At 61.2% G+C, this 57,671-nt stretch carries 46 protein-coding genes and 3 pseudogenes; 20 read left to right on the top strand and 29 right to left on the bottom strand.

Going from position 1 to position 57,671, the window contains the following annotated elements; genetic code table 11:
- Positions 1-909 precede the first annotated feature (909 nt).
- Together VIZ63_RS00240 and VIZ63_RS00235 are read left to right on the top strand one after the other, a co-directional pair.
- Positions 910-3,654 (top strand): di-heme oxidoredictase family protein, encoded by a 2,745-nt coding sequence (locus VIZ63_RS00240; protein ID WP_331607464.1) that lies wholly within the window; start codon positions 910-912, stop codon positions 3,652-3,654.
- 832 nt (positions 3,655-4,486) lie between these two features.
- Positions 4,487-5,122 carry a pyridoxamine 5'-phosphate oxidase family protein gene (locus VIZ63_RS00235; RefSeq protein ID WP_331607463.1) on the top strand — a complete coding sequence of 212 codons (636 nt, stop codon included), beginning with the start codon at positions 4,487-4,489 and terminating at the stop codon, positions 5,120-5,122.
- A gap of 137 nt (positions 5,123-5,259) precedes the next feature.
- Here the strand turns inward: VIZ63_RS00235 and VIZ63_RS00230 are convergent, their stop codons facing one another.
- Positions 5,260-5,748: a hypothetical protein gene (locus VIZ63_RS00230; protein WP_331607462.1), complete on the bottom strand. Its 489-nt coding sequence runs from the start codon at positions 5,746-5,748 to the stop codon at positions 5,260-5,262.
- A 137-nt stretch (positions 5,749-5,885) separates the two neighbouring features.
- Between VIZ63_RS00230 and VIZ63_RS25550 the strand changes: the two are divergent.
- Together VIZ63_RS25550 and VIZ63_RS00225 are read left to right on the top strand one after the other, a co-directional pair.
- A pseudogene (locus VIZ63_RS25550) lies at positions 5,886-6,080 on the top strand (transposase); the annotation flags it as partial.
- A 29-nt stretch (positions 6,081-6,109) separates the two neighbouring features.
- Positions 6,110-6,766, top strand: coding sequence for a hypothetical protein (locus VIZ63_RS00225; protein WP_331607461.1), 657 nt, complete (start codon positions 6,110-6,112; stop codon positions 6,764-6,766).
- Positions 6,767-6,824: 58 nt separating this feature from the next.
- On the opposite strand, the gene VIZ63_RS00220 is transcribed toward VIZ63_RS00225, so the two are convergent.
- Positions 6,825-7,409, bottom strand: a complete 585-nt coding sequence (locus VIZ63_RS00220; RefSeq protein ID WP_331607460.1) for a cytochrome b — start codon at positions 7,407-7,409, stop codon at positions 6,825-6,827.
- A gap of 415 nt (positions 7,410-7,824) precedes the next feature.
- Between VIZ63_RS00220 and VIZ63_RS00215 the strand changes: the two genes are divergently transcribed.
- From VIZ63_RS00215 to VIZ63_RS00195, 5 genes are all read left to right on the top strand, one after another.
- Complete coding sequence (locus VIZ63_RS00215) at positions 7,825-8,259, top strand: organic hydroperoxide resistance protein (protein ID WP_331607459.1); 435 nt, start codon at positions 7,825-7,827, stop codon at positions 8,257-8,259.
- 233 nt (positions 8,260-8,492) lie between these two features.
- Complete coding sequence (locus VIZ63_RS00210; protein ID WP_331607458.1) at positions 8,493-8,678, top strand: hypothetical protein; 186 nt, start codon at positions 8,493-8,495, stop codon at positions 8,676-8,678.
- Positions 8,679-9,292: 614 nt separating this feature from the next.
- The gene (locus VIZ63_RS00205) at positions 9,293-10,378 is read left to right on the top strand and encodes a glycosyltransferase (RefSeq protein WP_331607457.1); all 1,086 of its coding nucleotides are present in this window, start codon (positions 9,293-9,295) and stop codon (positions 10,376-10,378) included.
- Between the two features lie 28 nt (positions 10,379-10,406).
- The gene (locus VIZ63_RS00200) at positions 10,407-11,102 is read left to right on the top strand and encodes a hypothetical protein (protein WP_331607456.1); all 696 of its coding nucleotides are present in this window, start codon (positions 10,407-10,409) and stop codon (positions 11,100-11,102) included.
- Between the two features lie 155 nt (positions 11,103-11,257).
- On the top strand, positions 11,258-11,728 hold the full coding sequence (locus VIZ63_RS00195) for an SET domain-containing protein (RefSeq protein WP_331607455.1): 471 nt from the start codon (positions 11,258-11,260) through the stop codon (positions 11,726-11,728).
- 107 nt (positions 11,729-11,835) lie between these two features.
- Here VIZ63_RS00195 and VIZ63_RS00190 read toward each other — a convergent pair whose 3' ends face one another.
- Positions 11,836-13,257, bottom strand: coding sequence for a hypothetical protein (locus VIZ63_RS00190; protein WP_331607454.1), 1,422 nt, complete (start codon positions 13,255-13,257; stop codon positions 11,836-11,838).
- A gap of 18 nt (positions 13,258-13,275) precedes the next feature.
- Positions 13,276-13,803, bottom strand: a pseudogene (locus VIZ63_RS25545) (InlB B-repeat-containing protein); the annotation flags it as partial.
- Positions 13,804-14,871: 1,068 nt separating this feature from the next.
- Between VIZ63_RS25545 and VIZ63_RS00180 the strand changes: the two are divergent.
- Together VIZ63_RS00180 and VIZ63_RS00175 are read left to right on the top strand one after the other, a co-directional pair.
- On the top strand, positions 14,872-16,893 hold the full coding sequence (locus VIZ63_RS00180) for an acyltransferase family protein (protein WP_331607452.1): 2,022 nt from the start codon (positions 14,872-14,874) through the stop codon (positions 16,891-16,893).
- Positions 16,894-17,133: 240 nt separating this feature from the next.
- Positions 17,134-18,198: an asparaginase gene (locus VIZ63_RS00175; protein WP_331607451.1), complete on the top strand. Its 1,065-nt coding sequence runs from the start codon at positions 17,134-17,136 to the stop codon at positions 18,196-18,198.
- 62 nt (positions 18,199-18,260) lie between these two features.
- Here the strand turns inward: VIZ63_RS00175 and VIZ63_RS00170 are convergent, their stop codons facing one another.
- Positions 18,261-18,758, bottom strand: coding sequence for a cytochrome P460 family protein (locus VIZ63_RS00170; RefSeq protein WP_331607450.1), 498 nt, complete (start codon positions 18,756-18,758; stop codon positions 18,261-18,263).
- 300 nt (positions 18,759-19,058) lie between these two features.
- Between VIZ63_RS00170 and VIZ63_RS00165 the strand changes: the two genes are divergently transcribed.
- Positions 19,059-20,186, top strand: a complete 1,128-nt coding sequence (locus VIZ63_RS00165) for a sensor histidine kinase (RefSeq protein WP_331607449.1) — start codon at positions 19,059-19,061, stop codon at positions 20,184-20,186.
- Positions 20,177-20,944 carry a LytTR family DNA-binding domain-containing protein gene (locus VIZ63_RS00160; RefSeq protein ID WP_331607448.1) on the top strand — a complete coding sequence of 256 codons (768 nt, stop codon included), beginning with the start codon at positions 20,177-20,179 and terminating at the stop codon, positions 20,942-20,944. Before VIZ63_RS00165 ends, VIZ63_RS00160 begins: the two co-directional genes overlap by 10 nt.
- 54 nt (positions 20,945-20,998) lie before the next feature.
- Here VIZ63_RS00160 and VIZ63_RS00155 read toward each other — a convergent pair whose 3' ends face one another.
- The 5 genes from VIZ63_RS00155 to VIZ63_RS00135 form a co-directional block, all read right to left on the bottom strand.
- Positions 20,999-21,163 carry a hypothetical protein gene (locus VIZ63_RS00155; protein WP_331607447.1) on the bottom strand — a complete coding sequence of 55 codons (165 nt, stop codon included), beginning with the start codon at positions 21,161-21,163 and terminating at the stop codon, positions 20,999-21,001.
- A gap of 533 nt (positions 21,164-21,696) precedes the next feature.
- Positions 21,697-22,041, bottom strand: coding sequence for a hypothetical protein (locus tag VIZ63_RS00150; protein WP_331607446.1), 345 nt, complete (start codon positions 22,039-22,041; stop codon positions 21,697-21,699).
- A gap of 244 nt (positions 22,042-22,285) precedes the next feature.
- The gene (locus VIZ63_RS00145; RefSeq protein WP_331607445.1) at positions 22,286-24,772 is read right to left on the bottom strand and encodes a CHAT domain-containing tetratricopeptide repeat protein; all 2,487 of its coding nucleotides are present in this window, start codon (positions 24,770-24,772) and stop codon (positions 22,286-22,288) included.
- A gap of 205 nt (positions 24,773-24,977) precedes the next feature.
- On the bottom strand, positions 24,978-25,454 hold the full coding sequence (locus tag VIZ63_RS00140) for a hypothetical protein (protein WP_331607444.1): 477 nt from the start codon (positions 25,452-25,454) through the stop codon (positions 24,978-24,980).
- 20 nt (positions 25,455-25,474) lie between these two features.
- A complete protein-coding gene (locus VIZ63_RS00135) occupies positions 25,475-26,794 on the bottom strand; it encodes a peroxidase family protein (protein WP_331607443.1) in 1,320 nt (439 codons plus the stop codon).
- A gap of 246 nt (positions 26,795-27,040) precedes the next feature.
- On the opposite strand from VIZ63_RS00135, the gene VIZ63_RS00130 reads away from it, so the two are divergent.
- Positions 27,041-27,166, top strand: a complete 126-nt coding sequence (locus VIZ63_RS00130) for a hypothetical protein (protein ID WP_331607442.1) — start codon at positions 27,041-27,043, stop codon at positions 27,164-27,166.
- A 276-nt stretch (positions 27,167-27,442) separates the two neighbouring features.
- Here VIZ63_RS00130 and VIZ63_RS00125 read toward each other — a convergent pair whose 3' ends face one another.
- The 6 genes from VIZ63_RS00125 to VIZ63_RS00100 all read right to left on the bottom strand — a co-directional run bounded on the left by VIZ63_RS00125 (position 27,443) and on the right by VIZ63_RS00100 (position 34,680).
- Positions 27,443-29,080 carry an aspartate:alanine exchanger family transporter gene (locus VIZ63_RS00125; RefSeq protein ID WP_331607441.1) on the bottom strand — a complete coding sequence of 546 codons (1,638 nt, stop codon included), beginning with the start codon at positions 29,078-29,080 and terminating at the stop codon, positions 27,443-27,445.
- Positions 29,081-29,391: 311 nt separating this feature from the next.
- Positions 29,392-29,961, bottom strand: coding sequence for a hypothetical protein (locus VIZ63_RS00120; RefSeq protein ID WP_331607440.1), 570 nt, complete (start codon positions 29,959-29,961; stop codon positions 29,392-29,394).
- 130 nt (positions 29,962-30,091) lie between these two features.
- Positions 30,092-30,730: a hypothetical protein gene (locus tag VIZ63_RS25295; RefSeq protein ID WP_349261086.1), complete on the bottom strand. Its 639-nt coding sequence runs from the start codon at positions 30,728-30,730 to the stop codon at positions 30,092-30,094.
- A gap of 214 nt (positions 30,731-30,944) precedes the next feature.
- The gene (locus VIZ63_RS00110; RefSeq protein ID WP_331607439.1) at positions 30,945-32,933 is read right to left on the bottom strand and encodes an alpha/beta hydrolase domain-containing protein; all 1,989 of its coding nucleotides are present in this window, start codon (positions 32,931-32,933) and stop codon (positions 30,945-30,947) included.
- Between the two features lie 68 nt (positions 32,934-33,001).
- Positions 33,002-33,124, bottom strand: a complete 123-nt coding sequence (locus tag VIZ63_RS00105; protein WP_331607438.1) for a hypothetical protein — start codon at positions 33,122-33,124, stop codon at positions 33,002-33,004.
- Positions 33,109-34,680 carry a tannase/feruloyl esterase family alpha/beta hydrolase gene (locus tag VIZ63_RS00100; RefSeq protein ID WP_331607437.1) on the bottom strand — a complete coding sequence of 524 codons (1,572 nt, stop codon included), beginning with the start codon at positions 34,678-34,680 and terminating at the stop codon, positions 33,109-33,111. The genes VIZ63_RS00105 and VIZ63_RS00100 overlap by 16 nt, the downstream gene beginning before the upstream one ends.
- A 179-nt stretch (positions 34,681-34,859) precedes the next feature.
- Between VIZ63_RS00100 and VIZ63_RS00095 the strand changes: the two genes are divergently transcribed.
- Complete coding sequence (locus tag VIZ63_RS00095; protein ID WP_331607436.1) at positions 34,860-37,535, top strand: TonB-dependent receptor plug domain-containing protein; 2,676 nt, start codon at positions 34,860-34,862, stop codon at positions 37,533-37,535.
- 381 nt (positions 37,536-37,916) lie between these two features.
- Here the strand turns inward: VIZ63_RS00095 and VIZ63_RS00090 are convergent, their stop codons facing one another.
- Together VIZ63_RS00090 and VIZ63_RS00085 are read right to left on the bottom strand one after the other, a co-directional pair.
- The gene (locus VIZ63_RS00090; protein WP_331607435.1) at positions 37,917-38,390 is read right to left on the bottom strand and encodes a cupin domain-containing protein; all 474 of its coding nucleotides are present in this window, start codon (positions 38,388-38,390) and stop codon (positions 37,917-37,919) included.
- Positions 38,387-39,304, bottom strand: coding sequence for an alpha/beta hydrolase (locus VIZ63_RS00085; RefSeq protein ID WP_331607434.1), 918 nt, complete (start codon positions 39,302-39,304; stop codon positions 38,387-38,389). The genes VIZ63_RS00090 and VIZ63_RS00085 overlap by 4 nt, the downstream gene beginning before the upstream one ends.
- A 101-nt stretch (positions 39,305-39,405) precedes the next feature.
- Here VIZ63_RS00085 and VIZ63_RS00080 point away from each other — a divergent pair, with 101 nt between their 5' ends.
- From VIZ63_RS00080 to VIZ63_RS00065, 4 genes are all read left to right on the top strand, one after another.
- Positions 39,406-40,305, top strand: coding sequence for a LysR family transcriptional regulator (locus VIZ63_RS00080; RefSeq protein WP_331607433.1), 900 nt, complete (start codon positions 39,406-39,408; stop codon positions 40,303-40,305).
- A 272-nt stretch (positions 40,306-40,577) separates the two neighbouring features.
- A complete protein-coding gene (locus VIZ63_RS00075; RefSeq protein ID WP_331607432.1) occupies positions 40,578-42,278 on the top strand; it encodes a carboxylesterase/lipase family protein in 1,701 nt (566 codons plus the stop codon).
- A gap of 261 nt (positions 42,279-42,539) precedes the next feature.
- Positions 42,540-42,860: a hypothetical protein gene (locus tag VIZ63_RS00070; RefSeq protein ID WP_331607431.1), complete on the top strand. Its 321-nt coding sequence runs from the start codon at positions 42,540-42,542 to the stop codon at positions 42,858-42,860.
- 366 nt (positions 42,861-43,226) lie between these two features.
- The gene (locus tag VIZ63_RS00065) at positions 43,227-44,522 is read left to right on the top strand and encodes an FG-GAP repeat protein (RefSeq protein WP_331607430.1); all 1,296 of its coding nucleotides are present in this window, start codon (positions 43,227-43,229) and stop codon (positions 44,520-44,522) included.
- Between the two features lie 9 nt (positions 44,523-44,531).
- On the opposite strand, the gene VIZ63_RS00060 is transcribed toward VIZ63_RS00065, so the two are convergent.
- Entirely contained in the window at positions 44,532-44,912 is a 381-nt protein-coding gene (locus VIZ63_RS00060) for a hypothetical protein (RefSeq protein WP_331607429.1), read from the bottom strand.
- A gap of 507 nt (positions 44,913-45,419) precedes the next feature.
- On the opposite strand from VIZ63_RS00060, the gene VIZ63_RS00055 reads away from it, so the two are divergent.
- Positions 45,420-46,385, top strand: a complete 966-nt coding sequence (locus VIZ63_RS00055) for a polysaccharide pyruvyl transferase family protein (RefSeq protein WP_331607428.1) — start codon at positions 45,420-45,422, stop codon at positions 46,383-46,385.
- Here the strand turns inward: VIZ63_RS00055 and VIZ63_RS00050 are convergent.
- The 10 genes and pseudogenes from VIZ63_RS00050 to VIZ63_RS00005 form a co-directional block, all read right to left on the bottom strand.
- The gene (locus VIZ63_RS00050; RefSeq protein ID WP_331607427.1) at positions 46,296-47,117 is read right to left on the bottom strand and encodes a polysaccharide pyruvyl transferase family protein; all 822 of its coding nucleotides are present in this window, start codon (positions 47,115-47,117) and stop codon (positions 46,296-46,298) included. The genes VIZ63_RS00055 and VIZ63_RS00050 overlap by 90 nt on opposite strands.
- Positions 47,108-48,025 (bottom strand): hypothetical protein, encoded by a 918-nt coding sequence (locus tag VIZ63_RS00045; protein ID WP_331607426.1) that lies wholly within the window; start codon positions 48,023-48,025, stop codon positions 47,108-47,110. Before VIZ63_RS00045 ends, VIZ63_RS00050 begins: the two co-directional genes overlap by 10 nt.
- Before the next feature lie 18 nt (positions 48,026-48,043).
- Positions 48,044-48,856, bottom strand: coding sequence for a hypothetical protein (locus VIZ63_RS00040; RefSeq protein ID WP_331607425.1), 813 nt, complete (start codon positions 48,854-48,856; stop codon positions 48,044-48,046).
- Entirely contained in the window at positions 48,853-49,863 is a 1,011-nt protein-coding gene (locus tag VIZ63_RS00035; RefSeq protein ID WP_331607424.1) for a polysaccharide pyruvyl transferase family protein, read from the bottom strand. Before VIZ63_RS00035 ends, VIZ63_RS00040 begins: the two co-directional genes overlap by 4 nt.
- 6 nt (positions 49,864-49,869) lie before the next feature.
- The gene (locus VIZ63_RS00030) at positions 49,870-51,360 is read right to left on the bottom strand and encodes a lipopolysaccharide biosynthesis protein (protein WP_331607423.1); all 1,491 of its coding nucleotides are present in this window, start codon (positions 51,358-51,360) and stop codon (positions 49,870-49,872) included.
- Between the two features lie 592 nt (positions 51,361-51,952).
- Positions 51,953-53,101, bottom strand: a complete 1,149-nt coding sequence (locus VIZ63_RS00025; protein WP_331607422.1) for a hypothetical protein — start codon at positions 53,099-53,101, stop codon at positions 51,953-51,955.
- A 148-nt stretch (positions 53,102-53,249) separates the two neighbouring features.
- The gene (locus tag VIZ63_RS00020; protein ID WP_331607421.1) at positions 53,250-54,140 is read right to left on the bottom strand and encodes a universal stress protein; all 891 of its coding nucleotides are present in this window, start codon (positions 54,138-54,140) and stop codon (positions 53,250-53,252) included.
- Positions 54,137-55,075, bottom strand: a complete 939-nt coding sequence (locus tag VIZ63_RS00015; RefSeq protein ID WP_331607420.1) for a universal stress protein — start codon at positions 55,073-55,075, stop codon at positions 54,137-54,139. Before VIZ63_RS00015 ends, VIZ63_RS00020 begins: the two co-directional genes overlap by 4 nt.
- Positions 55,076-55,082: 7 nt before the next feature.
- The gene (locus tag VIZ63_RS00010) at positions 55,083-55,550 is read right to left on the bottom strand and encodes a GreA/GreB family elongation factor (protein WP_331607419.1); all 468 of its coding nucleotides are present in this window, start codon (positions 55,548-55,550) and stop codon (positions 55,083-55,085) included.
- Between the two features lie 330 nt (positions 55,551-55,880).
- Positions 55,881-57,671, bottom strand: a pseudogene (locus VIZ63_RS00005) (hypothetical protein); the annotation flags it as partial.

The following is a 57,671-nucleotide window of genomic DNA, read 5'->3' as shown; positions in this document are numbered from 1 at the left end:
TAGAGTCGAGTGACCGTGATGACCTGAGTTGAATCTCGCAAAGGAAGAAACGCCTCCGGTGCCGGCCGCGAAACCGGTCGAGTGCGTCGGGCGTGACGCGACGTTATCCCGCTTTCCGGCCCGACCGTTGATGCGTGGTCCTCCGTTTCTCAATGCAATGGGCTGAACCTCGTAATCCGCCGAAGTTTCCCGAACTTGCGCCTGCCTCTCCCTGCCGGATCTGTTCGTTCAGCGCGCTGCACGGAATCCGATCGGTCCGCCAGAAGCAGTGACTACATGAGTGTCGCCTCGAATTGACAGCGGCCCCGCAGAAGCGCCATCGCCCGCAAAGCCGCCGCGCAGCAGCGTGCCTGGGGGGCGCTGGTCGCTGCCCCCGCGAAGCACTGCAAGTCGTCTGAGAAGTCGTCGAACCAGTCGCCGCATGTGGACACCGCTAGGACACCAACCGATTCTTGCCGTCCGTAATTCTTGGCCCCATGGCTGCGCGGACTCTCTTAGGACATCCGCCAATCTCGCGGCCTGAACGAAACAGAATTGATGGGTGTTCCGGTTGCCCTCCACGCCGTTTCCTCCGTCAATTCTTTGGCGCCGAACATTGGCTGCAGGCGAGTCGGGTCAGCAGGAATGTTTCAGTCGCGTGATGTCTGTGCCTGATGACGTCGGTTCCTGGCGACGGACGATTCTCACACGCTTGGATCCTACGATGCTGCGGCAGTGGTCTGCATGCATCTTCAAAGGAATAACAACGTGTACAGGAATTCGATATTCAGCATCGCTGTGGCGACGCTGTTGGTTGCTTGCGGTGGTGGCGGCGGTTCGCAAGGGAATGAATCGCCTCCCCCCGGTTCCACGACGCCTCCTCCGACGACACAGCCGCCTGCGGAACCGCCGCCGTCTAATCCGCCTGCGATGCCCGAGCCGGATCTCGAAGCGCCGCCAACGGCGACGCTGCCGGATCTGCCGACGCCGATTCCGGCCATACCTGCGCCGCCGCCGTCGCATCAGCTTCCTTCCGGCATCGACACAAGCAATCCAAGCGTAGCGGTGTCACCGATTGCGGTGACCGCGTCGACGGCACTCGGCGGCAATACGGCGCCAAAGACCATCGATGGCGATCCGGCGAGTCGCTGGGAGAGTGCCCATCAGGACGATCAATGGATCCAGTTCGATTTCGGCGCGAAGGCCGCGATCGGCTCGATGAAGCTGACGTGGGAGAACGCATACGGGAAGGAATATTCGATTCGCGTCTCCGACGACGAACAGACCTGGTATCAGCTGCGTCACGTGGCCGGTGCGAAGGGCGGATCCGAGGAGTATCTGAACCTCAACTCCAACGTCCGCTACGTCCGTATTCACGGCGTGAAACGCGCCACGCAGTACGGCTACTCGCTGTTCGAAGTGTCTTTCAAGTCGCCGGGCAGCGATAACACGCTGGTCGCGAAGGTCACGCCGTCACTCACGCCGTTTCCTGCCAACGGCGATCAGCTTGCACCGCCGTCTGCGCAGCAGCCGCCATTGGAGGGCATCCAGTTCTCGCTGCCGGACGGAACGCTGGTCACGCGTTACGCGCAGGTCGGACGCTCCCGCCATGGCCGCGAGCGTGGTGAGGAGTGGAACGAGATCGGCTACGGGCCCAATGACACAGTCGACGCTGCCGGCAATCCCGTGGACAAAGGGCCGGGCGCCTATCTCAACTTCGTTGCACAGTATTTTGACGGCCGCTCGTGGGGTGTCGAGATCATCGATGACAGCCGCGTGGCGGGAGTGACCAAGCCGACACTCAAGGTGAATCAATACTTTCAGCAGGCGCAGAAGGCGGGTGGGCACTCTTTCTTCCGCGCCGTCGATCGGCCAGGCGTCACGGGATTCGGTTGGATGTCGCCGGGACAACTGCTGAATCCCTCGCTCTATCAGATGGATGCGGCAGTCTGCGCCGTGCAGCCGAAACCACCGGAGGGCAGGCTCGCCAATGCGAGCGGGCTCAACGATGGCTGCAGCGTGAGCCTCGACAACTATCCCGGCCACTCCGAGCTGAGCCCGGATGCGAACGGCGTACTCGCTCCCAACGGAAGATCCGTGCCGGCGCGCGCGCTGAAGATCGGCGATGTCATCGAAGTCACGATGTCTTTCTTCTCGACGCCGGAAGCGATGGCTGCGGCGGGGAACAAGGGCACGGGTCATCGCTACTACACCAACGAACTGACTTACGTCGTGGGCTCGGGTCTGCGTCCGCAGTACGGCGTGCAGCCGCGACTGATGAATGCGATGTTGCCGGAGGAGACGTGGCAGGGTGGTCTCGGCTCGATCTCTTATGACTATGCCGACAACTCCGAATTCATGTTCCAGCAGCCCCACAATCACATCGGCATGCAGAACATGCAGCGCTTCCTCGATGGACGCCGCTGGTTTCACACCAATATGCGCACCGGCGATCACAACGAAACCGGCAACGAGCGCAATCAGGCCGCAGTCGGATTGCAGGGAGATCACTTCACCGCCGAGACATGCTTCAAGTGTCACCACAACAACGGCCGCGGCATGGCGCCGTTGGTCGTCAACCAACGACTCGACACCATGGTGGTGCGCACGGCGCAGTCCGATGGCAGTGGCCGGCAGCTGCCGCACCCCGCCTATGGTGCCGTCGTGCAAATGAACGCGAAGCCTTCGAGCAGCGCCGTGCGAACCGATTGGGGCACCGCCGTGCGAGTGGCGGGCTTCGACGTAAAGTCCGTAACGCTCGCTGACGGCACGACGGTGCAGCTCAGCAAGCCGAAACTGGCGTTCGACGGCCCGACACCCGACGTGTATTCGCTACGTAGCGCGCAACCCGTGATCGGCATGGGCCTGCTCGAAGCGATTCCCGACGCCGATATCATTGCCCGCGTGCGCAACGCTGCCGACGCCGACGGCGTCAAGGGCACTGCGAACTATGTGTATGACCCGGAAACGGGGTCGGTGCGCCTGGGTCGCTTCGGATGGAAAGCCTCCAAGGCGACATTGCGGCATCAGACGGCGCTCGCGGCTCTGCAGGACCTGTCGGTCACATCGCCGATCTATCCCAACCGCGATTGTTTGTTCGGCCCTGCGAACTGCAAAACCGGCAAAGTCGAGCCGGGCATTTCCGAAGAAACGCTCACGCTGCTGACTCGCTATGTCGCCTTGTTGGGCGTGCCGGCACAACGAAGTGTGGTCAGCGGTTTTCCGAAGGGCGTGGCACCGCTGGCATACCTCGACGTCAACCCGACACAGATCGCCGCGGGCTCGAAGGTCTTCGATGCGGCCAAGTGCTCGGGCTGTCATGTGAGAGAAATGACAACCGGTACAGGCTCGGAGTTGGCCGAAGTGCGCACTCAGAAGATCAGGCCTTACACCGATCTGCTGTTGCACGACATGGGTCCGGAGCTTGCGGACAATCTCATCGAGGGTCAGGCCACCGGCAGCATGTGGCGAACCTCGGCGCTCTGGGGCATCGGCTACACCGAATATGTCGCCGGCCAGGACTTCAAAGTAGGCTATCTGCACGACAGCCGTGCTCGCTCCCTGACGGAGGCGATTCTCTGGCACGGCGGCGAGGCAACCACCAGCCGACAGTCATTCGAACAACTCGGCACACAGGATCGTGAAGCGCTGTTGAGCTTTCTGAAATCCCTGTAGGGAACGAGGGGAATCGATGGTCCACTGCCGGTAGCGCAGGACGCGCTGCCGGCACGTGTGTTTTCGAATGGAACCGTGGAAAAATAAACCGGTGCCCTTTCCTCCTCGATCTTCGTGCGATACCAGCGCACACGGCGCCAGGTGTGTTGGGTGATGACGAGCGCAACCGCGCCAGGCAGACAGCGTCGCTTATCGACACGAGGCTTCTTCCGGAGATCTCATGGTTGCGAGCAGAAGACCAACCTGGAATTGGCGCGACGAAGGGTTCATTGCACCACCGATTGCAGTACCCAGTTCGCCCCGACTCAGGATGTATCGAATCTGGGGCGGAACGTCGACCGAACTGGGCAGCGCGACAAGACCCGGGGTCTGCTTCTCATTCCACGCGCCCACCACTCGCCGCGAAGCGGAGCGTCTCTTTGCACTCTGGGAATGGGGTAACAGGTGCTCGCACATCAGTACTTTCGAAGTGGGCGCCGGCGCAACGCTCTTCATTGGCAAAGTACATCCTGGTGACTTCTACCAAAGTGGGCTTGGTGCCACCGGTTCGCAGGTCTTCATCGAGACCCCCGACGCGAGAAAGCATGTGCGCAGGATCGGCCCGGCAAGGTTGCTCGGGAACGACATGGGAACCCATATCGTCGTGCCGAACCGGGATCCGGGTAAAGCCCGGTCGTCCTAGTGCGATGAGTCTCGTGTTCCGGGATGCCGAGACCGCCAACGTCCTCGTGCCGTGCCGCGGATTCGCCGATTGAAGGCAGCGCGTAGCGTGTCTTGTTTGGGATCGGAAGGAACTGCATCATCGGTCCGACTTCCGCATCGGATCACGATCATGTCGTACGGATTTCTGGATGTAGCCATCACGCCGAGCGTCCGGGCCGCGCAGGCAGAGCTCGGGGCTGATCGCATCTGGAGGAACTTCAAGGGTCACCGCGAGTGCGATCGCTTCACCGAAAACGAGGTCGCATTCATTGCGGAGCGGGACAGTTTCTACATGGCGTCTGTGTCCGAGACTGGTTGGCCGTATGTTCAGCACCGCGGCGGGCCGCCCGGCTTCCTCAAGGTGGTCGACGACAGGACACTGGCTTTCGCTGACTATCGAGGCAACCGTCAGTACATCTCCATTGGAAATTTAGCGGCGAACGACCGGGCTTGCCTCTTCCTGATGGATTATCCCGGGCGCGCGCGCCTCAAGATCTACGCACACGTGGAGAAATTGGCGCTCGACGCGGACCCGGCTCTGACTGAGCTGGTCACGGACGTCGCCTATAAAGCGAAGCTCGAGCGCATCCTGAGGCTGCGACTCGAGACCTTCGACTGGAACTGCCCGCAGCACATCACTCCGCGTTTCACCGAACAGCAGGTCACCGAAGCGGTCCGCCCGCTCCGTGAGCGACTTGCCCAATTGGAGGCGGAAAACGCGGCATTGCGTGACCAGCTCGGAGCTCGTGGAGAAGAGGGGCCCTGACTGGCCCGACCTCATTGGACATGCGTCATGCACACAGACGAGGCTCAGGAGCCTACGAACTCAGTGCTGGACGTTGGTACATGGGGAGTCACGTGTATCAGCTGCCCGCAGCGAACACGGAACTGCAGTCCGCTTCGTCAGTCGGCCAGCAGTTGCTGCAGCTTCGCCGCGGCGGGTGCGATGCTGGCGCGATAGCGCTCGAGCAGCGCGTACCGCTTCGCGTCGTTCTCGGTGACGCTCTGGAATGCCGCGGCCATGCCGTCGAGACGCGAGCTGACGAGCCAGCGCCGTATACCCTCATGCCTGGACCACAGATACTGATTGCTCATCGAGATCGTCATCATCCCAAGCCAGTCCCGCGGCACTTCCGGCAGGGGCACGACACTGCTCATCGCGTTTCTTGTCACCTCGTCGACGATGGCCGATTCGAGATAGGCGATCAGCGCGGCGCTGAAGATCGGCTGGCAGGTGCGCACGGATTGCAGTGTGATGGTGTCGTTGGCGAAGATGGGCCGTCGCGGAACCGGACTGAACGCCTTCGCGGAACAGTGAACGTACAGCCAAGCCTTGTTCGCCGGCAGTTCGCCGCGATCCAGCGCGATGCGGTCGGCTTCGAGGCTGCGCACTTGACGTTCGTTGACGTTCTCCGGTGCCGGGCCGGAAACCGTGAAAACTCTGCGAACTGATCTGAAATGCGGCGGACGCTGAGGGCTGCAATCTCTACGATGGTCTGAATCGCATTTCATGATCATCGGAGGCAAGGATGCCGCGACCACTGCGCTTGCATGTGCCGGGTGCGCTGTACCACGTCACCCTGCGTGGCAATCACCGGCAGAACATCTTCCACACAACTCATCACCGACAGATCCTGGCGGATCTGATCGCCGAAGTGATTGCGAGATTCGATGCCAGGTTGCATGCGTACTGCTTCATGACCAACCACATCCATGCGTTGATTCAGGTATCGGATGCGCCCCTGGGCATCTCATGCTGCGCATTGCAGGGCGCTACGCGCGCACGAGTCAGGCGTCGATGCACACGACGGGACACCTTTTCGAGAAGCGCTATTACCCAGTGCTCGTCGATGCGGATGAATATCTGCTTGAGCTGCTGCGCTATATCCATCTGAATCCAGTGCGAGCGCACATGGTGGCTTCGCTTGACGACTACCCGTGGTCCAGCCATCACGCCTACGTGGGGCGGCGCGATGAGCCGTGGGTCACAACGGATTTCGCGCTTTCGCTGTTCCACTCAGAGCGTCAACAGGCGATCGCAGCGCATCGGCGCTTTGTGCAGGACGAAATAGGGCACGCAACCGCCTCGCCGTTTGCAGAGTGCAATCCAAACGATCGCCGCGTCCTCGGAAGCGATGACTTCGCCGCGAAGATGCTGGGCGATTCGTGGCGACCGCGCTCTCGCACAACGCTGGATGAGGTCATTGAAGACGCTTGCGCTACGTTCGAAGTTTCCGAGTGCTTTCTGGCTTCGTCGAGCAGGAAGCCTGCACTCGTTAGAGGGCGAGCCTGGGTCGCGCACAAAGCGCTCGCGCTGCGGATTGCTTCACTTGCTGCGGTAGCCCATCGCCTCAATCGGGATGAGTCGAGCCTGCGGCATGGCATCAAAGAGTATTTCGGCAGCCCTTGATGCGTTTTCCCGCTTTCCCGGCCCGGCACGAGAGACGCACGCATTCCGGCGGACGTATCTACGGCTGTGCAAGCGGCCACATGCGCCGCAATACAGAATCCTTCTTCACGGCGTGGTGCCAAAGCGCTGCGATGATATGCAGGGCTAGTACAACCCCGCCGACATAAATCGCATAGGCGTGCATCCGCCCGAAGAACGAGTACCCGAATGTGTGACCCAGCGGCAGCTTGGGAAGGATTCCGGGTACGCCTTCCATCCAGAAGAAATAGATCGGCAGTTCACCGAACACCGACAGGGCCGCCCAGCCCGACAGCGGCACAAGCAACAGCAGGACATACAGGAAGACGTGGTTCAGTTTCGCAAGCACCCTTTGATAGGCGACCAAACCCGGTGGATCGTCGGGCGTTGTTTGCTTCAACCGCCAGCCCAACCTCAACACCACTGGTATCAGAATCAATAGCCCCAGCGTGTGGTGGATTTTGGAGAGTGCGATGTTGACCGCCAGCATCTGCTGGTTTGTCACCTGCAACTCATAAGTGCTTGTCATGACGTAACCGACCGGCACGATCACGGCAATCATCAGCGCTGTGACCCAATGGAACGACTTGGCAAGCCATCCCCACTGCGTGGATGTGTTGTTCATTCTCCGACCCCTTCCCCTTGGCTGGCATACACCCCGACGTCGTCACAAGACGGCACTGCGGGCCAACCAGTACTGCGAGGTTATGATGCCACTCATCGCTATCTCGACGTGGGGATTTCAATTGCACCCGCGTGTCAGGCGATGATCCCGCGGCTATGTGATCAAGCTGGAGAGAAGTTGATAGTGGAAAGTGGATAGTTCTGGCGTTCAGTGCCGGGCCGGGGAAACCGGGAAAATTTTTGAACGGACTGAGGGGATGTAACGTTATCCGGCTCTCCTGGCCCGGCACTGTTGAGTTGCTGAGTTTCGCTGTTGAGTTTCGGCGCTGTCGAGTTTGCTAGCATCGCCCGGACGCCTTGTTCGGCGTTTATGCCACGATACCACCTGCGAACAAACCATCACGGAGAGCACTGCCATGGCCATCGAAAAAGCGCTTTACACCGCTCACGCCATTTCCACCGGTGGTCGCACCGGCACCACCGAGTCTTCCGACGGCAAGATCAAGCTGCAGTTGTCGACACCCAAGGCCCTGGGCGGCGACGACGGCCCAGGAACGAACCCCGAGCAACTGTTCGCCTCAGGTTATTCCGCGTGCTTCATCGGGGCGATGAAAGCCGTGGCCGCACACCAGAAGCTCCGCCTGCCGGCGGACGTGTCGATCAAATCCGATGTCTCCATCGGCCCGATGGTCGGCAAGCCTGGCGCTTTCGGCATCGCCGTCGCGATGGCAGTCAACGTGCCGGGGATGGACAAAGTGGCGGCAGAGGCGTTGGTGAAAGCGGCGCACGAGGTGTGCCCGTATTCGAATGCAACGCGTGGGAATATCGACGTGAGCCTGAGTGTGGTGTGACGGACCTCCGGTGCCGCGCCGGGAAGCCGGGAAAACTTTCCGCCGGTGCCGGGCCGGGGGTTCGGGGTTATGCAAATGATGTGAACCGAATCCCGGCCTGGCACCGAAGGATGCTTTTCTTGAGCCGCTTTGCCGCATTCCTGCGCGTCCTGCTAATGGGCCAGGAGCGGGTGGGCAACATGCGTTCCTAGTGGGCCTCCCAGCTTCCTGAACGCGGTCTAGGAGAGGTTGTCATGAACAAAGTTTCGTCCATCGCTGCGCTCGCGGGGATCTTCGCGGTTGCGGCAGCATCACCGGCGGCTGCCGTTCCCATTCGTGCGACGTTCGACGGTGACGACCACCAGGACACCCACCAATTTCCAGCCAACGCGCGAATAACCTCTGGGGCTACCCAATCTGTCTCCTTTGTTCTGCCTTGAAGTGCGACGTGGTCCGTTATATGAATGGAGCAATCCAGCTCATCAACGGAGTCGGTGATTGGGTGAGCGTCGCCAAATAGCGCCGGACTGCGTAATCGCGCCTTCCAACCCGCGTTAGCGTGTGGTCAAACTGTAAGCCGCACTCCACCTTGGCTGCGCATGCTGATTGCGCAGCACCGCAAACTGACGGCGCAAACAAACTTAAGGAACTTCTGATTTATTCCGCGTTCGCCCTGAGCACCGTGACCGCAGGTGACCAACGGAAATCCCGCGGGAGAATGGTTCACCCATCGAAGCGTGAACGCTACGGTGTTGAAACCAGGGCACTGATTTTTGGGTGTGCTTCGACAAACTCAGCACGAACGGAATGAATCAGACCTTCCTTGAGGTTCCCGATATGAGCCACTTGCAGGCTATGCAGATGGCATCTACCGATCGATCAGACCACTCGAATCGGACACGCTACATCACAGCGTGTGCGCCTCCTGCATCGGATGTTCCCACGTCATTTCTCCCTGCACCGATCCATTGACGCTATGACCCCCAGGAAGACTGTGCTGATCTATCGCAACGCGCTCCTGCCAATGTCGGAGACGTTCATCAAGGAACAGGCGATGGCACTGCGCGACTGGCGGCCCGTGCTGGTCGGTCGTCGGCTTCTGGATCAATTGCCCCTGAATGGTCTGGAGGTCCGTGTTCTGGGTCCGGAGGATTCGACTTTTCGCAGTCGGCTGATGTGGAAAGCCAGCACTGCGCTGCACTTCATGGCGCCGCATATCCGTCGCCTATTGAAGGCAGAGCAAGCCTCGCTGGTCCATGCCCATTTTGGGCCGGATTCGCTGGACGCCTGGCCGCTCGCGCGCGCCCTGGAATTGCCCATGCTCGTGACGCTGCATGGCTATGACATCAACACGCACCGCGTTTGGTGGGAGGCTGGCAACGCCGGGTCGGGCATGCGGCACTATCCGCAGCGTCTGCTGCAGTTGGCAACGCAGCCTGGCGTCGGATTCATCGCTGTCTCTGAGGCAATCCGCCGGCGCGCGATCGATTTCGGCATCCCTGCCGAAAAAATCGCGGTCAACTACATAGGCATCGATACGGGTAGATTCACGCCGGGTGCTATCCCCATCGGGCAACGCCCGCGAGATGTCCTCTTCGTTGGCCGGCTCGTGGAAAAGAAAGGTTGTCGGCATGTCATCGAAGCGATGTCTGTCGTACAGAGCGAGGTGCCCGACGCGCGCCTTGTCGTGATCGGCGATGGGCCGCTGCGCCAGGATCTCGAGGCGTTGGCACGCTCGCTGCGTGTTCAGGTGGACTTCCGCGGGGCTTTGGGAACCGCAGAGGTTCAACGCGCGCTTGGTAAGTCGCGGGTGCTTTGCCTCCCAAGCGTTACCGCAGCCAACGGGGATGCCGAAGGATTTGGTCTGGTGCTGTTGGAAGCCCAGGCATCAGGCGTACCGGTCGTGACCTCTGCACGAGGTGGCGCAGACGAGGGCATACGCGAGGGTGTTACGGGATACGCTTTTGCAGAAGGCGATACGGCCGTGCTGGCCGCGAGGCTGACCAGCCTCCTTACGGACGACGCCATGTTGCAGCGTATGGCCGAGCAGGGTTCCCGGTACGTAGTCGAGCACTTCGATGTGCTTCACTGCGCCAGTGGTCTCGAGACGCTCTACGACACTGCGGTCTTGCGACACTGACCGCAAAGGATCGACGAGGTCCTCACCCATGGGAAGTTTTCGTCAGATCATCGTGCAGCTGCCGCTCGTCGGACCGATCGCCCGCTACATCTATCGCGCACTCGTTCCCGTAAGGCCCGACCGAGGGTTTTCTTCCGCTCAGTACTGGGAGAATCGTTATTCGACCGGAGGCAGCTCGGGCGCGGGCTCCTATGGCCGGCTCGCGGAGTTCAAGGCCCGGACCATCAACAGCTTCGTCGCTGATCACGGCGTTCGCAGTCTCATAGAATTCGGTTCAGGGGATGGAGCGCAGCTGGATCTCGCGCACTATCCCGCGTACGTCGGCATTGATGTTTCGGCACGAGCGGTCGAACTGTGTCGCAGCAGATTTCGGGATGATCCATCCAAGCAGTTCCTTCTCGCGTCGACCCCCGAGGCTGGCCTGGCGCGGGCTGAACTGGCCATGTCGCTCGATGTCATCTATCACCTGGTCGAGGATGCCGTATTCGAGCAGTACATGACGCGTCTGGTCGCGGCTGCCGAAAAATTTATCTGTATCTACAGCAGCAACACCACCCGAACCATGCGCGAGAGACACGTTCGACACCGGGTGTTCACCGACTGGATGGACAGGAACGCGTCGGGCTGGAAGCTGATTCAGAAGGTCGACAACCCGTTTCCGGAGGACCCGAATAATCCCGATCAGACTTCGTGGGCTGACTTCTATTTCTACCAGAAGCTTTAACGGGGAGGGGGAACTTGGGGTCAGGTCTTGCAATCCAGCATCCCGGCGCAACTCGCAGTCGGGTACGTCATCGCAAGACCTGACCCTGTTTGTCACTCACGCTATCATGCGCGGCCTTTTTGAGGCGGATAGCCCCGCGTCGGTATCGAGAAGAGATGAGCGATAGCAAAGTCAAGATTGAAGCACGGCGATCGAGTATTCATGGGCTGGGGGTTTACGTTGTCGCGCCCATTCGCCGGGGCGAGACCATTATGGAGTTCGTTGGCGAACGGATTTCCAGTGCGGAATCGGATCGTCGCTATCACGAAAAGGAAGCGGATGACGGTCACACGTTCTTTTTCTACGTGGATGAGGACGCCGTCATCGATGGTGGGGTGAACGGCAACGTCTCGCGATTTATCAATCACAGCTGCGCACCGAATTGCGAAGCCGTCGATGACGATGGTCGGATTTTCGTTGAGGCGTTGCGTGACATTGAGGTCGGTGAAGAACTGGTCTACGACTACCGGCTCACCTGGGAGAGCGGTGACGACCCCGAGGCTTTCACGGTGTATCAGTGCCGGTGTGGGTCCCACTCGTGCCGGGGGACGATGCTCGACATAGAGCCCATCGCTACGAGTAGCTAGAACGTTGCCGCTCACATTTGCCTTCGCAGAGAAAGGCAGTATAGAAAGGAATTTGGAAAATAGATCTTTCCCCCCTTTGTTGCTTTGTTGTCCTCGCTCTGCGGGAGTCAATCCGTGAACGCGCGGGAGCAACGCACCCCTAGCGTCTGCACCTTGTCAACAACGTACATCTGAGAACTACCCGCCAGGCTTAGTAATGCGGTCCACGCGTGCTGTTTTGGACTCATTGAGTTCGCTGTCGAGGTCCAGTAGAGGCCTGCGAGGCAGCTGGTTCCGTCCGGTGGACTGCAGGACGTATACGGTACGGCGGCGGCGTCATCGCCGAGCAGGAAAGCGAGGTTGCCCGAGATGCTTTGCGCCCCTGCAGGGCAGGTAACGTTCCCGTTGTGCGCATCAACCTCGCACACGGCGGGCAAATACCAGTCGGAGTAGCCATTGATCGTCGCCGTGCATAGCCCTGCCGCGTAGTTGGTTCTGGATGTCGGTCCGGGCGAAAGCGTATAGGGTGCGCTACCGATCCCGAAGTTCGTTTGGTACGAATCGTAGAGCGCCTGGATATTGCGGGAATTGCAGGCGCCATCGACGGGTCCGTCACAGGCCTGGAATCCGCTCGCTGCCGGAAAAGGATAGGTCATCGTATTGGAATACTCGGTGTCGAAACTCAATTGCGCCTGGACATACGAGTCGCCCGCGCCGGGAGTTTCTGCGATGCCAGGGATGACGTCGTAACTCACATCCATCGGGGTGCTTCCAGCACCGTTGGAGCTCCAGATGATGCTTGTCGTCTGTGGGCCGGAGGCAATGTTGGGCGCGGCCTGGTCTACCAGCGACACCACTTTTCCGCCGATGCTGCCTGTGGATGCCGTCGTATCGTCGATCGAATAAACAAATCCGCCCTGATACTGGCAACCGTAAGTCAGGACCACCACGTTGCTGGCGACAGTAGAGGAATTGCTGCCGGCGATGGTCACGGTGTCCGGTATCGGGGCGATGCCCATTGCGCAGTCAGAGCTCGCGCTGCTTCCGGGTGTAATGGTGACCGTGCAACTGCCGCCGGACGCCAGTGTTCCCGAACAGGTCGAGGTCATTGACGTTCCTGTTGGCAATCCCATGCTCAGTGCCGCGATGTTCGCAGCTGGGTTCATTCCCGTGTTGGTGACTGTGACCCGCCGGGAGGTCCCGCTGCTCGCCAATACAAGGGTACCTGTCGATACCGATAGCGTGGTCAGATTGGTACTGCACGTGACGACCACGTTGGTGATATTCGTGCTGCCGACAGTAGCCGCGCCGTTGGCGATCGAGCAGGTTTGAGTTGCCGGCTGATTCAGGGCAGTCACATGGTAAGCAGTGCCCGCGTCGAGCGGATTCGGGAACGTAAAGGCACCATCGCTGGCAATCGAGATACTGTCAGTGCCGTTGTTCTGAAGTACCACGGTCCCCGTCAGGCCCGTCACCGTGCCGCCGACGAAATGAGTGACGATTTGAGGAATGGCGTTGAAGGTGGCCGTGACGTTCGTCGACGCGCTCATCGTCACGACGCACGCGCCGGTTCCTGCGCAGCCACCGCTGCTCCACCCGGCAAAGGTGGAGTTGTCGTCTGCACTCGCGGTCAGGGTGACTTCAACTCCGGAGGCATAGTCTTCTTCGCAATCGACTCCGCAGTGGATGCCCGTGGGAGCAGTCGTTACCGTGCCCGTTCCGGAACCCGACCTGGAGACACTCAAGGTGTGCGTCACCAGCCCGAAACCCGCCTGCACGGATTTCGCAGCGTCCATCGTCACGACGCAGGGGCCGGTCCCCACGCAGGCACCACTCCAACCCAGGAACTCCGAGCCGCTGCCAGCGTTCGCCGTCAACGTCACCAGCGTTCCGGAAGCGTATTCCTCTGCGCAATCGGTTCCGCAGCTCACACCTGACGGTGAGCTCGACACCGTACCGGGGCCGGCGCCATCGAGTGACGCCTGAAGGGCGAAGCGCGTGACATCTGGCGGCGTAACGCCGCGACGATGATGATCGCTGCATGCGCTCACCAACGTGAGCAGGACGAGGAGTAACGGGATTCTGTTGTAGTTCATTTTGAGAGCCGATCGGTGACGGACAAATTGTCGCCGTAAGGGCTGGGCGGGAGCGGGACGACTCTCACAGTCTCCACACGCCGCTCGAGAGGATTTTTGAGCAGATTGCAAACGACGCATCGCTGCACTGTCGTCCCGGCCAGGCGCCGCTGATTGCTTACTGCCGAGTGCGGGGTTTACCTTGCATGTGAGCCCGCCTCTTCGGTGCCCACCGCAGGGACTTGGGGTCAGGTCTTGCAATCCAGCATCCCGGCGCGACTCGCAGTCGAGTACATCAGCGCAAGACCTGACCCTGTTTGACCCGAGTGGCTAGAACGTTGCCGCACACATTTGCCTTCGCAGAGAAAGGCAGTATAGAAAGGGGGGGGGCAGGTCAGGTCTCGCAATCCAGCATCCAGACGCGACTCGCAGTCGAGTACATCCGCGCAAGACCTGACCATGTTTGACCGGTGCTGGGTCGCGGATTTGATTTGAGCAGGAAACGGACTCCCGAGGGTTCAGCGTGATCAGCACTCCCTGGCTCTTTGCGATCTTCGTTGTGGTGACAATCGCGATTGTCTGGTTTCTCGTGATGTGGACTGCGCCTCCCGCGCCCGCTGACTTGCCTTACCGCTGTCCGCTGAACCCCCTTCGTGACACGCGATATGGTTCATACGTTTTGATGCTGATTCCCGTAGCCCTGGCCTGGCCTGGGCTGGACTCGGATCGGATAACCAATTCGTTGCAAAGGCTTGTATCGTGCTGGCACTCGCGGTGGCTGGTGCCTGCGTGCTGATCATACGTGTAGCCAATGAATCGCACTTTGGTTGCGAGATCGGGGTCTACGGGTATCCATTCAGCATGACTCGTCCCGCTGCGGTGCCGGGCGCAGATTCGCGGATTTGATTTCACAACTGGCGAGATGAAGCGAGGTTGAGGGTTCCGTGTTTCACGCAGGTGACAAGTCATCGACGAACGTGCAGATCCTGACGAAGATGCGCGAACCCGCGGCTCGGCACCAAAGAGGTTAAAGTTCTGCGAAAGCAACGTGGGGTAGCCTGAACAGCTGGGCATGCAGGGAGCAACCAGGTGGACTACAGACTCGACATCGACGGCCTGCGGGCACTGGCCATCACGCCCGTGGTGGCCTTTCACTACGGTGTTCCGGGGTTCGGGGGAGGGTACGTCGGAGTCGACATCTTTTTTGTCATCTCCGGCTTCCTTATCGGGGGCATCATCCTGCGAGAAGTGGCAGAAGGTACGTTCACCTATGCCAACTTCTACGCGCGTCGGGCGCGCCGCATCCTGCCGGCGCTGCTGGTCGTGCTGGCAACAAGCAGCGTCTTCGCCGCCTTTGTCCTGTCACCACGAGAGTTGCAGTTGTTCGGCAAGGTGGCCGCGGCCAGCGTGGTCGGACTGTCGAACCTCGCCATCTGGTCCGAGATCAGCTACTTCGCGCCGACGGCCGAACTCAACCCGCTGCTGATGACGTGGTCGCTGGCCGTCGAAGAGCAGTTCTATGTGATCGCGCCTCTGGCGCTCATCCTCCTCCAGCGCTTCGGTCGACGCGTGCTGGCCATCGGATTGGCATGCGTTTGCCTGGGTTCGCTTGCATTGTCGTGGTGGGGCACCAGGCACTATCCCCAGATCGCGTTCTACAGCTTGCCGACGCGTGCCTGGGAATTGGCGCTTGGCGTACTGCTGGCGTTCGGGGAACGCCATGCATGGAGGCGACACCTGCCAATGTCCCTTCAGGCCGTGACCTCGTGGGTGGGGCTCGCATTGCTCGCATATGCCATCTGCGTGATGGATGACTCCACGCCCTTCCCGGGACTCGCGGCTCTGGTCCCTGCGATTGGAACCTTGCTGCTCATCGCGTCCCCGGACAGCTGGGTCAACCGTCGTTTGCTGGGCCTGCCGCTGCTGGTAGGCATCGGCCTCATTTCGTATTCGTGGTATCTGTGGCATTGGCCGATCGTGAGTTTCGCTCGCGTGGTGAAGGGTGACGAGCTGGCATGGGCCGAGAACGCAGTGCTGATGGTGCTGTCGGTCGTGCTGGCTTTTGCGTCGTGGCGTTTCGTCGAGCGACCCCTGCGGCGCTCACGCACAGCGCAACCCCTCGTGCTTGCCAGGTACGCCGCCCTGATGGTGGGCGCAACAGCCGTGACGGCATCGGCATGGGCCAGCGGCGGATGGCCGCAGCGTTTCGATGCGCGGGTCCAGGTCATCGAACGGCAACTGCAGGAGAACACGACCGCATGCCTTGCGGGATACGGCATGGCTGCTCCCAATCTATCGGCCGAGTGCTATCCGACGACTCCTGGCGGGAAGGTGGCGCTCATCGGCGATAGCCATGCTTCTGCACTTGCGCCGGGCATACGCGCCTGGGCTGCACGCTCCGGCCGGGATCTCGCCTATCTCACCAAGGCGTCATGTCCGCCGCTGCTCGGTATCAGTCGCAGGATCGGGGCCTACCCCCACCACTTCGACGAATGCGACAGGTTCCTGAACGAAACCTTCCGCCTCATCGCCGCAGATCCTTCGATCGACATCGTGGTCCTGGCCGGCAACTGGCGTACGTCGCTGAATCCGGTCGCTATCGAGGATGTCACCGCAGTGGCAGCCGAGAGTCCCGATGAGAGCCGGCATGCACGCTTGCTCGACCAGGGGTTGACCCGGTCCATCCGGGAATTGCACGCGCATGAGAAATTCATCGTGCTGGTGCAGGACGTTCCCAGGCTCGCGCGTGAGCCGAACCTCATCGCACTCGGTGAAACCATACCCGCACGCCTCGCGTTGCGGCGATGGCTCCATGGGGAATCGATGCCTGCGGATCGCGTGCGTGTGAATTTCATTCCTGACGTCACGCGCCCGGTATTGCAGCGGGTCGCCGATCACGACAGCCGACTTCAACTATGGGACCCCCACGATCGTTTTTGCGAGGGCCGCAGCTGCAAGTTCATGGAGGGTTCGACGGTGTTCTACGCAGACGCTCACCACTTGAGCGCGGCCGGGGCACTGGTGGTTGCGGATCGACCGCTCGCGCCGGAGTCAGTCGTGTCGCTCGGTGGCGGGCCGCCGATTCGCGGATTTGATTCGAGCATGAAGTGAAGGTGCCGTGCTTCCTGGTCGGGCTTGACTCACCTTCAGTGAGCGAGCGCGTGAGCTGACGAAAGTATCCGATGTCCGGCATCGGAGGCATGCAGCGTTCTCGCTGCGTCGAGCCTCGTTCTGCTGTTCCTGTTGACGCCCACCGATCGATCAGCGACATTCCGACGCGATCGCACCATAACAATGAAGCGAGCAGTGATCCAGGAACGATGCCCTCTCGCCTGGACCTGGAGGAACTCGATGCGTATTTCTGCCGCCTGCATGCTCGCTCTGTTCTTCGCGACGACATCGTTCGCTCAGCCCGCCAAACCGGTCGTGTACGTGCTCTCGACCGGCGGCACGATCGCCGGATCCGGATCGTCGACGACGGATCTGTCGAACTACAAGCCGGGCGCGATTCTTGGCGAGCAGCTCGTGAAGGCAGTGCCGCAGATCAGCGTCATCGCCGATGTCCGCGTCGAGCAGATCGTCAACGTCATCAGCTCCGATATCACGATCGACAACCTGCTGACGCTCGCAAAGCGTATTCACGCGATCGCGAAAGAGACGCCGGACGTTGCCGGATTCGTCGTGACGTCAGGGACGAATACGCTCGAGGAGACTGCGTACTTTCTCAATCTCACGGTGAGAACCGACAAACCCGTCGTGCTCGTCGGTTCGATGCGGCCATCGACAGCGATCAGCGCCGACGGTCCGCTGAATCTTCTGAATGCGGTACGCACGGCGATCTCGTCGGACGCGCGAGGCAAGGGGGTGCTGATCGTACTCAACGACGAGATCAATGCTGCACGCGATGCCAGCAAGACGAACACCTTGCGCGTCGAAACGTTCCGCTCGCCCGAGCTGGGACTGCTCGGTTATGTCGACGAGGACCAAGTGAGCTTCTATCGATCGCCGACGAAGCGACACACACTGAACTCCGAGTTCGACGTCACGTTACTGACACAGCTGCCGCGCGTGACGATCCTCTATTCCTACATCGAACCGGACGCGACGCTGATTCAGGCAGCCATCAAATCCGGCGCGAAGGGCATCGTATTTGCCGGCACCGGCAATGGAGCACTGTCCATCGCCGAGGAGACCGTGCTGAAGGAAGTCATTGCGATGCCTGCGAACACGCGACCTGTCCTCGTGCGATCTAGCCGTACCGGAAACGGACGGGTGACGGCAACAACCGAGTACGAAGCGTTCGGCATGATCCCGGGCGATACGTTGAATCCGCAGAAGGCGAGGATTCTGCTGATGCTGGGGCTGAGCAGAACCAGCGATCCCAAGGAGTTGCAGCGGATGTTTGCGGAGTATTGATCCGGTGCCTGGCAGCGGAGTCGCGGATCTTCGGCAGGCTCTGCGCATGAAGTATCCGGCGCTCAGAACCTGACCTTACTGAATACATGATCGCGATCCTGCGCCTGGACATGACACTGGTAGCATTGTGCCTGCTGCGCTGCCGTCAACGCGCCGGCCTTGTCCTCCCGCTCGAAGCGCTCGAATCCCCAACCCGCAGTGTCAGGGTAACGGCTGCGGTCCTTGACCATCACCTCGACCATGCGCCGATCGGCCTCCAGCAAGATGCCCTTTGCCAGAGCTTCTCCCTCTTTCGTGAAGAGGCCTTCATCGACGATGACTGATCCGTCGGGAAACTCTCCGGTCTGGTAGCCGACGAGCGCCAGATCGTTGGCGTAGTAGTGATGCAGCCCGCCGCGTTCTGCGAAGGTCGGGTGTTCCGCCCCGATCAGAATCGATTTGACGTGTTGCCAGGATCGATAACCCTCGGGAAAGGAAACAGGCCGCTTTCCCTCTGCGCCGGCGCTCATCAACGTGACAACCAGCAATATCGGCCCGGCAATGAAATGTAGTGGTTGCATGAAGGCTGCCCTCTGGGAAGCTGGGTGAGACCTGCTCTGTCAATCGCAGCGGGGTGAATTCTGGTCGGCTCCCGATCAGACGAAAACAAGCTTTTCACCGAGCGGCCTTTGGAGGTGTCAAATGGGCACGCAGCGGCGACGAATGCGATTCGCCAGTGACCGCTCGATTGCGCGGTGGTGGCCGATGCAGGTGGACTCAACGGGGCGCGGGGCCGTTCATCACCGCGATCGGCCAGTTCGTCAAAGTTCTATCCGCTTCTGCTCACATCGCGGCAGAATGCAAGCGTCATGCTCTCGGGTATGCCTAAAACGCTGCGCAACCTGGCGGGTATCTGGCTCGCCTGGACGCTGGCGGGTCTGTTCTACCTGACCCAGGATTTCATCGCACGCCTGTATCGCAGCGAACCGGTTCGGTTGACGGATCTGTTCGTCGGCTGGATGGCGGCGATGTACATCTGTGCAGCATTCACTCCAGCGATATTGTGGTTGGGACGTCGCTGGTCCGTCGAACGCGGACATCGCCTGAAGCATATTGCGTTGCATCTGGGTGGCGGAGCTGTCTTTTCCGTCGTGTCCGCAGTCATCGAAGCCCCGGTGCTGCTGGCGCTGGGAGTATTTCCTGCGCCTTTACCGGCCATGCCGTTCCTGTCGGCCGTTTCGCTGCTGCTCGTCTACGGTTTTTCTGGTGGCGTAATCCGCTACTGGGCGGTCGTGGGGCTACAGGCTGTGTTCCGCTCGCATCAACGTGCGAAGGAGCGTGAGCGCGAAGCGCTCGAATTGAAGGTCCGTTCTTCCGAACTCGCCGGGCAGCTGGCCGCGGCGCAGCTGGGTGCACTCAAGATGCAACTGCAGCCGCACTTCCTCTTCAATACGCTCGGCGCGATCATGGTGTTGATGCAGCAAAGCAAGACGGAGCAGGCACAGGCAATGCTCGCGCGTCTTGGAGATCTGCTGCGACTCACCCTCGAGGATGTCAACGCGCAGGAGGTGCCGCTGTGGCGCGAGCTGGAGTTCCTGCGTCTGTATTTATCGATCGAGCAGATTCGATTCGCGGACCGTCTCAATGTTGAAATCACCACCGATCCGGATGCAGCGGAGGCGCATGTGCCTCACATGGTGCTGCAGCCCATTGTGGAGAACGCCGTCCGGCATGGACTGGGTCAAAGCGAGGATGCTGTACTCATCGAGGTGCGGGTGATCGGGATGGGCAGTAACCTCGTGATGACGGTTCTGGACAACGGCCCCGGGAGTTCTTCATCAGGATTCGAAGGCAAGGGTATCGGTCTCGCCAATACGCGCGATCGCCTCAGGCATCTGTACGGCGATAAGGCAAGCCTCCAGGCGCGGAACCGGCCGACAGGAGGCGTCCAGGTGACGATAACTATCCCATTGTGTCTGGCCCCGGTGGAGGCAATGGAATGCGCCTGAAGGTTCTCGTCGTCGATGACGAAGTGCTGGCGCGTGAAGGATTGAAACTGCTGCTCGGTCAGCAGTCGCGGGTCGAGGAGATCACTGAAGCGCGCAACGGCAGGGAGGCAGTCACACGGATTCGCAATCACAGGCCAGACATGGTCCTGCTCGATGTGCAGATGCCGCGTATGACCGGCTTCGATGTCGTCGGTGAGATCGGTGCCGAGAAGATGCCGGCCGTGATCTTTGTCACCGCTCACGATCAGTTCGCGATCCGCGCGTTCGAGGTCAGTGCCGTCGACTACCTGCTCAAGCCGGTTACGCAGGAGCGCTTCGATCTGGCTTTCCAGCGGGCGATCAACCGCATCGATAGCGCGCCTGCCGACGAGTCGACACGTCTGATGCGAACCATGCTGGATGCGATAGCCAACCCGCCGCGCTATCTGACGCGGTTCGCAGTCCGGTCGGGAGAGAGGACGGTCTTTGTGCCCGTCGACGATGTCGACAGGATCGAAGCATTACAGAACTACGTGCGGCTGCACACAGGCAACATTACTCATCTGCTGCATGTCTCCCTGAATACCCTCGAAGCTTCGCTGGATCCCGGCGGTTTCCTGCGCATTCATCGATCGCACATCCTGAACATCCGGCGCATCAAACAACTGTGGTCGCTGACACACGGCCAGTACGTCATCGAACTGCTGTCCGGTGAGCGACTGAATTCCGGTCGCACGTATGGCGAGCGCATTCGCAAGGGCCTGGCGAATCCGTTCTAGTTCGGGAGAAAAAATGGCGCTGTCCAGATGGGCAGCGCCGTTCAATCGCGGGATCTATTTGTTCACGTCCGTACTACGGGCCTTCATCTGGTCCCAGCAGGTCTTCTTGGCTTGCTCCATGGACTGCGATGAATTCTTCGCCTGTTCCTTGGCGATGCAATCCTTGAGCATCTGTTCGTGCTTCGCCTGCGTCTTGGCGTCGGCTTTGTCAGTATCCACCACCTGCGTTTGGTGCGGGGTTGAGGCGGCAGCCGGAGAAGGGCTGGTCGCTGTAGGTGATTCGGTCGCTTTCGTGGCTGTGGTGTCTCTCTGGTGCGGGCTGGACGCCGCGCTCGGTGCCGTGGGATCCGGAGTCGGAGTCTGGGCCACGGAAATCGTTGAAAGTGCTAGCGATATGGCTATCAGCAGCGCTGATGTTGCGTGAGGAGTCATAGGAGCCTCCTGATGTTGATGGGGGACTGTGCTCCTATGTAACCCCTGGTGTGGCCATCGAGTTCATTGTTCGCCGCTTTCGTGCCGGGCCGCGGATTCGCTGCGCCGCAGAGAGCACGCCAATGAGATAGAAGCGATCGAAAGTTCTGCGGATTGATGCGGAAAGTACGCATCGATGACTCGTGTACCACGTAGTGTGCGTCGTCGACTACTCCGGGAGGAACCGCGCAACAGAGTTGCCCGAATCCGTTCGCGCACACGCCTGACCGATGCAGCGGATTTTGATCGTTGCATCGTGCATGTCCGCTGCTGTGGTCTGTTCAATGAAGCCCCGGTATCGGTGTCATGTCGTAGGACGCCCCGATGTCCCGAACCGCATCCGGCCGGGAGTCCTCTAGGCCCGCCAGATTCTCCAACTGACGGATCGACTCGTTGATAAGTTCGCTGACCGCCTCGATCGCTGCTGGCCAGTACGGACCTTCGCCGCTGCAGATGCCATCGCCTTCCATCGCGCGTGTGATGCAGCCGAGGAGGGCGTGGGCCTTCATGAGGCGGATGCTCTCGGTTTCGATGACCTCGTCCCGGGTCTGCGAGATGGGTTTCGTGATGGCAGGCGGGTGAATGCGGGACGCACTGGATTTCGACTCATGATGCCTCCTGGCCATGGACGGACCTCATTGATAGGTTTGACTGTGGTCAGGCGTTCGGCGGTGGTGGCGCACCGTCGGACGCCGCCTGTTGAGAATATCGACAGATAGATTGATACAGGACTGGCGTGGCATTGTTGTGCGAGTTTCTGGGGGAATCGTACGGATACTCGACACTTAGCAGGAGTCCGCGGACACCCATCGATTCGCGGCCCGCTTGGCAGGTCGAGGTCAGTGAATTCCGAGCGTGCCTCGGTGCGGGTCAGAAGGCGTGCTGATCCATGCTTCGATGGGATGATTCGAGGACAATCCCACTCCAGTAGTAGGGTTTGGCGAACCGCAGCGAGTTCAATAAAGCTCGCTGAGCCACAGCGAGCGATCGGGAACTATCGCCGTTCGAGCTTGCGAGTTCACGGTAGAAGGTGTCCATGATCCGTGCCATGGCCTCATCGGATACGTTCCACAGGGTTCCGATCACCGATCCCGCGCCTCGGCTCAGAAAGCCGTCGCCCAGGCTGCGCACGCCCCAGCCGTTGAAGTTCTGACCACGCATCGTCTCGCAACCGCTGACGACGACGAGCCGGTTCGCGAACGATTGCGTAAACAGATCGGTCAAGCTCAGGAAACCCCCGGAATAGTCTTCTCTGTCAGGCCTCCTGGTTGCCGTCGCGATGCCGACGATATCCGGTGTGGACGCACTGTAGTACCCGTGCGTGGCGATATGAAGGATTGGCGATGTACGCGTCTCGTCCGCAAGCAATGCGGCATTGTCGGCACGTTCACCCACATAAGTCTTCGTGCGGCGAGGGGCAAGCGCTTCGCTTACGCGAAGGGCTTCCCGACGCGCGTTAGGCAAGTTAGCTGCGCGGTTCGACCACCGCTTCGCAGTGCCCTCGCTCAGGCTCACGCCGTCGACTGGGGGGCGTGCCACGACAGGGTCGGCAAAGATGACGACATCCGGTCCGATGTCGTTCGGCATCGCTACTCGAGCGTCCGAAGACCGGGGCTCGTAGTACGCATGGACAGACTTCGTTCTGACGATTTCAAAGTGTTTGACGAGCGGGTCGTACGTCCCTGGCGACGGATCGAAATTCACGGCTGCGAATGGAAATTCGTGCATTGCGTCGTCGGGAACCACAATAAGACGGGATGCGTCGGCGTGACGAGCCATGAAGTCGCGCGGTAGCCATCGTGACAGCGTAGAGAGCGCTGCCAGGGCTCGATCGTTCTCGACCGGACTTTGCAGGCCTTCCAATGCAATCGAGATAACCCTCGTCAACTCTGAGCGAGGCGGCAGTGCGAAATAGCCGACGTCGCGACCCGCCAGTGCAATACAAAAGCTGACGTCATCCTGAATGAAGTACCGAACTACGATATCGCCCGTTGCGATCGAGGCGGGTTGCAAAGGCGCGCCCGGCGCTGGCTCGAATCCCGGGCCGGTCGGCTTCTCCAGATGGCGGAGCGCGAGATAGGCATCGCGCGCGAGGTCTCTCGCATGTTGGTGTTGATTCACTGCACGTCGCAGCGACGCGCGCGCCATTTCGCGCGTCTCCTGCTCGAGTGCGACGTTGGCGTCGATAAGCGCATGTTCGGCGGCTTTGTAACGCTCAAAGGAATCGACGGCCTGGGTCTCGCGCATCCATCCCATCGATGTGGAATTCCGCAGCGCCAACGAAGTTGCCTGTTGACCGTAGAAAGACTCGAGCAACGCAAGAATTCTCGATCTATCGAGGTTGAAGAGCGCCTTCACGTACTCGTTGAGCACCGGCTGCGCCTGACTCAGCCAGGCGAGATTGTCATCGTTGCTGGAGCGAAGGTCGTCCGAGACACGACGCGCAGTTTCCATCGCCGAGCGCGCGAACCCATCGACCTTGGTCAGCTCTCCGCTCATGGCGTAGTGACGAATCGCCTGCCTGGCGAACTCGAGTTGATACGTGGGGCGCGCGATGGATGACCGTTGGCGCGAGCTCGACTCCGATAGCATGCCTTTGATCGCGACAATGGCTTTCCCGGCTTCTCCTTCGAGTCCGGCAATGCCGCTCTGTCGACGATCGTTGAGTATTTGCAGCAGCAAAATCCGGGAGTCGATTCGCGGTTCCGGCAACGAGCGTTCGTCGTTCAATACATTTCGCGCATGAGCTTCGGCGGAGTCGTATTGGCGTTGCGCAGCGTAATCGCGAGCCAGCTCGAGCTCCGTCAAGACTTCCCGATAGCTTCCTTCACGTCGAAAAAAGTCCAGCGCTGCTGTGTGTTTGCGTACGGCTTCAGCGACTCGGCCGGATTCGCGAGAGACCGTGCCCAATTTGAGATCGCACAACTGGGTCAGGAAGGCGTCGCCGTTCCTGGCGTAATATTCGCGAGCAGCTTCGAAATAGCGTCGTGCCACGAGCAGCTCGCCGCTCTTTCGGTAGGCATCACCGATGTTGTAGTAGAGCTCGGCCAGTAATTTCTGGTTGCCGTTCTGATTCGCGAGCACAATGGCCCGGCGCAGATATTCCTTGGCTTGCGCCAGTTCGCCGCGCAGGACGAACGAGTACGATAGATTGTTCATCACACTTGCAACCAGGAGCTCGCGCCCCTCCATTCCTGCAAGTCGTCGCAACGCCTCCTCGAGTGCGTCGCGCCCCTTTGCGTAGTCATCCTGCAGAACAAAGTAGCGCCAGAGTATCTCCAGCCACTGTGCGTACTGTTCCGGATCCTGCCTGGTCTGCTCGAGTCCTCGTTGAATCAGGGCGTACGCTACGGACAAATCCTTTGCGCTTCCGCCGCGTAATTGCGTGCTCTCCATCAATTCGTACGCGTGCGCACGTGCGCGCGCCTGCGTGCCGTCTGTCGATTGAGACCAGCCCGGTCCGGCAAGCAGCAGTGCGCTCGCAAGCAGAGCGCACCTGCTCGCGGCGCTGTAACGCTCGGCCGACGAGGTATGTTGACGAACGCCGAACAAGATACAGTCGTTACTTAGGCTTGTAGACGTGCCACGAATAGAATGACTGTGCGGTCACGTTTCCAGCCCGGGTCCGCTTTTCCCAGTCGATGATGTCGTGATGGAGGAGTTCGCCACGACGGTCTTGGCTTTTTACGACTCGCCACCGCACAACCGTCCATCCATCGAAATTCGGCTGGTCTACCTGTCCGATCTGATCGTCCACCAGGAACTGGATTTCGAGCAGTGGATCTTCGCTCAACTTCATGTGGACTTGCTTTGCCACATTGGCCATGTCCGGGTCCCAGTTGGTCGTGTCGTCGAAAATGACGCTTCCAGAAGCAGGATCCCAGACATGCCTTTGAGTCTGTTGGAGGTGGGAATATCCCGGACTCCAGTCCATCAGTTCAGAGACCGCATGAGCCTCGATATAGCAGGCATCCTCGATGTCAGCGGGCTCATCGTTCAGTCCGGCGACCCAATCGAGATACTCTTTCGGAACAGCCATGGTCTTCTCCGTAGTTCAAGTCAGAGTACGAACTCAATGAGGTGGCGCATCGAAAGGGTACGGCCATCGGTGCTCAGATGTTCATGGTCGCGTTGGATGGTTCGTAGCTCTTGTCCCAGCGCCCCAAGCGAATTCAGAACCGTGTCGATCGAATAGGGTTCGATACGCAGGATCGAATAGTGCGCAGAAGCAATGGCATTGGCGATCGCCTCCGCGCAGATCAAGCTACCCAGCGTTCCCAGGCGCTGACAATTCTGCGTGACTGCGGCTTCGTTCAGGATGTATGGCCAAAGCGGGAGATTGTCGATGTCGACGGTCGGCGCCCGAACTGCCAGTGCTTTTGCGAACGCTGGCCAGAGTTCACGCACAGGAACGTACCCTACGGTCTTTACGAGGTCGGCGCAGTTGGGTGCCGTCAATAGCGAAAGCGCGTAGACAATTCCGGGCGGCAACTTTGCTTCGATGCCGGCGATCAGGTTGATTTCGACCACGTTGACAGATGTCCGCTTGTCAGTTGCGGTCGCGTCGTCCGCGCACAGCTGTGGTGGGCCGACGGCGCTCATCGCATCCACGACGAACGGATCGATGGGAAACGCCTTCTGTGTCGCTTCGCCTGGATTCGGCCAGCCGAAGAATTCGCGCCAATCGACCAGAAACTTCGGATCAAGTCTTTGGCCTGTTCGAAAGAGTTCGCCGATCGTCACCATTTTCCCGTGCTCGTTCGGAAAGCCGCGGTACTTGTTTCTGACCATGGAATGACCGAATCTGAAGCATGCGTGTGAAAATTCGGGCGGAGTGGTATTCGGTGAGAAGCCGAGCCAGCGCTCGTGGCGGCGGAAGCAGCTTTGAAATACCCGCGGCTCCAGGATCTGACGCAAGTAGTCTTCGACGACGATCAATTGAAACAATAGCGTCAGCAGGCGTCTCGCCTTTTCTTCCGTGTCGCCATATTTCCTGGCCACAATCGTGTCGTGGAGCCTTTGCAGGAAGCGATGCAACTGTGCAATGACGACGTTTTCGTCGTTACGGCGCTCGGGAATCAGCGCAACACCGGTGAAATCATTTCGCTCGAGGTCTTGCGGCGCGCCAATGTAGTGGCTGTTGAATACTCCTCGCGCCAAGGGTCTTGACGACGGTCCACCGTAGAGGCTCTCCAGATCCATCCTGCCGGTGACCATTCGAGGGATGGTGAGTCGTTCTTCTCGAGGGTGTGTTTCTGGCAGCAGTTCGTGCGCAATGAATTGGCCGAGATAGGTGTAACCGGCGTCAATCGAAAGACCCGGACCTAGCGAATTCATCATCGCATTCGCAAGTTCGTGAACTTGAGTTTCGGTCAGCATGGTTGCGACTTCCCTATGTGGCTCCTTGTTCTCATTCTCACAGTCGAGAGCCGGGTCCAGATCGGGTCATCCGAACTCCAATCTCGACTTGGGCTTAGTCTACGCTCGAGGCGCGTTCCTGGCGTCGAGGTCGAGCGTTGCGTCCATGGTGCCTCAATGCCGGACAACCGGGAAACTCCGCGGGCGGACCTGGAATTCGGCGGGCGTTGACGACTTCGGTCTCTGGGATGATCTGAATCGCATCCCATGATCATCGTAGGCAAGGGTGCCGCGACCACTGCGTTTGCATGTGTTCGTCGATGCGGATATCTGCTGGAGCTGCTGCTGCGCTACATCTGGATCGGTGCGGGCACCCATGGTGACTTCGCCTGATGACAATCCGTGTCCAGTCATCCTGCCTGCGTGGGGCAGCGCGGCGAAGCCTGGGGCACGACGGATTTCGCGCCTGCGCTATTCCATTCGGAGCGGCAGCTGGCGATTTCGGTAAGGCGTTTTGTTCAGGAGCGCGAGTGCTTCGGTGCCGTGCGGAGTATCAGGGGTCATTCCTTCGGAGGACTCCCGGGACATCCGCCTGCTCGCTGAAAACAGATGAGCTGATGGGTGTCCTGGTTGGTGCCTGGTTGGTGAATCCGCATGCGTTCTCCGGTGTCAGATGAGCACCGCCAGCGTGCCGCACAGGGCCATGATGATGCAGGAGAACGCATAGGTTCCCGTATAGCCGAGAACCGGCTCGGTGCTGCGTGCTTCCGCAGTGAGCAGGTTGAGCGCCGGCCCGCTCGTCATCGCACCGGTGAGCGCGCCCAGCAGGATCACCGGATCCAGCCGCAACACGTAGCGACCGAACGCATAACCTCCCGCAACCGGCAACGAGACGACCACCAGCGCGGCAACGATCAGCAACGGTCCGCCCTCCCGAAGGGTTGCCATCACCTGACTGCCAGATTGCAATCCAACGCCGCAGACAAAGATGAGCAGTCCGAATTCCATCAGTATCCAGCGTGCCGCTTCGGGGAATCGGCCGATCGTGGGCCGGACGCTGTTCAGCCATCCCATCGCCACGCCTGCTGCAAGCAGTCCTCCCGCAGCACCGAGTCCGACCGGCACGCCTGCGATATTGATCGTCAGCAGTCCGATCGCCGTACCGAGTGCAATGCCGAAGGCAAACGTCGTCATGTCGGTTTCGACTGTGTCGGCTTCGACCGGACCCACGAGAGCCGACAGCGCATCGACACTGGTCGATGGGCCGAACACGCTGAGCACATCGCCGCGCCGCAGTTGCAGGTCGAGGGCGAGCGGCAGCGAGTGCCCGTCGCGCCGCACTTCGAGTACGACCACACCCGTCGCGCGTGCGAGATTGAGATCTGCCATGGATCGTCCCAGGGCGGAGGGCTGCGTGACCACGACCCTGCGGGCTTTGCTCGCGTCGCCGAGTTCTGTGGCGACTTCAATCTCCTCGCCAATCGTGCCGTGACCGCGCCGAAAGAGGGCTGCATCCCCATACACATGGATCTCGTCACCGATCGCAAGCCGATCGTGCGCCTGCAGCGTCAGCCAACGATCCCCCCGCCGCACCCGCACGACTGCAAAACCGTCCCAGAACCGCGTGGCCAGCTCGGACACGGGGAGACTGCAGAGTTCCGGATTGACCACGCGATAGCCGCGCGCCTGCACGTTCACCGTCGCTTTGCCGGAGTCCACCTCGAGGCGTGCTGCGGCGTCGGCGAGGTCGATCCCCATGATGCGCGGGAGCGTCTTGATGATGACGATCAGACCGATCATGCCGGCCATGTACGTAATTGCGTAGTTGGTACCGATGGTCGCGATTACCTGTTCGGCGCTGGTTCCCGATGGCAGGGCCGCGATCCCTGAACGCACGCTTTCCTGGGCGGCGGCGAGCATCGGGGTCGTCGTGAGTGCACCGGCAAGCAGACCCGCCATTCCTCCCGGCGGCAATATGAGCAGGCGGCCCGCGACGTAAGCAGTGGCAAACCCGATCGCAGCGACTACCAGCGACAGCGACAGATAACGCCAACCCTGTGCCTTGAGGACCTGGATGAAGTGCGGACCGGCCTGGAAGCCGACCGAGAAAATGAACATCGCGAATCCAACCGCCTGGGCTCCCGGCGCGATGCGCAGCCCGTACTGGCCCAACAGAAGGGCGACGAGCAAGGTTCCGACCATCGCACCGAGCGTGATGCCAGCGATCCGGATGCGTCCGATGAGGTACCCGAATCCGAGGGTCAGGAACAACGCGATGACCGGCTGGTCGCGAAGGATTTCGAACACCGAAGTCAGCACGAGAGCCAGGGAATTTGCATGCTGCGCCGTTGCTTGCCAATCGGCACTAGGTAAGAGGGGCAAGCACCGTTGCCCTCGGGCAGGAGGCAGCGATGGCTGCGCCCGGGCAGCGGCTGGAAATACCAGAAGCCAATGGAGACCAGAATGTTCAGGTAGTCGCGCGCGGTGCCGGTAAACCGGGACAGCTTTTCGTTGGATGGAGACTCGACGAGAATCGGACGGATCAGGAATCTGTCCTCCCGGAGTTCTGGCCCGACACCGCGGATGAGGATGCGAACACCCGGCGCCGGTGTGGTTCCCTACGGCTGGGTGGTTTTCGTTACGTTCCCGATCCAGACAATTTCGTTGCCGTACCTTACGGGGGCAGGGGCGCCAGATTCCATCCATTTGATTTTCGAGGCGGGCCCGATTTCACCTTTGCCCTGGCCGGAAGCTTTGATCGAGATCATTGCGTAGGTCAGGTCAAACCCCTGCTTCGATGAGGCGCTTTTCTTTGCTCCGCCGATGAAGCCCATCGGCTCGTCACTGATGACGATCAGGTTCTCACCGTCGTCGAGGGGAGAAACATAGGCATATCGGATAGGTACGCGCCGCTCGTCGGCCTCGATGACGCCGAGTTGCGGTTTACCGGCGAGGACGCTTTTTGCGGAATCCGGATTGCTCTTTACCAGCTGCGCCGTAGCCAATCGCTCCTCATCCGGCATGGTCCGATCCAGGGTCACCGTGAGTGCCGTAGTGACCTGTTTGCCTGCCGCGTTCTTGAATTTTACGGTGCCCTGGTAAACATCCGCGGCCAATGCCTGGCCGGCGAAAAATGCACACATGCCCAAGCCTGAAACAAACCACTGCATGCGGGGATTTCTGATCATGTCCGCGGGTCCTGTGCGGTTGACGAGTCAAGATGGATATGCCAATGACCGGATTGGCGCCAGCGGCATTCGGGTACGCCTCGCCTCCGTGGTTCAGCAGACCGCCTCTGGTGCCGGCACCGACAAGACATCAATGCCGCGTGATCTGATGCGTATCCTGTCCGATCTTCTCGGCCTGCACGTTCAGCATCTCTATCTCCGGCATCGCACGCAGCAGGCTGAACGCCTGTTTTGCGAGTTCGCGCGGCACGTGGCCGACGAGGTGCAGGAAACGCTCCTCGTTGCCGGGGAAGACATCGAAAATTCCGTACTCGCCGTCGCGCAGGCGAATGCCGAACCAGGCGGTGGTGGTGTGTTCTTCATTCACCGCATCGTTAGCGAAACGGATGAAATCTTCCATATCCGATTCATGGCCCGGCTTCACCTTGAACGTGAGCAACAGCCCCCGGGTGTCAGGGACTGAACTCGCGACCGGCAGCTTGTCCCCCAGCACATCCAGCTTCTCGATACGTGGAGCGCCTTCGAACAGCTCGCTCGATCGTTCATTGAGGGCGATAGCAACGGGTCCGGACAAATGTGCGTCACGTGCCGCATCGTCGGGGAACACATCGAAGATTCCGTACTCACCGCGACCGAATCGTACAGCGAACCAGGCTGTGGTCTGCGGCTCATCGGCGACCAGCGGCAGCGCTGAACGCAGGAGCTCTTCCACGGCAGCCTCTTGGCCGTGCTTTGCGTGCATTCGCACGAGCAATCCACGGGTATTCATGAGCCACCTCCGGGTTGGAGTTGCTGTACCCGCCATCACAGTCGCTTCACCTGGGGGACGCAATGCGTATAGACAGCAGCGACACAGCGGCAATAGTCGGGCGATTGCGGGAGGCGAGAGAGGCGGGCATCTGAACTGCTGGGGACACCCGCCGATTTTGAGGAACGATGCCAGGCCATGAAGTGCTTCGGATGCTCGCACTTCCGAAACTCAGTCACTTGTGTGCCATCGCGTTGCGGTAGTGGCCGCTCGCCGCGGCGATGATCGCTTGCGCATCGTCCGTCAGCAGCAGGCGCTGATCCACCAATTGACGTGCGGCCCTCGACACGGCTTTCACGTACTCGGCTTCCGAAGCATAGCGTTCGGCGATTGCCTGCCGCGGATCCTGGTTCGCGGCTCGCTCCGTCGGCGTCGCAGGAAAGGGAATCGACATACCGCTCGCCATGCACAGATCGCCGTCACCGAACCCGGGCTTGCGCACGTTCCAGCCGACATTCGTCGATAGCGGAGCCGTCACGAACGGATGGCGCACGCCGCCGATCATCTGTCCGTCGGCATCGACCTGCGGCACCAACGACGGGTAGTCGGCAATCGCTCGCGGCGGCTCCTGGCTGAAATCGTAAAGGCGTCTGGTTGAAAAGGCGCCGCCGTAGGTCACCTCGCGTAAATGCGGGAATGCGTAGCTCGTCCGCGAAACGAGTTCACCTCGCGCAACGGTCGGATAGCGGTTTGCTGGCGGGAGCTGATCGTGCGCGACCCACCGATCCAGCGCGACGAACAGCGCGCGCGCAAAGCTCGCCCACTCGATGCTGGTGGGGCCGGGTGCTGCACAGAGCGGCGGAATCGCACCCGCACGCGGAGTGGCGTTGTGCTCAGTCCCAGCCAGCGCGAACACGCGCACAGTGTCGGGCATCGTCAAGTCGCGACCGGCGGTATCGACATACGTGAGGGTGCCGCCGTGCCAGAGCTCATTCTCGGAGTCGAGGTGGATGATGCGTGGGCACGTACGCGTTGCCTGGCAACGCGCGAGCACGCCGTCGGAACGACGGCTCAGTGTGTCGTAGGTCACTGGATAACTGAATGGGAACTCATCGCCACGCAGGCCCCAACTCGTATGCTGTGCGTCCTTGAGTCCGGGCCGCGAGAAAGCGGAGTTGATCGAGTTGCGTCCCGCGCCGGAAATCAGCACGAACGCGCCATCGAGGACGATACGTCCAGCTTCGTCTTCATTGAACTCGCTGATCAATTCTTTGAGCGTGCGTCCGGTCTGCGACGCGCCGAAACCGATGGTGTGCTCGATCGCACGTTTCCCGGATCCGTGCAGAGGATTGTCGCCGGCCTTGCTGTAGCGCAGGAACGAGACGAGATCGCGCATCGAGGCAAGTGCCAGTCCATAGACCACCGGATCTCTGGCGCGATAGACGAACTCGTAGACGGCACCCGCGCTCGCCTTCGCAGGCTTCGTGAACTCGATGCGCCAGGGGTCGCGTAGGCGCCAGTCCGATGACGGTATAACGCGCGGCGAATCACCGTCCCGTTCGCGGGTCGTCAGCTCGCGCCCCGCTTCGAGATCGACTGCGGGATATGTGAGATAGCCGATAAAGGGCGAGGCCGGGCCGATGTCGAAGAACTGCTCGCGTGTGTTGCCGACAACGCTGGCGGCGTTACGTTCCTGCGCGATCGGCAAACGGGCACTCAGCGCCGTGCTGTTCGCAGGTCGGGGCAGGCGACTGCCGAGTCCCACCGCCATCGGCGGTGCGTCCTGCAGCGGGTATTCAGCCTGCCAGCCACTCATGACATAGGTGTAGCCCGCCTCGAATACCAAGCCGTCGCCGCCTTCTGCTGCCGCTGTGAAATCGCCGCGTCCGGCGCCCGCGGGCACGCGATTGAGCAGCGGCAAGCCAAGGGGTCGTCCACGATTGACCATCTCGTAGACGAGACCGGCATTACCGCGTTGCATGTCGACCGGTTTGAGAATTAGCAGGTCGGTATCGAATGAGACACGGCCGTCATCACCGGGCGGTGCGCGATGAATGTTGACGATTCCGGCGTTGACCGGTACCCGAGGATCAACGCGGTAATGTGCGACGGCGCGGATCAGTTCATACGCGCCGACATTGCCGAATTGCCGGCCTTCGAAGGCGACTTGTTTCGAGAGCGTCTCGAGTTGCACGAGCTCCGCGTGCGCAGCGCTCGTACCCATGGCAACTGCGCAGCCCAGGAGCGCGCTGCAGAAGGTCATCGTCCGGGCAGTACGGTTCTGGTCGTTCATCACTCGTCAGTCGCTTCGAGGTGCAACTCACCGCCGTCGGCACGATAGCGCGCGTTCTGGTCCGGGCTCGCGGTGTGGCGTTCGAGAGAGGCGCGCACCGCATTGCTCACGGTTTCACGCATTCGAAGTTCTCGGCCCGATCGATGTCGCCTTTCCCCTTGTAGTGCGCGCGCTGCGGATACGGGCACAGTGGTCGGGTGCGCTCGACGCGTGTATCGCGTACCGAGCTTGCAATGATCGCCTTGGGCGCTACACCGTGCTCAACCCATTGTTCCAATGCCATGAGCACGTCGTGCTCCGGATCGAGCACCGGAGGATCGCCCGCGTTGCCGAAGCTGTTCGGTCCAGGTCCGCCGCTGCAGTGGTACATGCCGGGGACCATGAACAAGCGGAAGAAGTCATCCGTTTCGCGTGCACCCACGGTTTCACGAACGCGCCGTTGATACTCGATCGTGTTGTATGGCGAAGGCCCAGAATCATCCCAGCCGTGATACAGGATCATCCGGCCACCGCGACGCGCGAACGGCGACAGGTCTGGATCGTCCGAGATGAGTGCGCTCAATCGCTCCCATGCGATGGGCAGATCGCGATCCAGAACGAACGCCGCGGGATCCCAGTTCGCGTCCTCGAATACTCCATAGCGGTAGAGGTCCGCGCCCAACTTGCCGCGGCGGGAAAGTTCAGTCACTGGCAGCAGTGCGCCGACTGCGGGCGGCGGATATATCTCGCGCCCTTTGCTGTCGCGCATCGGTGCGTACAGATCGCGCACCAGGCTGACCTGTGTCGCATTCAGGCAGTCGCCCTCATCGTTGGCTGGGCACGCGAGCGAGGAGAAATCGAAATCGCACGAGGGCGGATGTTCGATGAGTCCATCCGTGACGCCATCCTTCGCATCGCACGCACGCACCATGCGCTGCACGACCCGGTCCATCTGAGGTTGCGTAAGGCTCGCATCGCCGCTGTTGCGATGCCCATTGAGCATCACGTAGGTCGCCATATCCGGAAAATTGGTGCCAGGCGCGCCCGATACGATGCCGTCGTAATCCTGCGGATAGCGCTGAGCAGCCATCAGCCCCTGCTGACCGCCGTTGGAGCAGCCGATGAAATAACCGCGGCGCGCAGGCGCTTCGTAGTAGGCCGCGATGATCCGCTTGGTTGTGATCGCCGTCAGGTGATGAGCGCGATGACCATAGTCCACGATGCGTTGCGGATGACCCAGCGCCCAGGAGGCATCCATCGGTCCGCCGGTGTGGCCGGTGTCCGTGGATGAAGCGGCGTAACCGCGGCGCAACCCTTGCGCAAGCGCGCTGTAGTTGATGAAGCCGGAATAGCCGCCGTTGCCCACACCGAGCTGCTTGCCGTTCCAATCGGCACGGGGCGGCAACCAGACCTCGAACTCGATCTCCTTCTCGATCCGTCCCTGAACGCGACAGAAGGGTTGCGCGACGCTCACCGTGCCGCGCGTCAACGTATCGCCATCGATCTGCCATTGCGGTGCTGGCGTGATCGGTGTCGCGGCGCGGATTACCGTATCGGGCAGCTGCAGCGAGCGCAGTCGCTCACATGCGCTCTGATCGGCATTCGCACCGCCACTGGCGAGTAACAAAGCCATCAATGCGCTTTTCATGCCGCGCAGAGATTGCCCCGTTGCGTCATAGCTTCGGCGTCTCGCCAGCATAAGCAGCTCATATGGTTCATTGTGGCAACTGTCGTTTTCAGCGGCATTCTTCGGTCCGGCAGTTGAACAGTCAAGAAGAAGGAAAGTGGATCTTTCGCGAAAAGGTCGAGGCGCGTATCGTTGATAACACGAACTAGTAAAACTTGTCGCCATCACGAAAGAAAAAAGGGGAGGGGGAAATGTTCGCGAGCAAAGAAACTCTCGATGGTTCTCGATCGCTTGGCGTGCGCAGTGGAGTAGCCGTCGCGCTCGGTACGGGCGCATTCCTGTTTGGATCTGCCGCGCTTGCTCAAGCTCAAGCTCAAGCCGAGGCGAAGGCCGAGGTGCTGATGGAAGTCACCGTCACCGGTAGCCGCATCCGCGGCGTGGAGCCGACTGGATCGAAAGTGATTGCTCTGGATCGCGATCAGATCATCGAGACGGGTGCGCCGAGCACGGCGGATCTGATCAGGCAGCTGCCTCAGATTGTCGGCCTCGGTGCGTCCGAGACCGCATCGGGCGCGCAGAACGGTGCGGCGAACGTCACCCGCGGCATTGCCGTCAATCTGCGGGGCATCGGTTCGAACGCAACGTTGTTGCTGCTGGGAGGGCGTCGCATGCCGCCCGCCGGCACTCAAGGTCAATTCACCGACGCGTCGGTGATACCGGCAATTGCAGTCGAGCGTCTGGAAGTGGTCGCGGACGGCGGCTCGGCAATCTACGGCTCCGATGCGATTACCGGCGTCGTAAATCTCGTACCGCGTCGTGACTTCGAAGGTGCGGAGAGCTCGGCCCGATATGGAATGGCGGACGGTTACTACGACTGGTCCGTCGGGCAGATCGGCGGTTTGAAGTGGCAGTCAGGCCATGTGACTGCGGCGATCGAGTACGCCGTGCACAGCGCGCTCGACGGAGCCGATCGGGATTTCTACACCTCGGATCTGCGCAGTGCCGGCGGTACGGACTTGCGATCGCAGCAATGTGCGCCTGGAACGATCCTCGTCGGCGGCGTGCCTTATGCGATTCCTGCGAACTCGACAGGAACGAACCTCACTCCCGCATCGTTCACGCCGAATACCCGTAACCTGTGCGACAACCTCAAGCGTGGCGAAATAATTCCGGATTTGCGCCGCACGAATGCTTTCGTGAGCGCCGAGCAGGAGTTGAGCGATTCAATCTCATTGTTCGCAGAAGGCTTCTTCTCGCGTCGCACCTTTACGCTGCGCGACTCGCAGGTCACCTCGAATCTCAACGTGACAACGGCGAATCCGTTCTACGTGAATCCGACGGGAGGCACGGGGCCGGTCACGGTGCAATACGATTTCGCCAACGATGGCGGCCTGCCGGACAACCCCGGTGAGGCCCAGTCGTGGGAAGCGGTGTTCGGGACGCGTTTTGCGTTGGGAGGGGATTGGAAAGCGGAGGCATACGTTTCATACGGTCGCAGCGAGGATGAGGTGCGCCGCACTCACAATCTCAACACGACGCCCGGCGGCATCAATGCGGCACTGGCGAATCCGGATCCCGCGCAGGCGTTCAATCCCTTCGGATCCGGCGGAATTTCGAATGCCGCCACCGTCGCAGCCGTTCGCAATGGCCTGTTCGTCATTCAGGGCGATACCGATCTCACCGTCGCGAGCATGCAAGCGGATGGCGCGCTGTTCGCACTGCCGGGCGGCGATGTGCGGCTCGCGATCGGCGCCGAATATCGCGATGAAGGTCTCGGAGGTGATCTGACGTCCGGTTCGGTCGTGGCGCCGGTGCATGTTCCAAGTAAAATTTCCCGTAATGTCGCCGCGGTGTTCACCGAGGCCTTCGTGCCGATTTTTCGGCAGGCGGGCGGACAGGAACTGGATTTGTCGCTTGCCGGCCGCTATGAGGATTACAGCGATTTCGGGGACACCTTCAATCCGAAGATCGGATTGAACTGGCGGCCGATGTCCGCTGTGACGTTCCGCGGCAGTTGGGGCACATCGTTCCGTGCGCCCGGACTCGCAGAGAACGATCCACATTCCGGCGGTTACGGTCTCTACGGCGATACGCTGCCCTGCAGTCATCGCGCGCCGGCAACGACGTGCTTCGGCATCGGCATCGCAGGCGGCAACCCGGATGTCAAAGCGGAAGAAGCAACGACCTGGTCGACCGGTTTCGAGATTGCTCCCGAGTCGCTGCCTGATCTGCGTGTGTCGGCAACGTATTTCAACATCGACTACAAGAACCAGATCCTGGCGTTGCGCGGAACCGCCGGGTTGCTCACCAACAATATCTACGCGCCCTATCGCATCCTCGACCCCACAGCCCAGCAAGTGGCGGATCTGCTCGCATCCGGGCTGCCCGTCAACTCGCCGATCAACGCCGCCCTGGTCACCTATATTCAGGACGGACGCCGGCAGAATCTCGGCAAGACCATCGCCAAAGGAATCGACTTTGCAGTCAGCGATGCCTGGCCGCTGGGCACGGGGAAGCTGCGCGCGGGTGTCAATGCAACGTACTTCACGCATCTCACGGCGGCATCCGCACCCGGCGCGGCGGATGTGGATGTGCTGAATACGCTCAATTTCCCGCAGCGATTCCGTGCACGCGGTGAGTTGGGGTGGCGCGGCGAGAAGTTGAGTGCACTTGCGTTCGTCAATTACACGAGCGGTTACGACCAGACCGGTGTGACGCCGATCCGCAGCATCGATTCGTACACGACGGTCGATCTGCACGTTGGATATGACCTGGGCGCGTTGTCCGAGGGCCTGTCGATGGCAATCGATGTGCAGAATGCTGCAGACAGCGATCCGCCGTTCGTGAACATTGCAGGCGGCTACGATCCGCAGTCCGCGAGTCCGCTGGGGCGATTGGTCGCATTGAGCTTGCGCAAGTCCTGGTAGCCCATCGACTACAGGAACAGGTGCGGCGCGCGTTTGAGGCTGCGTGCGCCGCACGATTCGTGCGCCTGTATGGCGCACCTGGCGAGGTCGGGTTCGCAAGATTGGTCGGCCGTCCTGCCTTTGGTGCCCGGCACCGCTCACGCTGCGGTCGATTGACGCAGATGCCGCGACCACTTCGTGCGTGTGCGGGGCGCGTCCTGAGGAAGGTCTGACTGAATGCGTTCGCGCTGAGTTTGTCGAAGCACCTCTCAAAAAAAACTGGGCGCCAAGCTCGACGTTGCAGCGTTCACCCTTCGATGGATGAACCATTCTCCCGCGGGATTTCCGTTGGTCACCTGCGGTCACGGGCTGAGAGCGAACGGGGGATAGATCAGAGCCCCCCTAATGCTGGCTGGATTTCGCGTCGTAGACGGTATCGGTCGGACCGATGCCAGAAATATAAACAGTCGCTCCTGCCGGCCCCGTACGCGCGAAATGCATTACTCCAGCGGGTTCGGTATAGAAGCTGCCTGGGGGTAGGGCCTTCATCGCTCCTTCGGTTGCGACAGGACCGAAGCCGAAGTACCAGGTGCCGGCAACGACCACAGCAGTGCGAGCATCGCGGTGATGATGTGCCGCGATTAGTGTGTTCGCGGGCACCTGCAGCACGATCGTGTAGGCGCCGTTTGCCGACGGGTCTCCCGCAACGACGGTTGTCCGGATGCCGGGCAGGCCGGAAGTGCCCGCTCCGCCGCCCGTCGACGGCAGCGCGTGGATTTCCTCCGGAGTGAGTCGCAGTTGCTTGTCGCTTTCCTGTGCGACGGCCGGCAATGCCAGCGCGAGTGCTGCAATGACGCAGAGTCCGGTTTGGTTCATTGCTCTTCTCTCAGGAACGGTGCTACCAGCGCGATCGTGGCGGTCGGATTCTCTTCCATGATCCAGTGACCGGAGTCCGGAACGATCCCCTCGCGCACATTCGTAGCGGCAGCGCGCATGACGGTCGCCATCGTTGGGCCGAAGGACTTCCCGCCACCGATGGCGAGCACGGGCATGCCTAGCTTGCCTGTCGCGAGGAACTTGCGATTGTCGATGGCGTCCTGGTCGAACGCAGCGAACTGTGCGAAGCCCGAGTGCATCGCGCCGGGCAGTGCATAGAGTGCTGCGTAGTGCTGGCGTGAGGCTTCGGAAAAGCGTGCGGGGGTCGCGGAGAACTCATTCCAGAACCGGTCGAGGTAGATTCGTTCGCGGCCTGCTACCAGTCGTTCCATGTCGGGTCCGCCGAAGCGGAAGTGCCACAGCAGCGGGTTCTTGAGTATCTCCTCCCAGGGGCCTACACCAGGCACCGGGGCGTCGATGAGTACGAAGCGGCGCACGCGTTCGGGATGCAGGGCCGCGAAGGCGAAGCCGACCATGTTGCCGATGTCATGCGTGACCAGATCGACGTTGCCCACGTTCAGCGCATCGAGGACGCCTGCGACATCGCCCGCCTGGGTTTTCTTGTCGAAGCCGTTCGCAGGTCTCGAAGAAAGACCGAGGCCACGCAGATCGGGGACGATCACGAGGTGGTCGCGCGCCAGATCAGCCGCCAGCGGTGCCCACATGTCTCCCGTTTCGCCATAGCCGTGGAGCAATACCACTGCTGGCCCATGCCCGCCGGTTCTGACGTGAATCGTGACGCCATTGGACGGGATGTCCCGAACGAAGAAGCCAGCCGGAAATGGCGGTACCTGTGCGATCGACGACCCGGCAATTCCCAGTCCGACGAGCACGAGCAGCAGTCTGAGCACCATGAGGAAGCCTCGATCACTTATCTGAGGGCATCACGGTGGCGTAAACGGCAGGCCGGCAGTAGCCTGCAATCGTCGGAACGGCTTTTCGGAAATCCAGAACAATGATCAAGCTGGAAGGCATCGAGACGTTTGTGGCCGCAGCCGAGCAGGGCTCCCTGAGCGAAGCCGCACGCGTGCTCGGCCTTTCCAAATCGATCGTCAGTGAGCGGCTGGCGGAGCTCGAGCGGGAAGTCGGCGCCCGGCTGATCCAACGCACTACGCGACGCATGACAGTGACCGAGGATGGGCTTGCGTTTCTGGAGCGTGCGCGTCGCATTGCGCGTGAGGTGAGTGAAGCAGCCGCGGAGCTGGCCGAGCGGCGCGGCGAGCTGGTGGGATCGTTGCGGGTCTCGGGTCCGGTGAGCTTCGGCTATCTGCATCTCGGTCCCGCGCTTTATCCGTTTCTGCAACAGCATCGGGGAATCGAGCTCACTCTGGATCTCGACGATCGATTCGCCGACGTCGAAGCCGGTGGCTATGACGCCGTCATCCGGCATGGGGCCGTGCGCGAAAGCTGGCTGGTCGCGATCCGCCTCGCGCCAAGTCGTCGCATGCTCGTTGCCTCGCCCGGCTATCTGGAAGCCAACGGCGTTCCGACCTCGCTTGCGGACCTGGACAAGCACAAGGCCATCCTCTACTCGAACCGTGCTACCGACTGGCGCTTTACGGCGGCCAGCGGTGACATCGTCGTCCATCCGCCGCGTGCGTTACGCGTCAACAATGGCTTGATCATGCGCGATGCCGCGACGGCGGGCATGGGAGTGACGTTGCTGCCGAGCTTCATGGTCCATGCCGAAATCAAGTCGGGCAAGCTGTGCAAAGTCGATATCGGTCTGGAACCGGAGCGTGCCGAAATCCATCTCGCCTATCCAAAGGGACACAGGCCGTCGGCCAAGTTGCGGGCACTCACCGATCATCTGCGGCGTGTGTTTGGCGATCCGCCTTATTGGGATCTGGCGTAGCGGTTATTGATGCCGCGGATCTGCACGGACAGCTCGCCGTCGTCCGTCCAACCGCGATGCTGCGCAAGCATGTGTGGGGCTGATGTCCAGCCGAAGGTGCGTCGATACGCTCGATGTTGCGCGCGAGCTATTTGTCTGAGTAAATACGAAACCCAGTGGCGGCTCACGAATCCAATGCAGATCGGATGCGTCTGGATCGTCGGATGGCGCGTCTCCGGTCTTCGCGATTCACGCTCAATTTGTCAACGGCAATGCAACGAAGGGGGATCTTCATGGGCGATTCAACAAGAACACGCACAGGACTCACTCGCCGTGAGGCTCTGATTCTTTCCTCAACGGCAGGCATAGGCATTGCGACAGCGAACTATGCCGCGGCGTCCGACGGCACGAAGATGGCTGCCCATCAAGGATCGGGAACCATATCGACGCCGCACTCTGCGATTGCCAGGACTCAATACGGCAAAGTGCGCGGATATCTCGATGAGGGTGTATTCACCTTCAAAGGCGTTCCCTACGGCCAAACGACGGCAGGTGAGAATCGATGGCTGCCTGCAAAGGCGCCCACACCATGGAATGATGAGCTCCCGACGTTGGTCTACGGTGCGAACTGCCCGCAGAACCTGCACCCGTGGACGGCCACTGCGCAAACGTTCATCCAGGATTGGGTTGACGGCTGGATCAGCGAGGACATGCTCAAGCTCAACATCTGGACGCCGGGCTTGAGTGGCAAGCGTCCGGTCATGGTCTATCTTCACGGGGGTGGATTCAGTTTCGGATCTTCGTACGAATTGTCGGCCCATGACGGCGCGCAGATGGCGAGACATCACGATGTCGTGCAGGTCTCCGTCAATCATCGTCTGAACATTCTCGGCTTCTTCGATGCTGCGGAGATCGGCGGTTCAGCTTACGAAGATTCAGCAAACGTCGGCATGACAGACCTCGTGGCGGCATTGCGCTGGGTACACGAGAACATTGCGAACTTTGGCGGCGATCCCGATCGCGTGATGATCTATGGCCAATCGGGTGGCGGCTCGAAAGTGACGACACTGATGGGCATGCCGTCAGCGTCGGGTTTGTTTCATCGTGCGGCGGCTCAATCCGGTGGCGGTGGAAATATTCCCAGCAGAGAACAGCAACGTGAACTTGCACGATTGATGATGAAGGATCTCGGGCTTGCTCCAAACGATATGCAATCGTTGCAGAAGATGGAGTGGTCCAGGCTGTTCGCGGCGGGCAATGCGGCAGCGGCGAAGATCAATCCAGCCGCACCCGCGATGACAGGGCCAGGCGCACCGGGCACTCCGCGTGTGGGTTGGTCACCGTGCGTCGATGGCAAGCTCATAAACATGCGGTCGTTCTTCGATGCTGCACCCGAAATCTCGAAGAATGTACCGATGCTGATCGGCTCGGTAACCGAAGAAGGCAACCGCATGTCGGAGCGACCCACGGAAGATCAGTGGCGTGCCAATCTGACCACGACCTATGGGGAGCAGAAAGCGGTCGCAATCATGGCTGCACTGAAGAAAGCCTATCCGCAGAAGAAAATTCAAACGCTGTCGTACATCTGCAGCGGCAGTCCGGGACTCAACGGTCTCGCGATTCGCAACAATGTAGTGAAGATGGCGGGACTCAAGCACGCACTCAAAGCCGCACCTGCGTACACGTACTACTTCATGTGGCAGACCCCTATCCTGGATGGTCTGCCCGGCGCGTGGCACACGGTGGAACTTCAGTTCTGCTTCGACAACACGAAGCGTTGCGCACAAGGCACCGGCAATACGCCCGAAGCGCAGGCGTTGGCCAGAAAGATGGCTTCATCGTGGGCAGCTTTCGCTGCAACAGGTAAGCCCGGTACCCCCGCTCTAAAGTGGGATCCGACCGATCCGCAATCGAATCGAACCATGATCTGGGACAATGAATGCCGCATGGTGGATGACCCGGACAGCGAAGCTCGTAAGATAATCCTCACCTAGTAGTTCACCGCTGGCCGTTGACTCGCGCGGTCAGTAATAGGTCAGTCGATGTCACAAGAGCGGCCCCCGTTGGGCCGTTCGTTGTGCTGGATAAGAACGCACTCTTTCGCGCGATGCGAAGTGCGCTGAACAGACGGTTCGATCCATGGATCAGGAGACCCGCGTCTTCAGTGAGAAAATGCGGAACGACCGGGCGCACGTCCAATGCGTCGCATTGCTAGAATCCCCGGCGCCGAGATGGCTTCTACAAGGAGTCAAGTCGTGACGCTCGATCTCAACTTGAAACAACGCCTGTGCGTGTTCAGCGCTCTCAGTGTCGCCATTCTTGCGTTCCTGAATACGCGCGAACCACCTGACGGCGTCATGCGTGTCGGCATTCCCAATGTGTTCGTGGATACCGGCTACGCCGTCCCGCTTTTCATGCTCATACCGCTCACGTTGGGTTGGGTCGCGGTCGCAGCGAGAACCCGCAGAGGCGTGATCGCCTGCTTCCTGTTGTCAGTCTCGATCTCGCTTTGTTTCTGGGGCTACTACGAGAATGCGAAACGGGCGGGGATCTTCTGCCTCACTGGGAATTGCTGACCGCGTTCAGTTGCACGTGATGTGTTTCGGTGATCGGATCCACTCGGTCGAGGGCTCGCGACTCGTTCTCTTTGCGCTCGACGGCACAGATGCTGCCTGCACCGTCTGGAAAGCCACGGTCATAGACAAATGTCGGCCGGTGACGGATTCATAAGCAGCGGATTTTTCGCAGGGACGCGCTGATCCGGAGTATTCGGTGCCAGTGCCGCGGAGCGTCTACGGGCGTGTGAGGCAATTGCTATTCGTACAGCTACGGATTGAGGCGGTGCGGACGCAAGTAAACGATCCGCCGCAGAACGACCGCGAGAATGAGCGTTCGATTCCTGGCCACATCCCTCGAAGGCGTTAGTGCAAGGAGCACGTGTCATGCGCCGATTCCGAGAATTCGCACGGCTGCGACCCGCTGGCGTGCCGACGCTGCTGTGCCTGATGACATCGCTGCTGCTGCCTGCGAATCTGCCAGCACAGCAGAGCACTCTGCCGATCGTCCCACCAGGTACCGTCACCGAGCGACTGCCTGCCTGCTATGGCTGGTACTGCGGTTACGCCGTGGTAGCGATGCATGGCAGTAATGCCATCTTCGACGGAGGCATTGGCATTCTCGAAGTGTTGAGCCGGACCGGCCCGGATACATGGACTGCTACGCAAGCCCTGGTCAATCCGGACGAGGCAAGGCCGCCGCAGCCGCCACCTCGCCCGACTGTTCAGGACTTCGGATCGCCTATAGCACTGGACGAACGCGTGCTGCTCATCAGTGGAAGCAGCCGGCTGCATCCCGCTGCCATCTACGTATTCACGCGGCCGCGTCAGGTCTGGGCACATGCACAGACCATCGACCTGCCAAAGCCGGATAGTTACTACCGCGTCCAGATCGTCGACGTCGTGCTCGACGAGAACACAGCGATCGTTTTCGTCCGCTACCACAATTCCGTCAGAGCCTTCAAACAGGTTCACTGGTACACACGCACGACGGGTCGACCATTTGTGTATCAGGGAACGATTGCGCCGGCCGTTGGCAATCGACTGGCCCTGTCCAGGAACACGATGCTGATGGTCGATCCCCGCGCCGACGGCGATCGCGGTGCCGCCTACGTGTTCCAGCGAGTCGGCGCGCAGTGGACGCAAACACAGAAGCTGACGGGCTCGGGCACCGCACCGGGTGACGGATTCGGCAGCGCCGTCGCTTTCGATGGCAACCTGATCGCAATCTCGGCCCCGGATCAGCCGAATCCTGCGGATCCGCAAGTGCCTGGCGCCGTCTACACCTTCGTCCGCAATAGCGGGACCTGGGTCGAGGATAGCGTGCTGGCTCCTGAACCCGTGACCGATCCCGACGACTGGCAGAGCACTCGCTTCGGCCAGCACGTGGCGCTATCGGGCTCACGCTTGCTGGTGGACTCGGGACGGTATGCGGGCAGGCCGGAGGTTCCGCAACCGGTCATTCTTTACGAACGCCACAGCAATCGATGGCAGCCACGAGCACAGCTGGGTTGTCTGGGCATCACGGAAGTTGCCCTTGCCGGAAGCGCAGCCATCCTCACTTATTACGATCCGATCAGGCCCACACCGCAGGTGAAGCCGTACCTGTTGCCTGCGTTGGGCGGCACACCTCCGCCGGCCGATTCTACGTGTGAGGGCATCGCGGGACGGGTCCGCGAGTAGCTCGCCCGCTCAAGGCAACGTGCCCACGGTCGGCAGTTCGTCGATGTGACCTCCGTGGTCCGGACGACTTGTGTACTCCATAGAACCGAGAAGCAGCGTCGCGCCTGACAGAAACACGCCGGCGGGATGGACCTGCTCAGACTGGCATCTCGCGACCGAGGTCCACGAAGACACGCGACGCCCCAACAGGTAACCCAACGGCGGCTGCGGACCAGGAGCGTTGAACGCGTCGATGGTTGCAACCAGCGTAAATTCACATCCGTCGTACTCTTCCAGATCGGTGTTCGGATAGAACGCAGGAAGCGAGGCTTGAGCCGCCGCCGCTGCCGACGACAGCAACGAGAACAGGATCGTCGCGACGCAGACTGGCCCGCATCTCGGTGCGTGCATGGTTGCAACTCCCCGACGTCGAGCCGTTCACGCGAAGCGTCGTGACCGCTTCGGGCATGCTCCCCGCGCGCCTGGTCTTTACACCGCTCGCCACACCTGCCTCTGTCGTTACCTCCGATGCGTACGTGCGAATCTGAGGTTGTCCAGATCCTCTCTGCTAGTCTGCGACGTCCCGCCAAGGCACGGTGTTGACCACAGACTGTTGTCGAAGCACTCTTCAGAACGAGAACCGAGAACCGGTGGATTCGGAACCGGGCTGGGGATTCGGAGTTTTCTTGTCTTCCAACTACGGAAAGTCTTCATGCATAACCCGGAACCTCCGGTCCAGCACCAAAGCGGTGCCAACGTCGCCCCGAAACGGGATGCCAGCAGACGCTTCGAGCGGAGGCATTCAGGGCAAGCTGTTGCGGTCCAGGCTGGGGGGAAGGTCGTGAATGCCGTGGGGTCCGATCGGGCTCTGGGCAGGCAGCGCGAGGCCGGCTCCCCGAGTAGTCCGGTGGGTGACCGATGAGGCTCGGACTGCGCAGGTTGCTCCGGACCTTTCGTGCTGAAAACGCGCCCGACTTCCCCGAAATCGAGGCCTTCTCCTGGTCGCCTCCCCCGGGGCACCGCAACTTCGGGTACCGCAACTTCGGTGACCATCTCGCGAGGGTGATCGTGAGCAAGGTGCTGGCCGACCACGGGCACTTGCTCGAGGAGGAGGTGGTGCGTCCCTGCCGGCTCTTCAGCGTGGGGTCGGTGATGCACTTCGCACGCAGCGGCGACGTCGTGTGGGGTTCGGGCGTCAACGGCAAGGAGATGGATGACAGTCGCCACGTCTACGAGCATCTCGATGTGCGCGCTGTCCGGGGGCCGCTCACGCGGGAATTTCTGGGCAAGCGGGGCATCGCTGCGCCGGAGGTCTTCGGCGACCCGGCCCTGCTGCTTCCGCACCTGTTCCCAGGTCGCTTCATCCGCACGGGCACGAAATCGCACGTGGTCGTGCCCAACCTGCATGACCTGAAGACTGTCGTTAAGCAGGGTGTTGCCGACGTGGTCTCACCTCTGCAAAGCTGGAACCGCTGCGTCGAGCAGATCCTGCAAGCGCAGTTCGTTGTGGCCAGTTCGTTGCACGGTATCGTGATCGCCGAAGCCTTCGGCATACCCGCCCGTTACGTACGTCTCTCTGAATGGGAGAAGCCCTTCAAGTACGACGACTACGCGCTGGGGACCGGGCGCGATCGCATGGAGTTCGCACGTTCGATTGAGGAAGCGCTTGAAATGGGTGGCATGAAACCTCCCAGTTTCGATCACAAGGCGCTGCTGGCGGCGTTTCCCATCGACCTATGGCGGCCAGTGGGAACGTGCAGCGCAATCGTGGCGAACGCTCTTGGCGTTTGGCACTCAAGTGGCGATGCCTGTTTGCAGCAACTCCGCAAGGTCGGGCAGTGTGATGCTCTTGATCACGGCCGAGACGTCGAGCGGACTGACTGATTTAGGCAGGCGCAGCGATTCGTCGATCGTTGCCGCCGCTTCGAACGACTGGTCTATCGACAGGTAGTAGTCCTCATACTTGTGCAACGCCTCCCCGGCAGCGGGTGTAACGAGCCGAGCCGGGCGGCCGAGGGCATGCGCCCAGATCAGCCCGTGCAGCGACGAGGTATGCACGAACTCCGCACGTCGGATGTCGACTGCCACGTCGTGCGCGCTGGCGTCGATGTCCACCACCTGGAATTTCCGGTTCGAGCGGAACTGGTACCGCTCGCGGTAGTGCGGGATGAACACGACGCGTCCCGTTTCGTGCGGAATGGTCGCGAGATCCGGAAACAGCCGGCCGATGAGCAGCCCGGGATCCCCGACGAAGCGCAGTGACGACACGTCGTGACCGGCGCGGCGGAACGCCTCGAGCGTCAGCGGGCCGCGCACGCCCCGCACGCGGATTGGGGCCTGTCGCGCACTCGGCACCTCTGTCGGCTTGCTGCCAATGCCGTTCACTATGTCGCCGCCTTGCACGCGGTGCGAGATGGATCCCACCAGCAGGAGGCGGTGCCCGCCCTCGTCGACGTTGCGGATCTCGCGACCGGGGTAGGCCCACTTCAGAAGATCGACATTGAAGTCATCGCCTGCATTGCCGTGCCTGAACAGATGCGGATTCGGCCGCAACCAGCGCAGCGGCGCCGGGCGACGATCGCGTGGTGCGTCCCAGTAGAAGGTTCTTATTTCCATAGTTGCGCGAGTGGAAGCTCGGCGAAGCCGAACTCGACGTCATTGATTCCGTAGCTCAGCGACAGGAGTTCACTGTTGTCGTCCAGCACGGCGCCTGCAAAGTAGGTTGCCCAGAGGAGGTTGGGATTGTGTCGTTTCTTCGCCGGTATCAGCTTGCGATACGAGTGAATCAGCCGCGTTCCACCCACGGTGACCGCCGCCTCTCCGCGGTGATCGAAGGTCAGGCGCACGAGGCGGCCGACGTAACCGCGCTTGCCGAGTACGCCCGGCTTCTCGTGCGCAACCAGATAGCCCGTCCGGGCATTGGCGAATGTTATCTGGGTGCCGATCGACAGGCCCTTGCCGGGGCCATCTGTCGACCCGGCGCGCTCGAAGAAGAGCATGCCCGCCGAGCCAAGGACGCCACGCGCGCGGCGCAGCCGGACGAGCGGACTGAGCGAGTAGATCACTGATAGCTCGCCCTGCGGGTCCAAGTAAAAAGCCCAGTTCTTCTCGACCGTCTGCCGCCCCTCGACTTCGCAGCGTTGCGGCGCGCCGACCGTCGGCCAGACCTGCATGAGGTACAGCGCATTGTCGGTTCCCGCGAGGTTGCCGGTGTTGAAGGTCAGATACAAACGCTCGCCGAGCACGACGAGTTTGGGATCGGCGATGCGCGGGAAGTCTTCGTGGGCCAGTATTGCCGAGAGATCGAGTGGCGGCGAAAACCGATCTGCGGCGGCGTTGGTGTAAAACGCACGGAACGGCTTCTCTCCAGGATGCGCTTCGGCACGGAAGGCGAGATGCCATCGACCGTCGAATCGGGCCAGGCTGGGATTGAACACATTGCTGTAGTGGCCGGCGTCGGCGAGGGCCTGTAGTGCGCTGGCGAACCAACCTGCCGGGTGACGGCACAATCGCTGGACATTCATGTCGCTGTCTGACGCCAGTTAGCGGTGCTGCGGGCCATGGAACTCACGACGGATGTCTTCGCCGACGATACGGATGCGGCCCAGGTTGCGCAGCCATTGCAGCGGCCGTCGAATCGACTCCGGATTGAGAAAATACTTGCGCAGGATGCGCGGTGTCTTGCTGTGAGATCCGCTGTGGCCCACGCGATAGATAGCGCCGCGAAAGGGCAACGGTGCGAGCGGTTGGTGCTGTCGCGCCACGATGTCGGCGATTCGCCGGTGACCGCCGAGCATGTCCTTGATGTAGTCGGGCGAGGCGTCCTCGAACCGCTGCGGCAGGTCGTAGAGATCGGCGCGGATGATGAGCGAAGTGCCGCACAGCCGGTTGAATTCGTCGTGCTGCAGTAGCAGCTTGCCGCCGTCGTCCCACACGTAGCCAAGGTCCACCTTCCAGCCGTTCGCGTCCGGATGGTCGGCGACGAAGCGCGCCAACCGCGCGCTGACGAAGTCATCGTCGTCGACGATCATGAAGAAGCGGCTGTCGCGCGCTCGCAGCATCCCTTTGAGCACGCGTCGACCTTTGTCGATACGGAACGCATCGAGGACGTCGTCCGTCGAGGCGGAGTTCCTGTCGTGCAGAACGTTGGGCGAGAAGTCGACCGCTTCCACCTCGAAGCGATCTGGCAGCGGCGGCAAGTCCGAACCTTCGTTGGCGATGATCACGGCGCGCCAGTCGTCATGGTTCTGTCCGGCGATCGACGCGATCGTTTGCGCGAGGTTGGCTTTCAGCCTCGACCAGTCGGGCGAATTGTCCGGGTGACGGACCGGAATCAGGAAGGTCAGCATCGTCATCGACCGTCCTCCGCGGCGGCCGCCCGCGCACGTGCCCATTCCACAGCATCCTGAATCGACGTGGCCACGTAAGCGAGTTCGGTGCCGCCCGAGAACGCCGTCATGAAGCGCCGGATCTTTCCATACGAGTTGTCGAGAACGGCATGAGGACGCCCCATCAGCAGCGAGATGATATGTACGTGCAGCCGGTCGGTGACGAGTGCGCGCGCGCGGCCGATCTGACGGACGCCGCGCGAGAAACGCTGTCGCGCAGCGGCATCGAAGCGACCGCGCCGCATCAGCATCGCATCGAGGCTGCCGAGTTCGCCGAGCGTGCCGAGCGCCTTGGCGACACGGACCGGTAACCAGGGTTCAGTGATCCAGTCTTCAACCGGCATTTCCGGCCAGGGACTGAGGTCGCGGATGCCATCCGGCTTCTCGCGGTCTTCGCGCAGCATCGCGAGCACCGGAAGCTGCGGCTTGGTCGCAGCGACGGCGCCGATCATGAACGCCATGTCGGGGCACAGCATGGTGCGGCAGTCGAAATGCTTCTCGGCGAAGTGCAGCGACTCCTGGTCGCGCACGAGCAGCGTGAAGTTGCCGTGCTTGGCGATGATGCGCGCGGTCTCGTCGGCGCGTTGCGGATTCCCGTAGTGGATCGACTGCGCCAGCTGCACGACGGGCCGGCCCGGCCAGCGCTGCAGCACCCGCTCGCGGAACACCTGGTGTCCAAGCCAGATGTCGCCGAAGTTGCCGCCGCCATGGATGAAGATCGGTCCTTCGGGTGCCGCCCGCTTGAGTTCTTCGTCCGAGAAGTCCCGAAGGCCCCTCGAGACATAGTCCGGCCGCTTGCCGAAGCGTTGCCTGAGATAAGCGATCTCGCCAAGCCAGATCGCCGAGTCGCCGACATTGCGGATGTCGGGGAAATCGATCAGAGCAATAGGGGATCCATCGAAGTGCGGCGACAGGCAGGCATCGATCTGTGCCTGGAGGCGCGCGATGAGGTCGGGTGCTGAAACTGGCTGCATGAGTGCTCAGGAGAGTGTTGGGCGGAATCTTGCCACTGCCTTGCGGATCAGCAGCTGGATTTCTGTTTCCGGTCCCGCGGGTCTGCCCATGGCAAGCCACAGCACGACCGTCGAGACGCAGTAGATGATAAAAGCAGCGGCAAAGGTGCAAGCGATCCGCAAGGCCATGGCCGCGCTGTCGCTTTCATCCGGCAGCAGTGGCATCAGCAGCCACGTCAGGAGTGCCATCACGGCTGCGCTGATCAAGCTGCGGGCGTTCGGCGCTAACTGCTGGCGCAGGCTGAGCGCAATGAAGCGACGCACCAGGAACATGTTGAACCCGATGGCGATCAGGCCGGTCAGGACACGCGCCAATACGACGCCGCGCAAACCATCGATGAGCATGCCGGCAATCAGCAACGGCACGCGAATCGCGAACATCTGCAAACTGCGAACGAAAAGCAGACGCGGCTGGCCCTTGGCGATGCCGAGCGACTGCGTCAGGGTCGCGAGTGTTTGCAGGGCATAGATGGAGGCCAGTGCCTGGATAATGAATATGACGGGTCGCCAGCGCTCACCCATGGTGAGGAGGACCAACGGTTCTGCGATCAGTGCCGCGCCGATGCCGGCAGGTAATGCAACTGCGGTGACGAGCGATTGTGCGCGTTGATACGCGGCCGCAAGTCGCGCGGGTTCGTTCTGGATGCTGGCGAAGCCGGGAAACATGACCTTCGTCAGCGGTGCGATGGTTTCACGCGTGGGGATGGCGGCGAGGTTGCCTCCCACGGAGTAATAGCCCAGAGCGGAGTTCCCCAGTCCTTTGCCGACGAGAAGGAAATCGAACCGCCAGTTCAGCGTGTCGATGATCTGCCCGGCGGTCAGCCAGACCGAGAATGAGAGCAACTCCCTGGCGTGGGCAAACGTTGGCCTGGGTCGGAAAGGCAACGTCGCATAGGACACGAGAATGCTCGTGGCCTGTCCGGCCAGAAGGCCGACCACGATGGCCCAGTAAGAATGGAACACGTAGGCGACCACGATCGCGGCAACGACGCCGACCAGTTTCTCTGCGACGTTGAGCACGAACTCCTGCCAGAAGACCAGATCCCGCTGCAGCATGATGCGTCGAGGATTGGCCAGGCCGCTGATCGCGATGCCGACGCCAAGGGCAGCCATCACCGCTACCAGCCTGGGATCGCCGTATATAGCGGCGGTCGGAATGCCAGCCGCAGCGAAGGCGATCCCGAGCAGAAGTCCTCGTAGCGTATTAAGCGTCCAGGCGGCGCTGAAGTGGGTTGCAGTGGGATTGGGATGGCGCACGAGGGCCGAGGTCAGCGACAGGTCGGTCACACTGGTGACGATCGCCAGCAGTGTGGTCGCAACGGCCACGAGCCCGAAGTCCGCTGGCACCAGCAGCCGCGCAAGCAAGAGCGTGCTGATCGCTGCGAGGCCATTCACCACGACGCGCGAGACTGCCAGCCACAAGCTCCCCTTGATGAGCTTTCCTTGGATACCTGCCATGCCGCTTCAGCCGTCGGGGTGTCGCGCCACACGACGTCGCACGTCAGGAGGCCCGGGATGGCGTGGAAGATATCGGGATCGATGCGCCTGGCTGTAAAGCCGGTAAGTTCTCAGGACGACCCCATCACGGGTGCGATCACCAGTGACTGGCCATTGGAGTCGCCTGGGCCTGGATACTTGTGGCCGAGATATCTGCTGCACGCCTTTCATTCCTTGTGAGCGCAGCGATGCGTCGAATGCTGGTTGGTAGTCGCTCGATGGCGACGGGCTTGATCCGGGTAGTGCACACCTTCGATCTGCAAGATGCACGCCGCTGTACTGGCGATCATGGGGCAATCATGCGGGCTGCCGTCGGTGGCATGGAACACCGTCGAGCCTTGCAGGAATTGCGGCTGCTGCCGCCCGCAAAACTGATCATGAGTTTCCCACAGTTGAAAGCGACTGTCGCGCAGCCACGCGCTGAAAGACTGCGCGAGTCCCGTCCGCGATCGAATCTACCCATTCGAGAGCTATCAATACTCCCGGGACACACACCGGGTTCCAGCCAAACCGATAGGGGTCAGAAATCCTGCGTGTGAGCCGCTGGATGAAATCACTCGTTCAGAGCAAACCGATTCTGGACACTGCACTGCCCACTGCGTCCTGGCGGGGCGGGAATCCCGGGACACCCACCAATATCGAGCTGAACCCGCATAGCCGGCGTCCTTCGTCTATCGCGCTCACACATATATATGTAACCACCGATACCGGGCGCCGTTGCTGCGATCTGCACTGGCCAGCGTGTGTCCGCACTGAAAAGGTGACCGTTGTCATCGAAGGTGGTGAACACCTGGTTGTTGCCCCAGCTGCCGATCAGCGTCCCTGTCACCGAGGCCACCGGCGTAAGCGTCACGAGTATGTGATCGCCGCTGTTGTTGTCGAGGAAGTCGGCAGCGAGTGTGCCGTTGGCGTTCTTCACGATCGTGCCCTGCAGCCGCGCGTTGCCGTCTGCAACGCCGCAATCGCCATTGGTATCGAGCGCGGTGGTCACGAAGGCGAACGCATTCGTCGTGCTGTTCCATCGATAGACACCGTACTCCAGGCCGTTGCCGTTGTTGGCATCGCAGTCGGAGTCGTCCGCATGAAACGCGAAGATGTAGGTGCCATCGCGATAAAACGTGAGGAACCCGCGCTCGGGCAAGGCGACACCGTCCACCGCGGTCAGCTGGTATGTGCCGGCCAATGGGTTGAAGGCATTGTTGGTGCAGGCTATCGCGGCCGTGTTGACGTTCGGTGCAGCCGGCGTCACGAAGCCGACGGCCCTGACGATCGTGCATGTCTGTCCCGCAGGCTGTGCCTGGATATGCAGGGTGTAGACGATGGTCGCGCCCAGCGATGCGGTTGCGGGGAAGGTGAAGCTGGTGCTGCCGCCGGCAACGGCCAGGTCGTTCCCGCCGTTGAGCTGCACGACCAGTCCCGACCCAGTCAAGCCTGTGACAGAGCCGGCGATGGTGAACCCCGTGCAGTTCACCGCTATGTTGGTCACGTCGGCGGTGGCGATCGTGCCGCTGCCTGCACTGAAGCCGCCACCGCCGGTGCTGGTGCAGTTGATGGCGGCATTGGCAACATTGGCGCTCGTGATGGTTCCGGTACCGCTGCTCACGGCACAGGCCTGCCCGGCTGGCTGAGTGAGCACCGTGACGGCATACGCGGTTCCGCTCGCCAGCCTCGGCGCAAACGTGAACGGACCCGATGCGGTCACCGTGAGATCGCTGCTGCCATTCTCGGTGCAGGTTGCGGGGTGGCGGCCTGACCCAGGTGGTGGCTCTAGTGGCAGCTCAGCCGCCTGGGGGGCTACCAGGACACGTCTCGATTGCACAGTGATCTGTCGCGAGAATTGGCTCCGTGTTCTAGAAGCATCTCGGCGGTCGCGGATCGTCATCCGCGACCGCGCGTAACGGCGGGCGACATCCCGTCGTGGCTTGTGAGTGCATGTCCCGGTGCGGCCAGATCAGCACGTCCGTCGTTGCGCGTCTGGCGACTGCGTCGGCAAGGTTGCGGCCAAGCAACCGGAAGAGCGTGGGCCACGGACTGACCATCGCAACGACGAGACCCGTCCGGGAAGCGAGCGAGTCCTTGATGTGGTGCATGCAGGCAGCAGCCGTGCACGCGGCTACACCGGTTCCCCGCGTCCTCTGTGGAGGCGCAGCCGAACAGATTCTGTGAACCGTGGTGTCGCGATCGAGGAGCGGCAGGCTGCGGATCAGGTTCTCGATGGCGGTAGCACGGCTGCATGATTTCGCGATCACCGTCGTATCCGCATAAGGCTCCGGATTGTGGCGATTCACCACCAGGACGGTGCAATCTGCTTCGATCGCAACACGTTCGGCAGTGGACGCACGAAAGCGGTCCATGAGGCGCGGCCGGGCCGATCCCAGAATGACCAGATCAGCGCGCCATTCGCGCGCGACACGACTGATCGTTCGCGGTGGATCACCAAGCCGAACAGAGATCGCCGTTGGCCGGTTGGTTCCGCGTACGCGCCGTTCCAGAGCGTCGTGTGCGGTATCGGCTCGCCTGCCGGCGATGCGCAGCGGCGTCTCGCTATCGACGACGTGAAGGAGCATGAGCTCGGCGTCCGCCGCCTCAGCCAGCCACAACGCCTTCTGCAGGCAATGATCCGACTGCCCCCATAGATCGGTTGCGCACAGTATCCGCAAACCGGGGTCGCCCAGAGTGGAGCCTACGTGCAGTTTCAGACGGACCGGCGCGCCTTTCGACATCAGGCTCAGGTGTGTCATGCCGCGTCCAGCCATTTCCTTTCCGCAGGCGGGAGGGAAATCGCGAGGACGTCGCACTTCACATTCCTGAACACCTGATCGGCGACGCTGCCGAGCAGAAGCCGCTTGAGCGCGAACCACCGGCTTACTCCGATGACCAGGAGTTCTGGCCGTACTTGCTCGATCGCTCGTTCTATCGCAGTCAGCGGACGAGTCTGCTCGGTCCAGACTTGCACCCGTTCAAGGTCGACACCGGCTTCCTGCATGCTCTGGAGTACCTCGCGTCTGGCGATACTGTTCCATTCATCCTCGCGCGCCATGGCATCCGTGCAACCCGCGTTGCTGGCCGCCGCCGTGCCGCGATATCGCAGGTGAAAGGCGTGCACGATCCACGTATGTGCGTTCGGCAGCATTCCCATGCTGCCGATGGTCCGGGTCACGTGCTCCGAGCTGAACGATCGCTCGGTGGCGAGCACGACCTGCTCGTATTCGCGCTCGGCCGTACCGCTGACGACGAGTACCGAACAGCCGGTGCTGCGGATGACTTGTTCGGCAGTCGTCCCGACGATCGCCTGCAAGCGTCGCTGTCCTGGCCGTGCCAGTACGATGAGATGCGGCTTGTACTCGCGGGCTGCGGCAATCAGCACTTCCAGCGGCTTGCCGAGTCGCACCGACGACTTTGCATCGTGCGGAGCATGCTGCATGGCGCGCTCGCCCTCCCAGGTGAGGCGCGCACAGGCGCGATTCACCTTCATTCGCACGACCCGCCCGGACATTGCGTCGCTGACGGCGTGCACGAAGAGCACCTCCGCGTTCATCTGCCGCGCGAGTAGTGCGGCCCGTCGGACCGCGCGCTCGGAGCGCGCAGTGAAGTCGGTTACGCAGAGGATGCGTCGCTTCGCTGTGTCAGCGGCGACGGCGGGCGTCTGCTGGCCTTCGTTTCGAGACAGGGTCATCTGCATGTCATCGGCTCCGGAGAATTCTTTGCATCGACGAGGCTGCCGGCACGCTCAGGCCGTTCGCTTCTTTGCCGTGCCGGACTGCCTCGATTCGCAATCGCCGGGATCCGCCGGACATCTGCCACTCGATTACGTCTCCGACGCTACTGCCGAGCAGAGCGGTTCCCAGCGGAGCCAGTACCGACACACGCAGCCGGGCAATATCTCCCTGGGGTGGAAGCACGAGCGTGTACTTGCCGTATTCCCCCGATCCCGGATCAAGCACGATTGCGGTCGAGCCGATGGCCACGACCGTCGACGCAAGGGCGTCATCGTCGACGATCCGGGCGCGGTCGATCTCTTCGCGCAGCAACTCGTAGTCGTCGGCATAGAGTCCGATACGCTGTCGCGTTGCCAGAACCCAACGTAACCGAAGAAGATCGCTCTTTCGCAGCTCGATGGCGCTTTGCACCTGTCGCTCCTCCATCATCATCGATGATTGCTTGTTTGCGGGATTGCCTCTTGTAATGCGTGAACCTTTGTAACGGCTTTAGCGGATTAGATCTATTAGAATTAAGGTTAAGGAATGTTCGAGAAAGTCGAAGCCGCGAGGGGCTGCCGGGACATCCATTGATTCGGTATCTCAGCGAACAAATAGGTGAGCGTCCTCACTTTCGCGTTCGATCTGACGGCGCTCGTCCCGGCAGGCGTGGGTTCATGCGCTTGACGGTGACCCCGAAATTCGTGGATTTCCCAACGATCCTTGCAATCCGGCCAGACCGCATGCGCCGAAGGGGTTATCCGCTTTCCCAAGGGGCGAACCTTACTGTGACGCCAGCTCCGTCGACCTCGCGTCGCCCGGACGCGTGGGAATCAGTCCGGCGGTTCGCATCGACACGACTTCGTGCTGCGCGGCTGCGTGAGCGGCCATGTCCTGCATGAACGCGATGAACCGGGGATCGTTTCTTATGAGATTCATCGCCGGGTCCACATCGAGCTCACGCCAGTGACTGCTCATCCCGGAGTGGCGCAATGCGGGTAGCAGCTCCAAGGCGTCTTCGCCTCGCCCAAGCAGGGCGAGCGCGCGAACGCGGGTCAACACGAACCACAGTTCGCCGCGTTTCTGGCGCTGTGACGCGACGTCCATGAGTTCGAGCGAGCTGTCGAGCAGCTGCTTCGCGCGGTCGTGGCGACCAGTCATCTGGTAGAGCTGCGCCAACGCAACGGGCTCATAGCAGTCGTTGAACATCGGCACACCAGGGCACACGCCGCTGTCGCCGGCAGCGCCGATGGCCCGCTCCAGGAAGGCGATGGCGCGTTCGTACTGGCCGCTCTGTTTCCCTTGCATCACCATGGAGAACACGGAGTAGTCAGGCTCTGCCTGCGCATTTCGGCCGCTGTAGAGCGGCTCGGTTGCACGGTTCCAGTCGTGCCGATAGACGTGGATACGCAGGCGACTGATGCTCGTTGGGTCAGGATCGACCAGCGACTCCGCAGCATCGATATCGTCCACGTCCAGATACATGTGAATCAGAAAATTCCGGACCCACGTCGATGATGGATCGATACGTAACGCCTGCTCCGCGAGCTTGATGCCTTCGGCGCTCCTGCGCTGGCAGCAATAGCGGATCTCGCTCAGGCGCATCAGCGCAACGAAGTAGTTCGGATCGAGTGACAGGGCGCGCTGCAGTAACGGCTCTATGCGCTCGAATTCTCCGGTGCGCTGGTAGAGATACAGGACAGCCTTCTTCGTTGGATACAGGGGTTCCAGCGGATCGAGCTCGATCGCCCGGTTGATGTGATGCAGCCGCTCCGGCGTAGTGTCCACGCCTGTTGTGGCCATCTTCGCGATCAGGACGATCGACAGGCGATGATGTGCGCTGGCCGAGTTGGGTTCCAGTGCGATTGCCCGCCGAGCGTGGCGTTCTGCCCGGGCAATGTCGTCATCGATCTGTGCGAGCACTTCATAGGCTTCGGCATTGGCGGAGTCCAGCACCAGCGCCTGCTCGGCGAGGTGCTGTGAATCAACTCGCACCTGCCTTGCGTGCGGCTCCTCTGCCTGATCACTGCCGCGGAACGCGAGCGATTCAATGACGGCCAGGGCCCGTGAGCTATACGCAGAAGAAAAGGCCGGATCGAGAAGCGCGGCCCGCTGGAAATGCTCACCGGCCTGCCGCACGTTGTCCGCCCGAAGCGTCGTCAGTAGTTTGCGGCCGCGCAGGTATTCCATGTAGGCGTCGACATTCTCGGTTCCACGCCCTCTGCGTCGCTGCTCCGGTGTGGCTTCGAGCGTCACCCGCATGGCGTCAGCCACCTTGCCGGCGATCTCGTCCTGCACGGCAAAGATTGCGGCGACAGATCGATCGAACTTGACGGACCAGAGGTGTCCACCGGTAGTCGCGTCGATGAGCTGAGCAGTCACGCGCATCTGATCGCCCTCGCGCTGCACGCTGCCTTCGAGCAGGAAACGCGTGTTGAGACGGCGGCCGATTTCGCGCGAATCGAGGCACGTCTCAAGGCGTGCAGTATCGTTCGGACTGACTCTGGGATTGGCTGCCGCAGCGATCGCACCGGCTTCGGCAGACGTCGTCACCGACTGGACGTCGGTGACGAC

It is taken from the genome of Povalibacter sp. (assembly GCF_036520495.1).
In the GTDB taxonomy this organism is placed as follows: Bacteria; Pseudomonadota; Gammaproteobacteria; order Steroidobacterales; family Steroidobacteraceae; genus Steroidobacter.
Note: the sequence above shows the minus strand (reverse complement) of the source record. Positions and strands in the feature narration are given on the sequence as shown.

What these genes read in the sequence shown, in the direction of transcription:
- VIZ63_RS00160 (WP_331607448.1), top strand. Translation starts at nt 20,177, where the DNA reads ATGCGCCTGAAGGTTCTCGTCGTCGATGACGAAGTGCTGGCGCGTGAA.
- VIZ63_RS00035 (WP_331607424.1), bottom strand. Translation starts at nt 49,863, where the DNA reads ATGCAGCCAGTTTCAGCACCCGACCTCATCGCGCGCCTCCAGGCACAG.
- VIZ63_RS00020 (WP_331607421.1), bottom strand. Translation starts at nt 54,140, where the DNA reads ATGACACACCTGAGCCTGATGTCGAAAGGCGCGCCGGTCCGTCTGAAA.
- VIZ63_RS00210 (WP_331607458.1), top strand. Translation starts at nt 8,493, where the DNA reads ATGAACAAAGTTTCGTCCATCGCTGCGCTCGCGGGGATCTTCGCGGTT.
- VIZ63_RS00060 (WP_331607429.1), bottom strand. Translation starts at nt 44,912, where the DNA reads ATGCACGCACCGAGATGCGGGCCAGTCTGCGTCGCGACGATCCTGTTC.
- VIZ63_RS00080 (WP_331607433.1), top strand. Translation starts at nt 39,406, where the DNA reads ATGATCAAGCTGGAAGGCATCGAGACGTTTGTGGCCGCAGCCGAGCAG.
- VIZ63_RS00090 (WP_331607435.1), bottom strand. Translation starts at nt 38,390, where the DNA reads ATGAACCAAACCGGACTCTGCGTCATTGCAGCACTCGCGCTGGCATTG.
- VIZ63_RS00195 (WP_331607455.1), top strand. Translation starts at nt 11,258, where the DNA reads ATGAGCGATAGCAAAGTCAAGATTGAAGCACGGCGATCGAGTATTCAT.
- VIZ63_RS00100 (WP_331607437.1), bottom strand. Translation starts at nt 34,680, where the DNA reads ATGCTGGCGAGACGCCGAAGCTATGACGCAACGGGGCAATCTCTGCGC.
- VIZ63_RS00040 (WP_331607425.1), bottom strand. Translation starts at nt 48,856, where the DNA reads ATGACGATGCTGACCTTCCTGATTCCGGTCCGTCACCCGGACAATTCG.
- VIZ63_RS00150 (WP_331607446.1), bottom strand. Translation starts at nt 22,041, where the DNA reads ATGGCCAGGAGGCATCATGAGTCGAAATCCAGTGCGTCCCGCATTCAC.
- VIZ63_RS00135 (WP_331607443.1), bottom strand. Translation starts at nt 26,794, where the DNA reads ATGCTGACCGAAACTCAAGTTCACGAACTTGCGAATGCGATGATGAAT.
- VIZ63_RS00085 (WP_331607434.1), bottom strand. Translation starts at nt 39,304, where the DNA reads ATGGTGCTCAGACTGCTGCTCGTGCTCGTCGGACTGGGAATTGCCGGG.
- VIZ63_RS00190 (WP_331607454.1), bottom strand. Translation starts at nt 13,257, where the DNA reads ATGAGCGCGTCGACGAACGTCACGGCCACCTTCAACGCCATTCCTCAA.
- VIZ63_RS00110 (WP_331607439.1), bottom strand. Translation starts at nt 32,933, where the DNA reads ATGGGTACGAGCGCTGCGCACGCGGAGCTCGTGCAACTCGAGACGCTC.
- VIZ63_RS00065 (WP_331607430.1), top strand. Translation starts at nt 43,227, where the DNA reads ATGCGCCGATTCCGAGAATTCGCACGGCTGCGACCCGCTGGCGTGCCG.
- VIZ63_RS00240 (WP_331607464.1), top strand. Translation starts at nt 910, where the DNA reads ATGCCCGAGCCGGATCTCGAAGCGCCGCCAACGGCGACGCTGCCGGAT.
- VIZ63_RS00120 (WP_331607440.1), bottom strand. Translation starts at nt 29,961, where the DNA reads ATGATCAGAAATCCCCGCATGCAGTGGTTTGTTTCAGGCTTGGGCATG.
- VIZ63_RS00140 (WP_331607444.1), bottom strand. Translation starts at nt 25,454, where the DNA reads ATGGCTGTTCCGAAAGAGTATCTCGATTGGGTCGCCGGACTGAACGAT.
- VIZ63_RS00225 (WP_331607461.1), top strand. Translation starts at nt 6,110, where the DNA reads ATGCTGCGCATTGCAGGGCGCTACGCGCGCACGAGTCAGGCGTCGATG.
- VIZ63_RS00075 (WP_331607432.1), top strand. Translation starts at nt 40,578, where the DNA reads ATGGGCGATTCAACAAGAACACGCACAGGACTCACTCGCCGTGAGGCT.
- VIZ63_RS00130 (WP_331607442.1), top strand. Translation starts at nt 27,041, where the DNA reads ATGATCATCGTAGGCAAGGGTGCCGCGACCACTGCGTTTGCATGTGTT.
- VIZ63_RS00165 (WP_331607449.1), top strand. Translation starts at nt 19,059, where the DNA reads ATGCCTAAAACGCTGCGCAACCTGGCGGGTATCTGGCTCGCCTGGACG.
- VIZ63_RS00215 (WP_331607459.1), top strand. Translation starts at nt 7,825, where the DNA reads ATGGCCATCGAAAAAGCGCTTTACACCGCTCACGCCATTTCCACCGGT.
- VIZ63_RS00030 (WP_331607423.1), bottom strand. Translation starts at nt 51,360, where the DNA reads ATGGCAGGTATCCAAGGAAAGCTCATCAAGGGGAGCTTGTGGCTGGCA.
- VIZ63_RS00200 (WP_331607456.1), top strand. Translation starts at nt 10,407, where the DNA reads ATGGGAAGTTTTCGTCAGATCATCGTGCAGCTGCCGCTCGTCGGACCG.
- VIZ63_RS00220 (WP_331607460.1), bottom strand. Translation starts at nt 7,409, where the DNA reads ATGAACAACACATCCACGCAGTGGGGATGGCTTGCCAAGTCGTTCCAT.
- VIZ63_RS00055 (WP_331607428.1), top strand. Translation starts at nt 45,420, where the DNA reads ATGAGGCTCGGACTGCGCAGGTTGCTCCGGACCTTTCGTGCTGAAAAC.
- VIZ63_RS00050 (WP_331607427.1), bottom strand. Translation starts at nt 47,117, where the DNA reads ATGGAAATAAGAACCTTCTACTGGGACGCACCACGCGATCGTCGCCCG.
- VIZ63_RS00010 (WP_331607419.1), bottom strand. Translation starts at nt 55,550, where the DNA reads ATGATGATGGAGGAGCGACAGGTGCAAAGCGCCATCGAGCTGCGAAAG.
- VIZ63_RS25295 (WP_349261086.1), bottom strand. Translation starts at nt 30,730, where the DNA reads ATGAATACCCGTGGATTGCTCGTGCGAATGCACGCAAAGCACGGCCAA.
- VIZ63_RS00015 (WP_331607420.1), bottom strand. Translation starts at nt 55,075, where the DNA reads ATGACCCTGTCTCGAAACGAAGGCCAGCAGACGCCCGCCGTCGCCGCT.
- VIZ63_RS00105 (WP_331607438.1), bottom strand. Translation starts at nt 33,124, where the DNA reads ATGCGTGAAACCGTGAGCAATGCGGTGCGCGCCTCTCTCGAACGCCAC.
- VIZ63_RS00095 (WP_331607436.1), top strand. Translation starts at nt 34,860, where the DNA reads ATGTTCGCGAGCAAAGAAACTCTCGATGGTTCTCGATCGCTTGGCGTG.
- VIZ63_RS00045 (WP_331607426.1), bottom strand. Translation starts at nt 48,025, where the DNA reads ATGAATGTCCAGCGATTGTGCCGTCACCCGGCAGGTTGGTTCGCCAGC.
- VIZ63_RS00235 (WP_331607463.1), top strand. Translation starts at nt 4,487, where the DNA reads ATGTCGTACGGATTTCTGGATGTAGCCATCACGCCGAGCGTCCGGGCC.
- VIZ63_RS00175 (WP_331607451.1), top strand. Translation starts at nt 17,134, where the DNA reads ATGCGTATTTCTGCCGCCTGCATGCTCGCTCTGTTCTTCGCGACGACA.
- VIZ63_RS00170 (WP_331607450.1), bottom strand. Translation starts at nt 18,758, where the DNA reads ATGCAACCACTACATTTCATTGCCGGGCCGATATTGCTGGTTGTCACG.
- VIZ63_RS00205 (WP_331607457.1), top strand. Translation starts at nt 9,293, where the DNA reads ATGGCACTGCGCGACTGGCGGCCCGTGCTGGTCGGTCGTCGGCTTCTG.